This is a genomic window from Pseudomonas sp. SG-MS2 (genome assembly GCF_009933855.1).
GTDB classification, from domain to species: Bacteria; Pseudomonadota; Gammaproteobacteria; order Pseudomonadales; family Pseudomonadaceae; genus Aquipseudomonas; species Aquipseudomonas putida_E.
Genome location: NZ_MOMO01000240.1, coordinates 1 through 48846, shown reverse-complemented (window position 1 = coordinate 48846; position 48846 = coordinate 1). Strand labels below are relative to the sequence as shown.

Genomic DNA, 48846 nt, shown 5'->3' with positions numbered 1-48846 from the left:
GGCTGGTGGGCGCCATCACCACCCGGCGCCAGGCGTCGGGGGCGGGGTCGTGGTAACTGCGCACCAGCCGCCCGACGTCATCAAGGTATTGTTCAAGGGTTTCTGGGCCGGCACTGGCGGCGCCTTCGGCCTGGCGCACCTGGGTTGCGCCGCCCCGGCACAGCACGAAGCGCAGGCCCAGCCGTTCTGCCTCCTCGAACAGAATCTGCGCACTGTCGAAGGCCATGCCTGGCAGGTACAGGTAATGGTGGTCGGCGACCGTGCTGCAGCCGGAGCGGGCAAGCTCTACCAGGCCGATACGCGCGGCTAGGCGGAAACTGTGCTCATCGAACAGGCCACGGTAGCGATAGGGTACCGCGCCCAACCACGCCCCAAGGCTTTGATCGATGCCCGCCGGGATCCCCTTGAGCAGCGACTGGAACAGGTGGTGGTGAGTATTCACCCAGCCTGGGTAGACCACGCAGTCGGTGGCATCGAGCACCTGCTCACCCGCCAGCGGTTGCAGGGCACCGAGGGCAGCGATGCGCCCTTGGCTGATACGGATGTCCGGCCCGGCGTGGCGGGCGGCTGCCCCGCGCAGGCCGGTGAGGATGGCACTGGCGTTGCGGATCAGCCAGCTGTCGGAATGCTTCATAGGGGGCTCCAAGGGCTTAACCCAGTTCACTTTCGTGCCAGTGGCGCAGGCTCAAGCGAGCCAGCAGGGCCATCAGGCTGAACAATGCGACGCCGGTCAGGGCGATCAGCACCAGGGCGGCGAACAGCCGCGGAATGTTGAGCTGAAAGCCCGCTTGGAGGATCTGGTACGCCAGACCGGCGCCGGTGCCCCCGGTGCCGGCCACGAACTCGGCCACCACGGCGCCGATCAAGGCCAGGCCACTGGCGATCCGCAGGCCGGCGAAGAAGCACGGCAAGGCACTGGGAATACGCAGGCGCAGCAGCACCTGCCAGCGGCTTGCGCGATTGAGGCGGAACAGGTTGAGCAGCCCCGGGTTGACGCTGCGCAGGCCCAGCACGGTGTTGGCGATGATCGGAAATACCGCGACCAGGGTGGCGCAGATCACCAGCGCCAGGGTGGTGTCGCTGCACCAGATGATGATCAGCGGTGCGATCGCCACCACGGGCGTCACCTGCAGCAATATCGCGTAGGGGAACAGGCTGGCTTCCACCAGCCGGCTCTGCACGAACACGAATGCGGCCAGTGTGCCGATGACGACTGCGAGGGCGAACGAGAGGAAGGTGATCTTCAGGGTCATCCACAGCGCACCGAGCAACATGGGGCCGTCGCTGATCAGCGTGCGGCCAATGTCGGCGGGTGACGGCACCAGGTAGACCGGTACTTGCCAGGCGATGCAGGCCAGCTGCCAGAGGCCCAGCAGCACCGCGCCGACCAGCAGCGGCGAAGCGATGCGCAGTACCGTGGGGTTGTGTAGCCAGGGGGTAGAAGGTCGACTCATGTCAGGGCTCTCAGGTTGTGCTCTGAAGTTGGGCGCTCAAGCAGGTTCGCCGTTGGCCTGGGCCAGCAGCCGGGACAGGTGGGCGCACTGCGCGATGAAGGCCGGGGAGGTGCGGTAGGCCTCGTCCCGCTCCAGCGGGCCGTCGATGGGCACATCGGCGATCACCCGCCCGGGCCGCGCGCCCATCACCACCACCCGCGACGACAGATACACCGCCTCGAAGATGCTGTGGGTGACGAATACCACGGTCAGGTCGCGTTGGGCCCAGAGCTGGCGCAGGTCGCTGTCGAGTTTGTTGCGGGTGAACTCGTCCAGGGCACCGAACGGCTCATCCATCAGCAGCAGGTTAGGTTCGGTGGCCAGCGCCCGGGCGATCGATGCGCGCATCTGCATGCCGCCAGACAACTCGCGCGGGTAGGCCCGGCCGAACGCGCCCAGGCCTACCAGTTCCAGCGCAGCCTGTACCTTGGGCTGGCTGTGGGCTTTGGGCGTGCCCGCCAGGTCCAGCGGCAGGCGCACGTTGTCCTGCACCCTGGCCCAGGGCATCAAGGTCGCCTCCTGGAACACCATCGCCAGGCTGCGGCCAGCACCGCTGGCCTGTGGATCGCTGCCTGGGGCGTCCTTGCCCCACCAGCGCACATGGCCGGCCGAGGGTTGTTCGAGGCCGGCGAACATTTTCAACAAGGTGCTTTTGCCGCAGCCGGAGGGGCCCAGCAACGACACGAACTCGCCGCGCTGGATCGCCAGCTTGACGCGGTGCAAAGCGACGGTGCCATTGCTGTAGGTCTTCTCGACCTGGTTGGCGAACAGCGGCGTGTCGCTACCCAAGGCGTCGGCGTTGGGTGGTGCCTGCAGCTGGGCACAGGTTTCGGACAGGGTCTGCATCAACATGGCGCTCTCCCCAAAGGTCATGAGCGGTTGTGTATGCCCCGGCACACCGGGGCGCCGAACAGGCGGTCAGTGGCTGGCGAACACTTCGCTTTCGCCATGGGCTTCGAGCAGGCCCAACAGTTGCCGGCGGATTACCAGGCCTGGCTTGTCCGAGGGCATGTGCAGCTCGACACGCCGCCGGGTATCGACGCAGGCGTCCGGGTCAGTGGCCTCAAGGATGTCACGGTCTTCGGCGGTGATCGCCGCGTCCCAGTCGATCAGTGCCTGGGTCGGGCAGTCAGCTTCGCTGTCGTTGCGATAGAGCCACTGCACCAGCATCAGCCGGCCATCATCGATCGGTGTGGCGCAGTTGTAGATGATGTGATGGATGCCGCTGTCCGGGTACATGCAGCCAAAGCGTCGGGAGAACGGCAGGTAGTAGCGATTGACCAGGTGACGCTCGGTGATCGGCGCGCGGGTGCCGGTAATGGCGAAGCTTTCTTCAGGGTTGCGGATGGGGACGCGGGTTTCGGCTTCAAAGCCATAATCGGTTTCGCGAAACTCATAGCTGGCCGGTTGCGGCTGGTCGAACAGGCCGAAGTTGGCCTTGTGCACGAAGGAGAAATGCGAGTTGTCGAAAGAGTTTTCCATCACCCGCAGCGGGCTGGTTTTCCACTCTTCGTAGAACTGGAAGATGCGCCGGTAGCCGGGGGCGCCGTCTTCCGGGAAGTCGGGGATCGGCTGCAGCGGATCGTCCAGCGCGACCCAGGCATAGCCATACTTTTCCTGGCAATGGTAGGCCTTGACGGCCGCGCCCGGCGGTATCGCCCCAGTCGGGTTCTGCGGGATCTTCACGCAGGTGCCGCTGCAGTCGTATTCCCAGCCGTGGTAGCCGCAGGCGATATTGCCGTCTTCGCTGACAAAGCCCTTGGACAATTTGGCGGTGCGGTGGCAGCAACGGTCGCGCATCGCTACCGGGGTGCCATCGGGGCGCTTCCAAAGGACCAGGGCTTCACCGAGCAAGGTGAAGGGTTTTGGCCCGTCGTCCAGGGCTGTCATGGGCAGCAGGGCGTACCAGAAGCGTCGCAATACAGGTTGTTTGGTGACCAGCATGATCCAGTTTCCTCACGGTATTAAGTGTTGTTGTAAGGCTCAGCGGCTGGCGGCCTGGACGGTGTCGGGCTGCACGTTCAGGCCTTGCACGAAGCGGGTGGTATAGGCCTTTTGCCAAGGGGCGGCGGCGCCGAGCAGGCCGGCCTGGACCATGAAGTCGCGGGTGGCCTGCCAGCGGGCGTCGTTCATCGTGCCGATGCCGTGGCTGGCAGCGTCGCCCCCTGTGACCAGCTGGTATTGCTTGAGCGTCGAGACGCCCCAAGCCAGCAGCTCATCGCTCATGTTGGGGTTGTCGCGCTTGATCAGCGCATTGCCCGCTGCGGGGTTGTCCAGGTAGCGTTTCCAGCCCTCGAGCGAGGCGCGGACAAACCCGGCGACGCGCTCGGGATGCTGGTCGATGATGTCCTGGCGGGTGACCACGGTGGAACCGTAGGGCGGGTAACCTGCATCGGCGAACAGGAAGAAGTTGGGTTTCTGGCCTGCCTTGATGGCCTGGAACAGTTCAGAACTGGCGTAGGCCTGCTGGGTGGTGTCGGCGCCGGCGAGGAAGGGCTGCAGGTTGAAGGTGTAAGGCCGTGCCTGGCTGTCCTGAAGCTGGTACTTGCCTTTGAGCCAAGGCCACCAGGTTTGCTGCCCGGACGTGGACACCAGCACCTGCTTGTTTTGCAGGCCGTCCAGGCCGTTGACATCGGCGTGTGTCATCAAGCCCTGCGGGTCACCCTGGAAGGGCGCAGCCACCGCGACCACCGGCAGCCCTTGCTCCACGCTCTTGAGGATCTGCAGGTCGTAGTTGACGATGAAGTCGGCTTGCTTGCTGACCAGCAACTGCATGCCATTGACCTGCGGGCCGCCCATGCGGATGGACACATCCAGGCCTTCTTTCTCATACAAACCATCGGCCACGGCCTGGTAAAAGCCGCCCTGTTCTGCCTGGGCGTACCAGGAGGTGAGCAACACGACTTTGTCGTTGGCCATGGCCAGGGAGGCGCTGCTCAACACTGCTGCGCCAAGCAGCGAGCGAAGCGGGTAAGTCAAAGCAAAGCGGTTTTTCATGATTGTTCTCCACCTCGATTCGAAATGCGCCAGGTGTTGGGGAACACGCCAGCGAAAACCGAGCGGAGAGAGAACGCAGCAAGAGGAGGGTGCACACAGCATGCAGCAGCCACGGCCGACATTTCTCTACTTGCCCAGGGCCGTGAGGCCGCGCGCAAATCATCCGCTCGGATGTACGCCCAATTCAAGGCGCAAGAGCAATGCCCCATGCCATTTCGGCACTGACCGCTTCTACTCGAAGGCAGATGAAGCGAGAAGCGTGCCAATGTGCGCAAACCGCCAAAGCCGGGCTGTTCAGGGCCGGGCGGGTATTGCAAGGGCAGAGCAGTGATCCGGGAAGGTGCAAGGCAGGAGCGCTCGGCGCCATTAAAGTGCGCAATGCTGAGCCGGCTTGGTGCTCACTAATTCATTAAATTGGCCACAATCACTGAGCTAGACTGTATTCGATCAGTTGGCACGCCCCCTGCTAGGGCACAGTCGAGTAGAAGCGGTCAGTGCCGAAATGGCATGGGACATTGCTCTGGCGGCATCACGCCGCACACCCGGCAAGGGTGGCGCCACGGTTTGCAACGTGGCCAGAGGAGAGGTCTGTCCGCTGAATCCCTTGCTGGTGAACCTCACCGACCTCGACCCAAGGGATGCACATGAAACTCAACCCTCTTGCCTGCCTAAGCTACTGCTTCCTGCCCCTCTGCGCCCTGGCCAGTTCCGGCGCGCAGGCCGGCCCGCTGATGTGGTACGACAACAGCCTGAGCTACCTGTACGGCCACAACTACAAAGTCGACGGCACCGGCAACGACATTCAGCAAACCGTCACCTTCGAACACGCCAGCGGCTGGACTTGGGGGGATGTATTCCTGTTCGTCGACAACAAGTGGTCCAACGGCTTGTCGGGCAATGACGGGCACAGCTACTACGGTGAGTTCTCCCCGCGGTTGTCGCTGGGTAAGGTCAGCGGACAGAACCTGCGCTTTGGCATCGTCAAGGATGTACTGATTGCCGCTACCTACGAGCGCGGCGAGGGGCGCACTCGCAGATACCTGTTGGGGCCTGCCGTGGACTTGACTATCCCGGGGTTCGATCGCTTCTCGCTCAATACCTATTACCGCAAGCCTGACGGAATTACCGGCAAGGCATCGGGGCAATGGCAGATCAACCCGACCTGGGCAATGACCCTACCGCTAGGGCGATCGGACATCCTGTTTGACGGATACCTGGAGTGGTATGTGAATGACGTTGGCAGCAAGGGCACGTCGGATTACGTGGCCAAGAGTTTCCACTTCAATCCGCAGTTCAAGTACGACGTGGGCAAGGCCCTCGGGCACACGCCAAAGCGGCTTTATGCGGGGCTGGAGTGGGATTATTGGTCGGACAAGTACGGGATCGAGGATAGCCACGGATTCCCGACGGATCAGAATGCGGTGAGTGTGTTGGTCAAGGCGCATTTCTAAGCAATTACATCAGAACGTTACCGTATCTCCCTGTTTTTATAGGATATGAAGATCGAGCGTCGTCCGTGCGGCGCTCGATGCCTGCCACCGCAAAACCAATAATGTTCGATTATCGGGCGCTAACTCCCTTCAAGCACTCAACCTTGGCCTCTGCATGCCGAACGTAATGGGTAGTACATCCCACTGCCACCCGGATATGTCCTCATGCGCTTGCGCCATCTCAACATCGCTACCCGCTCTTACCTGAGTTTCAGCCTGATCGCCGCCCTGGTCGTGGTGCTCGGGCTGTTTTCCATCAACAAGATCTCCAGCATGCGCGAAGCCGTGGTGTACACCGAGCAGGTGACCAACGTCGGCACCCGCTACCTGGGTGAAGTCCGCAGCCACATGCTGGGCCTGCGCATCATCACCCTGCGCATGGCCATTGCCCGCGAGCCCGCACAGCTGACGCCGACCCTGGCGCGCCTGGAGGTGCTCAAAGGCCTGCTCGACAAGGGCGTCGAGGGCTACGGTGCGGTAGTGCCGGCGGCGGGCAAGCCGGCCTTTGCCGAGATGCAGCGGTTGATCGACCAGTACCGTGTGCTGCTCGACCAGTACAAGGGGTTGTCCGAGCAAAACCAGGTACCGCAGATGCAGGCGATGCTCAGCGGCGCCATGCAGGACATCTCCAACCGAATCGGTGAGCTGTACGACAACCTGGTCAAGTTCAGCAGCGACACCGCCGAACAGCACACCGCCCATGCCCGCGCCGAGTACCAGCGTGCCCTGTACCTGACCTTCAGTGTGATCGGCCTGGTGCTGGTGCTGACCATCGGCCTTGCCTGGTTGCTGACCCGCAGCATCGTCAGCCCGCTGCGTGAAGCCATTGGAGTGGCGCAGAACATTGCCGACGGCGATCTATCCCATACCGTAAATGCCACTGGCCGCGACGAGGCGACCCAGTTGATGCATGCCCTGGCGGCCATGCAGGCCAGCCTGAAGGATGCCCTGCGGCTGATCGGCGATTCTTCTCATCAGCTGGCCGCGGCCAGCGAGCAGATGTCGGCGATTACCCAGCAAACCTCCCGCGACCTCAACCGCCAGAACGACGAGATCCAGCAAGCTGCGACGGCCGTGACGCAAATGAGCGTGGCGGTGGAAGAGGTGGCGCGCAACACCGTCAGCACCTCCGAAATCTCGCGCCAGTCCGAAGACGCGGCGCGTCGCGGCCGTCAGCGGGTGGGTGAGGCGATCAGTTCGATCGGCAAGATGAGCCAGGATGTGCATGAGGCGTCGCGGCAGATCGAAGCGCTGTCGGTGCAGTCGCAGGAAGTGGGTAAGGTGCTGGATGTGATCGGTGCAATTGCCGGGCAGACCAACCTGCTGGCGCTCAACGCAGCGATCGAGGCGGCGAGGGCAGGTGAAGCGGGCCGCGGCTTTGCTGTGGTGGCGGATGAAGTCCGCGCGCTGGCGGCGCGTACCCAGAGCTCGACGCTGGAGATCGAGGAAATGATCAACGCCATTCGCAGCGGCACGGCGCGGGTGGTGGAGTCGATGCACAGCAATAGCCAGCAGGTGGGGCATACCCTGCAGGTAGCTGAGTTGGCCGGGCAGGCACTGGATGAGATCACCGATGGTGCGACAACGATTCACGAGCGCAACCTGGTGGTGGCCAGTGCCACTGAAGAACAGGCACAAGTGGCTCGAGAAGTCGATCGTAACCTGTTGAATATTCGGGATCTTGCGGTGCAGACCTCCGAGGGTGCAGGCCAGATCAGCACGGCGAGCCAGGAGCTGGCCAGCTTGTCGATTGGCTTGAACGGGATGATGAAGCGGTTTCGGCTGTGACTACTGCGCAATGATGTCGGCCTGAGTCGAACCATATGCTGACCCTCTGGTCAGGATACTTACCTATCCAGCATCATTGAGGTCAGCATGCACACGTACAACCTGACGTACCTTTTCAAGGGCGAACCGCGTAACCACTCGTTCGAGCTCAAGCAGAGCGGGCTCCCCGTTCACGAAGCAGCATTGCACTTGATCGTGCTGCATTACGGGGATGGTGAGAATAGCCTCGTGATGCCTGCCGCGCACGCCTCCCCGACGGAGATTCTGCAGCAGGCCAAGGCGCTGGAAATTACCAAGGTCGAAGTACATCCTGGCAAGTAGGCCTTGTAAGCGGGTTACGGGAGAGCAGGGTGGTCAGCCTGCCTTCAACCCGGCCAGCTGCTGCTGTAGCTCGGCCAGCAACCGTCGACCCGCTGCTTCCAACAGGTCACCATACTGGGCGATGGCATTGCACTCCCTGCAGGTGATAATCGACTTTCGGTGGAGCCTGCCCGGCTTTACCAGATCTTGCCCATCGCACTCGAGGCATTTCAGGGTGACACTCATGATCTTCCTCTCCATGGAACACGCGCAGGATCCTTCATCGCGCCTTTGAATCGACCGGCAATGATGGCGCGGTACATGGAGTGGTCAAGTGGGTAAAACGTTCATTCCGGGGGCAACGAAAACAGGGTGGCGCCTTCAAGAGTTGCCGGCGGACGCCCTGCACGTCTCTAAACCCCCAACAGAATCGGAGATCGCGAAGTGATTGACCATCTGGACCACCTGGTGCTGACCACTGTCGATGTCGACGCTTGTAAAGACTTTTATATCCGCGTGCTGGGCATGCGCCTGGAGACCTTCGGCCAAGGACGTTTGGCGTTCTGCTACGGCAATCAGAAGATCAATGTTCATGTACGGGGGCATGAGTTCGAGCCAAAAGCCCATCTGCCTGTTCCGGGTGCATTGGATTTGTGCTTCATCGCCAGTGCTAGCCTGGAAGAGGTGATCGCGCAGCTTGAAGGTCAGCACTGGCCAATCATTGAGGGGCCGATTCAGCGAACCGGTGCCACCGGGCCTATCCGTTCCGTGTACGTGCGCGATCCGGATCTCAACCTCATCGAGATTTCCGAGCAGCTGTGGGTCGTTGGGTGATTGGCCAATGGGTTCGCGATTGGCAAATACGGTGCCGGCTCGACTGCACCTACGGCGCGGTCACTAACGCAAAGTGAGAGGTCGCGCGCAAAAATGCAAAAAGTTGCGCTGTTCCTGAACTTCTTCACGCGCCGGGGCTCTAGGATAGCGCTCCGGGCTGATGGCAATGTGTCAGCAGCCGATCGCTCATCAACAAGACAAGGATGAAGAAAGTGCAAGCAAGACGTGTATGGCTAGGAATGCTGGTAGCGACAGGGTTGCTGTTGGCGGGTTGCGATAACGATCAGGCTCCGCGTACTACCGCAGCCTCGCAAGGCCAGGTGGCTCAGCAACCTACGGCTGAGCAGATCGAGATCGAGAAATACAACGCCTATGTCGACGCAGCCAACCGTGGGGGCAACTTCGCGGCCATTCTGGAAAAGCGGCGGACCGAGTATTCAAAGCAGCTTAAGTCCAATAACAAGCTGTCCGAATACTATCTCTTCAGCGCCTATGATATCAGCGGCCTGCGCGACAATCTGAAAAAGGCACTGGCCTTGTCGTCGCCCATGCCTGAACTGGACGAGCCGGCAAAAGCAATGCTGGTGGCGCTGGAAAAGCTCGAACCTGTTCACAGCGAGCTTGCCAACTATGCCGACTCCAAAGGTTACCTGGCTGACGGCGGCCAGAAGGCCAAGGAGATGGAGCCTGCCCTGGATACGGCGCTAGAGGGCGTTGCTACTGCGCAAGCCAGGTTCTACGACGGCCTCACCAAGCGTGACGAGATCAACACCCGGCAAGCGTTCGAAGAAGCTGAAAAGGACTCAATGGCGTATTACCGCGCGGGCATTGTGCTGTACGCCAAGCAGTCGGTGCGCCTTTCCTCGGAGTTCTTCCAATCGGCTGGCGCCGAGGCGTCGGTCAAACCATTCGAAGAAAGCCTGGTCAAGACCGCGCAGATGATCGAAGGCTGGCACAAGCAGAGCACCGCCAAAAGCCCAGGTTGCACCGTGCTGCTGAGCCAGATGAACCAGTTCGTGGGCAAGGGACGTGAGGCCATCAACACGGCCAGAACCGGTGGCTATCAATACAATGAGCAACGTCAGATGGCGTGGAAGAACAATAATCCGATCGAGCGTGATGCAAAGTTCTTCGGCAAGTCCTTTGACGATGTCATCAATGGCCTGAACTCAACGAGCTGCAGCTGAGCGATCCGGTAACGCCTTTGCGCTGTACCCGACAAACCCACCGTTGGCCATCGTCACGGTGGGTTTGTGCATTTTCATGCGGTGTTGGCGCAGATCATTTGATCAGCGGCACACCACTGAGCTTTTGCAACTCGTCGAAGTCGATGTCAGCGCAGATCTCTACCACTTTCAGGCCGTCGGACGTCACTTCCAGCACGGCCAGGTCGGTATAGATGCGGCTGACGCAACCGATGCCGGTCAGCGGATAAGTGCACTCAGGCACGATCTTGCTTTCGCCGGACTTGGTCAGGTGGTCCATCATCACGAACACCTGGCGCGCGCCGGTGGCCAGGTCCATCGCGCCGCCTACGGCCGGGATCGAACCTTCGGCGCCGGTGTGCCAGTTGGCGAGGTCGCCCTTGACCGACACCTGGAAGGCGCCCAGTACGGCGATGTCCAGATGGCCGCCACGCATCATCGAGAAGGAGTCGGCGTGGTGGAAGAAAGCACCACCGGTGAGCAGGGTCACGTGCTGCTTGCCGGCGTTGATCAGGTCATCGTCTTCCTCGCCCGGCGCGGGGCTCGGGCCCATGCCCAGCAAGCCGTTTTCGCTGTGCAGAAACACTTCCTTGTCACCCAGGAAATTGGCCACCAACGTAGGCGCGCCGATGCCCAGGTTCACGTATGCGCCTTCCTGGATGTCTGCGGCCACGCGCTGGGCCATCTGGGTGCGGGAAAGTTTTGTGGTAATGGTCATGGCAGGCCTCAGACAGCGTTGGCGATCGAAGAAGCAGCAGCGCCGGTAACGGCGACCACGCGCTGCACGAAAATGCCCGGGGTGATGATGTGTTCCGGGTCCAGTTCGCCGAGTTCGACGATCTGGTCGACCTGAGCGATGGCGGTCTTGGCGGCCATGGCCATGATCGGGCCGAAGTTACGCGCGGCCTTGCGGTAGATCAGGTTGCCCCAGCGGTCACCCTTGTATGCCTTGATCAGCGCGAAGTCGGCGTGCAGCGGCATTTCCAGCACGTACTGGCGGCCATCGATCTCGCGGGTTTCCTTGCCTTCGGAGAGCAGAGTGCCGTAGCCGGTCGGCGAGAAGAATGCACCGATACCCGAGCCCGCTGCGCGGATGCGTTCGGCCAGGTTGCCTTGCGGCACCACTTCCAGCTCGATTTTGCCGGCCCGGTACAGTTCGTCGAAGACGTAGGAGTCGGACTGGCGCGGGAAGGAGCAGACCACCTTGCGCACGCTGCCTGCCTTGAGCAGGGCGGCCAGGCCAATCTCGCCATTGCCGGCGTTGTTACTGATGATGGTCAGGTCGCGGGTACCGGTATCGATCAGAGCATCGATCAGCTCGGACGGCATGCCGGCAGTGCCAAAACCACCGACCATGATGGTCGACCCGTCGGTGATGCCTTCCACCGCGCTGGCGATGGACTCATAGGTTTTATTGATCAAAGCGAGCTCCTGGTTGTTCCTGGAGTATGGGTTGTGGGCCTGCCTGGCGCGCCCTTTGACATGGGGGCCAGTCAGCGCTTGGGAAATGTTTGCTGACTGTGCTAAGCGTGCCGCAAGATCGGGCACAAGTAGAGAGGTGGAAGCGGATGGTGTGCGATTATCGAACCATTGTGCGATCTACGAGCGGTTGTTTGCATCGCGTAGTGGCCGGTTTCCTGAGCGCTGGGCTCAGGGCACGCTGGGTGTGGCGGCAGCTGATCTTTCCGCGCTCAGGCGCAGTTCTGCGATATCGCGCTTTGGCGGCGTGCCGAACTGGCGCCCGTACTCGCGGCTGAACTGCGAGGGGCTTTCATAGCCGACCTTGAAGGCCGCGGTGGCGGCATCCAGATGCTCGTTGAGCATCAACCGTTTCGCCTCGTTCAACCTCAGCCATTTCTGGTATTGCAGCGGGCTCATAGCGGTCAGCTGGCGGAAATGCTGGTGAAAGGTCGAGAGTCCCATCTGCACCTGGGAGGCCAACTCGTCCACTCGCAGCGGCGCGGCGTAGTTCAGCTTCATCCAGTCGATGGCCTTGGCGATTCGGTGGCCCTTGCTGCCCACGGAGGCGATGTGGCGCAGGAGGGGGGCCTGGTCACTCAGCAGCAAACGGTAGTGGATTTCCCGCTGAATGAGCGGCCAGAGCACAGGTATCGCATCGGGCTCCTCGAGCAGCTCGATCAGGCGGCTGAAGCTCTCCAGTAACTTCGGGCTCAATTCACCCACCCCAGCGCTGGTGTGAAAGGTCTGACCACTCACCGCAAGACGACCATCTTGTGCGATCAGTTCCGCCAGTGTGCGCAGGTCGAGCTTGAATACCAGGCCGAGGCAAGGGGCTTGCTCACTGGCCATCGTCACCGCCGAGTTAGCAGGGATGTTCAGCGAGGTGACCAGAAAGCGGCTCGTGTCGTAGGGGAAGACCTCGCTACCGATGACCATTTCCTTGGCGCCCTGCACCACCAGCACGACACTCGGCTCGACGATACAAGTAATCGGTGGGGCCGGTGCGTTACGTCGGTAGACGCTGAGATCTGCGATGTGTGTCGTGAAGTCGCCAGCTGTGGGCGCGTGTGCGCCTATTACCTCGCACAGCGTGGCCAGCGGGTTCGCAGGGGGGCGCGGTTGTGTGGTGGCAGGCATAGGAAGCTTCCGATCATCTTGTGGAAAACATTACGGTCGCGTTGCGTCATCTGTCCATGCCCAGCCGGTACGAGCTGGAGATTTAGGCAATAAAAATACCCGTTTGCTCTACTGATGAAGCGGTTTGTGCGACGAAGATGGCTATAGGCGAGGTGGCCAGTGTGCTCAGCAGAGCCTGCCCCTCGCACCATTTCCATTTCGAGCAGACAGGAATGAGTGCATGAAGTCTTTGTTCGTAGCGTTTGCCTTGATGGCCTGTTCACTCACTGCAGGAGCCGCCGATATGTCCCATGGAGCCGACAATTTCTATAAGAGTGACCAGGTATCACTCGAACGGGTTTCCTTCAAAAACCAGTTTCAGATGAATACGGTTGGCAACCTGTTCGTTCCTGAAAACCTGAAACCCAATACCCGTTACCCTGCCATCATCGTCGGCCATCCGATGGGGGCGGTTAAGGAACAAAGCGCGAATCTCTATGCCCAGAAGCTGGCAGAGCAGGGCTTCGTCACCCTGGCCATCGATCTATCGTTCTGGGGTGAAAGTGAGGGGCGTCCGCGCAACCTGGTAGCCCCGGACATCTACGCCGAAGACTTCAGTGCGGCGGTCGACTATCTCGGCGCTCAGGGTTTCGTTGATCGCAACCGGATCGGCGTGCTGGGCATCTGCGGCAGTGGCAGCTTTGCCATCAGTGCGGCGAAGATTGACCCGCGAATGAAAGCCATTGCCACGGTCAGCATGTACGACATGGGCGCCGCCAATCGCAACGGCCTCAAGCACGCGGTCACGGTCGAGCAACGCAAGAAGGCCATAGCTGAAGCAGCAGCTCAGCGTGATGTCGAGTTTGCCGGCGGTGACACCCTGTACACCAGTGGCACGGTCGACAAGCTGACCGAGCACTCCAATGCCATCGAACGCGAGTTTTACGACTTCTACCGCACGCCCCGGGGGGAGTTCACCCCCAAAGGGTTGTCGCCGCTTCTGACGACGCATCCCACGCTGACCAGTAATGTCCGTTTCATGAACTTCTACCCGTTCAATGACATCGAGACGATCTCGCCACGCCCAATGCTGTTCATCGCGGGAGAAGACGCACACTCCCGTGAGTTCAGTGAAGAGGCGTATCGCCTTGCCGGCGAACCCAAGGAACTGGTGATCGTACCGGGCGCTGGCCACGTCGATCTCTATGACCGCGTCGCATTGATTCCCTTCGGCAAGCTGACGTCTTTCTTTCGCGAACACCTCAAGTAACTGACGCCATCGCCAGGCCCAGCCTCTGCCCTGGGCCTGGGCACCTGCGTCTTTGAAATTGTTAAACCGAGATCCGTTATGAGCAGCCCTGCAATACACCTTCAACATACAAGCCGTCAGGTCTGGAGCGCTGTCCTGGCGATGTCGCTCTGTGCCTTCGCCCTGGTGGCTTCGGAGTTCCTGCCAGTGAGCTTGCTCACTCCGATTGCGTCCGATTTGTCACTGACCGAAGGCCAGGCTGGGCAGGCCATTTCCATCTCAGGTTTCTTTGCCGTCATCACTAGCCTGATGCTGGCCCCTATGACCCAGGGGATCGACCGCAAGCCTGTCCTGTTGGCCACGACCGCCCTGATGCTGATTTCCGGGGGGATGGTGGTATTCGCCCCGAACTACTTGACATTGATGGTGGGGCGCGCCGTGCTAGGAGTCGCCATCGGTGGCTACTGGTCGATGTCCACCGCGGTGATGATACGCATCGCCCCCGAACCGCTCGTTCCCAAGGCTATTGCCCTGATGCAGGGCGGTACCGCGTTGGCTACGGCAATCGCGGCGCCGCTCGGAAGCTACCTGGGCGGCATGATTGGCTGGAGAGGGGCGTTTTTTTGCGTTCTGCCGCTAGCCGCCTTGGCGTTGATGTGGCAAGCCTTCACGCTGCCAGCGATGCCAAGCGAGCGCAACGCGGCGTCAGCAACCGGATCCCTGCGTTTGCTGGCAGACTCCAGGGTCGCCCTCGGCATGGCGGCAGTTGCATTCCTGTTCATGGGGCAGTTCACACTGTTCACCTATCTGCGGCCCTTCCTGGAAACGGTCACGCATGTGGACGTGCCCACGCTCTCGCTTCTGCTGCTGATAATCGGCGCCGCAGGGCTGGTCGGTACGATGGTAGTTGGCACGCTCGTTGGTCGACACCTGAACCGCGTTCTTCTGGGAGTACCGTTGATCATGACTGCCATCGCTTTCGCCGTGATCACGGTCGGTAGCTGGGTCGTTCCAGTCGCTGTTTTGCTCGGTATCTGGGGACTGGTATCCACCTGTGCTCCCGTGGGCTGGTTCACCTGGTTGGCCAAGGCATTGCCGCACCAGGCAGAGGCCGGAGGTGGCTTGATGGTCGCCGTGATTCAGTTGGCCATCACGGCGGGCGCAACTGTGGGCGGAGTGCTGTACGACGGATTCGGCCATCAAGCCACATTCCTGGCCAGCGGTGTGTTTTTGCTGGCGGCAACCGCGCTAAGTGTTGTTACTAATCGAGCGTTGCCTGGTACAAGCCGTATACCCAATGGCACAAGCCAGTGAGACGCCCCCCGGCAGACGGCATGTGCATTGGGTAAACCCTGTCTGCTGATCAAGCAGGCCGCGAGTGGGCTCCTTGCGTCCTCTTTGACGCAATTTTGTTCTTCCGCCAGCCCCTAAGGTTCATGAGGCACAGCACGACCTGCAGCACGATCAAAGCCCACGCTTGAGCGTGCAAGCCCCAGACCGACCACAGCAGGTTGCTGGCAATGAAGCAGCAGAACCCCACTTTACGCCGGCCGGGACGGCGCGAGCCTATACACCAAGCTGCCAATACCGTGACAGCCATGGCAGGCCATTCCAACAAATCGATCCAGTCTTCCATCAGGCACAATCCCAATCGTTTCGCTGCTGTTCACACTCTGCGCGGGTACGCGAAACTCAGCCTGCCAACGCTTTGATCAACTGTTCATTGAAGGCGGGGATATCGTCCGGCTGGCGGCTGCTGATCAGGTTGCCATCCACCACTACCTGTTCATCCACCCACGTGCCGCCGGCGTTGCGAATATCATCCTGCAAGGTCTTGTAGCTGGTCATCCGCTTGCCTTTGGCCAACCCGCTCGATACCAGCAGCCAGGCACCGTGGCAGATGACAGCCAGCGGTCTGCCTGCTGCGTCGTGGCTTTTAACCAGCTTTTGCGCGCCGGGAATCAAGCGAATCGTGTCGGAGTTCTGAACGCCGCCGGGCAGCACCAGGGCATCGTAAAGATCGAGATGGGCACCCTCGAAAGTCGCGTCCACGGCGAATTCGTCGGCGGGCTTGTCATGGTTCCAGCCACGGACCGTACCTTCCTTTTCCCCCAGGATGTCGACCACCGCACCGCTGTTTTCCAACGCCTCACGAGGGCCGGTCAGCTCCACCTGCTCGAAGCCGTCGGTGACCAGAAAGGCCACGCGCTTACCGTTCAGTTGTGAACTCATCATTCATCTCCTTTACCGATAGACCTTAAATAGGGGCCCGCAATGGCGAGCAAAGTTCCTGCTCGTTGCTCGGTGGTGCGCTTAACGGCGCCTGCGTTGCGAGCGGGTGACGGCCAGCCCGGCGATGACCCCGAGGGCTGCCGCCACGACCCACCACGGCATGTGGTCTTTGCTGGATTTCCAGCCACCGTCCACGCTGCGTCGGCCACTCGGTGGCTCGAACAGGTTGCCGGAAGAAATCTCAGCGTTGGGGCTGCGGCTCAAGGCCTTGCGTGTGAGCCACCCTGAAACCAGCGCCAGGCGCGGGACGACGTAGCTTGCCAGGTGGGCAAGGCGAGCGGCAGCGCCCACCGTGGTGTTTGCGCGTGGGGAAATAGCGCTGGCTACCATGGCCTTGGCTACCCGCTCCGGATCGTAGATCGGCCCGGGTGGTGTGAGCGCATGGCCGGTGTAATTGCCGCCATCCCTGAAGCCTGGGGTGTCCATGACCGCTGGATAAATGTCGCAGACGTGGATGTCGGGGAACTCCGTCAGTTCTCCGCGCAGCGCCTCGGTCAGGCCGCGCAGGCCGAACTTGCTGGCCGAATAGGCGGCCGCGTAGGGCTGGGCAACCCAGCTTCCCAGTGAGAGTGTGTTGATGAGGATGCCGCTGCGTTGGGCCTTGAAATAGGGCAGGGCCACGTGGGCGCCGCGCAGGTAACCGATCAGGTCGGTCTGAATGACCTGTTCATGTGCCTCCAGGGGCGTTTGCTCGAAGTTGCCCACCGCGCCAACGCCTGCGTTGTTGATCCAGATATCGATCCGCCCATGGCCAAATTCGGCCGCCTGGGTGGCCAGCGCTTGCACCTGGTCGCTACGGGTGACGTCGGTAATGATTGCCACGGCGTCTGTTCCACAGTCGGTGCATTCGTCCAGCACGTCGAACAACGCCTGCTCATCGCGTGCGGCGAGCACCAGCCGCGCGCCTTTGCAAGCGAAGGCATGCGCGGCAGCCCTGCCTATACCACTCGATGCGCCAGTGATGACCACGACCTTGCCGCGCAACGGGCCCTTTACCGGTGCTGGAGCTTCAGGTTCGTCAGGTTGTGAGGCTTGCTCGATGTTGCCAGCCGTAGGTAGGAGGGTATCACTGGCTGCTATCTTCGAGAGCTGCAGTGCAGTGCCGTCGACCAGCACCAGCTTCATGCCCTCAATGGTGCCCGCCACCCGCTCCGGGAAGACCGGTTCACCTTGCGCATCCAGACTGTCATAGATGAACTTCGTCCCTTCGAGCCAGCCGACTGCCGTGAGCAGCTCGGGGCCAAGGTAATACTTGCCGTCCTGAAAAAAACCAGGGAACTGATGAGCGCGTTCGACGTTCTCCACGCAGTAACGTTCGCCTGGTTTCATGCCTGTCGCTTGATCGATCATGGTACAAACCCCTTCGCATGAATGCCTGCAATATGCTGTGTGCCTAAGCAGCTGAATGCTGGAGATGCAGCAAAGTTCAGAGGAGAGGGCAGGCGGTATCAGCTAACGGTTGCGCACCGTATGCAGTGCTGGAGACCAGACAGCATGGCCGCAGCGTTCACACGCGCTCGAATCGTGCGAATCATGGTAGGCAGGAAAGCCACAGCCCACGCAGCAATAGAGGCCAGCCTGGGGCGGTGTTGTGTATTCCGGCCGATGCTCGAATGGAAGGACTGAAAGGCCGGCCTTGGTGTCCTCCGGCCCATAGAAATACACACTGAGTTCTCCGTCGGTTTCCAACAGGCCTAAACGTACCTGGCCCAAATGCTCCACACCTCGCTGGCGTAGCTCCATGAAGAGTTCATTCGACGAAATGTTCATATTGCGCAGCGAGTGGATTTCGTACATGCCGTCCTTCACTACTGTTATCGGCAATCCATCGATCCAGGCTTCGCACGCCTTGCTTCGTTTCATGAGGTAGACGATACCCCGATACAGCAGCAGGAGCGTCAGGAACACCAGTGCCACCGGGAGCAGGGGGACGTCCTCGTAGAAGGTCACATCGCCGGCAGCGGAGCCAAGGGTCAGAATGACGACCAGCTCGAAGCGGGAGAGCTGTTTGATCCCGCGTCGGCCACTGAATTTGAGAAAGAAGAATACGGCCGTAAAAGCCGCCAAGACCCTGAAGGCGACTTCCAGAAGAAAGGCGAGAGGCAGCTCGCCGAGGAGCATCCGTTGAAGGTCGAACGGTACCATTCGAGTTCCTTTCCTGCAGGCTGGTGGGTCAAAGGTTTACGGTAAGGGCATCATCACCCATCCCTACCTGAGACAACTTCAATGAGGATCAAGATCCCCACCGGGGTTCCAGCGAAGAACTGTAAAACTCTCGGAAAACTATACAAAGTATTGAGATTGTATAGTTTTTTTGCCGATAGTCAGATTCAGTTCTCAATTCACGGACTTTCGATTGTCTGCCTGAACAGGTTCGCTATTTTAAGTATCTAGTAAGAAGGACAGGCCGAATACCGAGGGAGGCTTTATGAGAACTCGAGGACATGTGTACTGGGACTGGGCAGACCCTAGTCTTCACAATCGCAGCCATGACGAAATTCTTGACGATGGAACTCACATCGACGTGCAAGTCCGGTTATCCCGCACCGGAAACACGCAGATGTTCATAGGCGTCTACGCACCCTCTGGGGCCGCGCTGCACGAAGAAGCTTTCGACTCTCGGCCTGGAGAGTCGATGACCCGGGCATTGGCCTGGGGTGTGGGACGTGCCCGCGAATTTGCTTGCGAACCATCGCTTCTCAAACGTGAGTCAGCTTCGGCGAGTGGAAGATGAACTACCTGCTGCCAATCCACGCGCGGGATTGTCGATTCAATTGTTGACGGGCGATTTCATTTTGCAGTCTGACTGTAGTGCTCGCCCTGATACGGACAGAGTTTTGAACGTACCGAATATTCCGGTAGTCCACCGTTACTCAAGAATGGGTAAAGGAGGTGACCATGCCTAAACAAGGCGAGCTTCGAGCAAGAGCTACAGTGCTTTGCTTTCGCAGCGGCAGGCTATTGCTGGTGCGCCGCAAATCGCGCAAATGGAATTTCCCGGGGGGCGGCGTCAAACCGCACGAGCCTCCCCACAATGCGGCCATTCGCGAACTCCAGGAGGAAACAGGTATTCGCCGCCGGCGTCTGGTAGCACTGTGCACTGTCCGTGCGGGTCGTATTGTCCATCACATCTTCACATTGCAGATCGATGAACAAGACCACCCTGTGCCGGGAAACGAAATCGTGGCGTGCAAGTGGGTGCCCCGCGACAAGTTGGCACCGTCCCGCCTCAAGCCTTCAGCTGCCGAACTGCTTGCACGCCAGCTTCCGGCCTTGATCGCCTGACCCGATTCATGGGCTTGAACGACTGTTCGAATCGTTGGTTGTCGGGAGGGCAGCCGGGGCATGATCGTGCTGGCCGGTCGGGTCGGTGATCTGGATGATATTGCCATGCTGCCAGCCATCCGCTGCGGGGTCGGCTGGAGGGATGGGGATGTCGGCGCGTAGGGCCTTGCTTTTGCGCATATCCAGCTGCAATCGTTGATTGCGTTGGCGAACCATGGACGGATCGGCCTGCCCATCTGCAGTGAACCCCATCATCAACTGCGGCACACCAAGGGGCAGCCGCTTGCCCTGATCGGTGTGCCAGGTATGCCACGTCTTGCCATAGGTATGGGCCAAGCGCTTCATCAAGGCATGCTCGGCGCTCGCGGGTATCGCCGGTGCGCTCAACTGGCCGGAGGATACCTCATAGCCATGGCTGTGCCACATGGGCTTTTCAGCGGCAGGCAGTTTGGCGAACAGGCTGGCGTCAATGATGTACTCGACGCCCATGATCTTGGCAGCCTGGGTATTGCCGTCGTAAATCACGCATTGAATGACGTCTTCGTTGAGAATCGCGCAGTAGTGATGAGCCTCCATTTGGGCGTCCGGCTGACCGTTATAAAAATGAAACCCGTTGAGGTAGGCGTTGAGCGCATCAATCGGGGGCTTGGCCTGAAGCACCGCAGCGCCTGCTTCGAGCAATTGAGTGCCAGTCGTTGCAGGCCTACCAGGTGCCTCTACGGGGGATTTGGTAGTGGCAGCGCTGCAGCCCCATAAACCAAGGCCGCAAGCAACCGGTAACACAGCGTAAAAGGCTCTGAGTGCGCGCATGGAACATTTCCCAGGGGACAGGTGATCAGCCATCAGACTGCTCTTCAGGTGGTACCTGATCATCAGGCCAATCAGGCGCCTCATCGTCCGGGCCAGGCTTGGGAGCTGGCTCACCCGGGTTCTGAGGGACTTCATCGACATACGGGTCGGGTTGGTTGGAAGCTGCCATGTCGTGGCTCCTGTGCGGTGGGGTTGCCTCTGGTTAGGCAGCGATACCCCAGGCCTGTTCCATTTGATTGCCGGTAGATCCAGGGCCACCGACGCGCAGGCCACCGGTTGTCACTTTTAGCGATCATTCCGGTGTCCGTTCAGTCAATCGTAAAAATCCCAGGCATTCGGTGACTGAATGGACGCAATCAGTAGCAATAGTAATGATCTGTCGACGCGCAGCCATGTGGTTCGACAGTTGATATTGGTGTTTTCCGGGCTGCTGATGCTGGTGCTGATCGTAGGGTTGGTGTCCCTCTATCGAATCGCGGGGTCACTGGATCATCGCGAAAGGGCGCAAAGCCGTTTTCATGCTGAATCTGCAATGAACCAGCTACAAAAAAATGAGCGCAGCTATGTACTTACCCATGCGATCTGGCAATCGGCATTTGATCACCTGGGTCGCGAAGCCGATGTGCAGTGGGCTTTTGATGAGGACAACGTGGGCCCCACGCTGTATACCGCAGATGGTTATACGGGCGTGTTCGTATTAGATGGCAATGGCACCTCTTATGCCATGGTCAATGGCCAATTGAGCGGTGAAGGCTTCGCTCGCTACAGCCTTCAGGCAGACAGGATCATCAACCAGGCGCGGCAGGTTGCTGCCAAGCAACAAGCCGCCTCAGGTTACTTCCGGTTCGGTGAGCAACCAGCGATTTTCGCCGCTGCGGTCATTCAGCCGCCTTCTATGCCGCATCATCTACCCGCTCCCAGCGCAGTTATGGTGTTTGTCAGGGTGCTCGATGCCAGCGTGCTCGAACCTTTGGGCCGTGCTGCTGGTCTGTCTGGCCTCGCCGTCACCGATCTGAACACCGGTGACGAGGCGAGGGGAGCCCTGCCGCTGGAAGGCAGCGCTCATATCCTGACGTGGAACATCGTACGGCCGGGCAGTGAGCTGATTTCTACGGTGGTGCCAGCGCTAGCGTTAGCAGTCGTGCTCATTGGCGTATTGGTGACGCTGTTCGCCCGTTATGCCATGCGCGCCAGCACGGGTATCGACCGCAGCCACCAGCAGCTTGCCGCCTCCAAAGCGGCGCTGGAAACCAGCGAGGAGCGGTTCAGGGCTGTGGCCGAAGCTTCATCCGACTGGATATGGGAGACCGATGCCGATTTGCATCTGATCTACCTGTCGGCTCGATTTGCCGAGCTAACCGGGCACCCGGCAGGCGCTTGGCTGCATCGACCGATTACCGAACTGCTCGATTGCGATACCGCGCACCTGGAACATTGGCTGCACGGCTTGGCCGCCAGCCACGCTACGGGCAGCTTGCGCTGCCAATACCATGACCACCTCGGGCAGCAGCGTATTTGTCGCATTGCGGCACGGGCAAGTATCGATCATGGCCACTGTAAAGGGTTTCGTGGAACCTGCAGCGATATCACCGACGAAGTCGCCGCTCATGCCCAGATCCAGCACCTGTCGCTGCACGACGCCCTTACAGGGCTGCCCAACCGCAACAAACTTTTCCGATTTCTGGAACAGGCTGCACAGGGCGCTTCGCCACAGGCCGTAGCGCTGATTTTGCTGGACCTTGATAACTTCAAGCCCATCAATGACAGCCTTGGCCACCCGACCGGCGACGCGGTGCTCATTGAGGTGGCGAGGCGCCTTGATGAAATAACGCGAGAAAGTGACCTGGTGGCCCGTCTTGGAGGGGACGAATTCATCATCGTGCTCTCACGTCCCGGACAGCGAACAGAAGTGGATGGCTTCTGTGCCCGTGTGGTGGAGTCACTGCAACGACCTATTCTGGCGGAGGGCCATTGCGTTCAGGTCGGTGTCAGCCTCGGCGTAGCTCTCTCAGCTGACTATCCTGGCACTGCAAGTGACTTGATCCGATATGCAGACATCGCGCTATACGGCGCAAAGTCTGCTGGCAAGCATACCTGGCGCTACTTTTCTGCGCAGATGAACGAAGCGCTGCTGGAGAAACGCATGCTCGAACGGGAGCTGCGCGAAGGCATCGGCCGTGACGAGCTCGTGCTGCATTTCCAGCCGCGCTACAAGGTCGACGGTACGACGGTTGCCTCGGCGGAAGCGCTGGTGCGTTGGCAGCATCCGCGCAAGGGCTTGCTGCGCCCGGATCGATTCATCGCCTTGGCCGAGGAATCCGATCTGATCGTGCAGTTGGGTAACTGGGTCCTCCACGAAGCATGTGCCAAGGCCAAGACGTGGCCAATGGAGATCATGGTCTCGGTCAACATGTCGCCGGCCCAGTTCAGCCGCAGTGACGTAGTGCGTGATGTTGCCGAGGCGTTGCGACATACAGGGTTACCTGCCCATCGCCTGGAATTGGAGATCACCGAAAATGTGATGCTCAATGACGTCGAAGGTGCCCTGCAGACCATGAACGCGTTAAAGGAACTGGGGGTTCGCTTGAACATGGATGACTTTGGTACCGGTTATTCTTCCTTGGGCTACCTGCGAACTTATCCGTTCGACAGCATCAAGATAGACAAACGTTTCGTTCAATCTTTGGGCAAGAGCGCAAGTGACCGCAGTGAGGTTCAGGCGATCATCAACCTGGGCAATGCGATGGGCATGACGGTCACCGCCGAGGGCGTTGAGACCGCTGAGCAACTGGCGCTGCTCAGCGATGACCGGTGCCATGAAGTGCAAGGTTTCTTGCTCAGCAGACCGGTCGACCACGAAGTGCTGGTGCGGCTCATGGTTGCAAGTCAATCAAATGCTTAGATACCCACTCCTTCTTCACCCGTAACCTCGGAGAATTGAAGCGATGGCCAAGTACCTTTATTTGATCAGCTATATCCTCGACAACCAGCCTGGCACTTGCGAGTGTCGCAGCGACGAAGAAGACCTGAGCAGGGAGGCCGCCCGTGAGTACCTGCAGGGGCTTCATCGCAACGAAGCGTCTTCGTTCTCTGATGTGCAGGTACAGCGCCTGGAGCATGACCATGAGCCCGGCACGTCGCCGGGCCATTACCAACAGCCTTGAACCGAACCAGCTTCCCGCAGCAGGCCCAGGCATCAGCGCGTGCACCAGCACGCCTGCTGGAGTATCTGCTGCGGCCCGATCAGTCCTGAGGGATTATCGAAATCTTGCCGTTGCGTTCGACGATGGCGAATTTGATCTTGGCTACAGTTTCTATACCCTGGCTGTCGCGAGCAGACTCCAGTATGTCGTCTTCTGTCAGCCGCGCTTTGCGCATGCGGTGATGAAGAAAGCGTCCTTGTTCGACCACCAGCGTAGCGTGCCCGTCTAGCAGGCGCGCCAGCCGTTTGGAATTGAGCTTGGCCAGCGACAAGCCGACATCCAGCGCGATCAAGGTGGCGATGACCAGCATGGCGTTGGTGAAGGAGAAGTCATCGCCCAGTAAAGCCTGCTGAGTCGCTTCGCCAATTATCAGCAGCAACACGAAGTCAAATGTGGTCAAGTCCGCCAGTGAACGCCGGCCAGCCACGCGAAACAGCAACATCAGAGCGAGGTACATGCCTGCCGCGCGAAGAATGGAGTCCATGGTCGCTCCTACGGATAAAGGAAGGTAGAGAAATGCACCGCGCTTTGCGGGCCGGCGCTGACGATCCCTTCAAGGGGGCCGACGTGTTCGCTGCGCAAGGTGAGGTAGAGCGTGGCCACTCCATCCTTGCTGGTGCCCAACTGCAGCAGCAGCGACTCGCCGTGCGAGAGCGACTTCTGCGGTTGTGGTTGCAGCATTTCGATACTCGCTTCGCGCAGCAAGTCGCCCCCGAGCAGTATCATCACCGGCTGCCCGGCAATCCCGTGAACAGTGATGCGCACGTTTTCAGATGTACCGCTGCGGCTGAGCCGCTGATACGCCACTGCCACTCGCCCATCTGTACTCACGAGTTGGGCATCACTGAGCGGGCCATTGCCGAACAGCCCCGCAAGCGCCATCAGCACGATCAACACCAGCGCATACCAGCCGACCCGTTCGAAGCGCCACACGCGTTGCTGCATAGGCATGTCTTCCTCGACGGGATGACGCCTGGAAACGCGCTCATCGTCGTTCATGGTGGTGCCCTCACGCGCGCTCACCGCGAAGCCAGCGCTGGTGATAATGCGCCAGACGCGTCAACCCGTAGAGCGCCCCCTCACGCATGACATCGGCGCGCTCACCAAAAAACCGTTGGCTGCGGGTGAACACCGCCAATGGCTCACCCGCAAATGCCCAGGCGAAACAAAGGGTGCCAGGCGCGATACCGTCATGAGGTTCCGGCCCGCTGATGCCGGTGGTGGCGATAGCAACGGTCGCGTCGCTGTGCCCGAGCGCGGCCAAGGCCATTTCCCGAGCGACCGCTTCGCTGGTCAATCCGTAGCGCTCGATGGTTTTCGGGCTCACGCCGAGCAGGCGCTGCTTGGCACTGGGTGAGTAGACTACATAGCCGCTTTCCAGCACCTCTCCGGTCCCCGGTAACGTGGCCAGCAGGGCGATCATCGTGCCAGCCGTACAGGATTCGGCGGTAGTCAGCAGCAATTTGTGCGACTTGAGGTATTCAAGCGTTTCGGACAGGGGAGCGGTAGCCATTGCGCAGCTCTCGTTGCTGTTTTTCGGTGGACGTGCTGGATGCGATGTTGGTTCATTGCCGATGGCCTCCGCTTATCCCGACCGCTCAACATCGTCTGAACTTTGCCACGCGCGATGACTTCTTTTGAGTAAGGGCCGTGATGTACGCGAAGACGGTGCGGCCTGTTCCCCAAGCAGAGGAGAGGCGATCATGACCGAGCCTGTGACATATTTCTGGATTGCGGTGGCGGCGATCATCCTGCTGGTTGATCTATGGGCGATCGTCAGCGTGTTTCGTAGCGACAAGCCCGATGTGACGAAGGCAATGTGGGCGTTGCTGCTGCTGGCGCTGCCAATTATCGGCCTGGCTATCTGGGGTGTCCTTGGGCCCCGGGGCATCAAGCGCGGTACGGGGCCATCGTCACCTGAACACAGCAAGGGATAGCACCAAGCATTCCAAACTCATCCAGGTACTTGGATTTTTCACGTAACGAACTGCACTCGCATTTCACTACCCGCTGGGTAAAAACTGCCGAGCGCTTAGAGCTACTCAAGACGGCCTTCGTAAGATGCAGGCAGTTCAGTGGAAGAATGGCTTGAGCGAGTGGTAATTTGCGCACAAAAGAAAGCCCGCGGCTAGGCGGGCAAGGTCTATCACACGTAGGGGTAGCTTCAGGCTCGCTCAAGCCCCGTGAAAATTAAGTGAAAGAAAAGTCCCCGCAATGTGATGCCCGATAAACAACGGTTCGGTTCGCAGGGCAGCTGATGGGTGAGGCGATCAAATCACTGAAAACCTCATCCGGCACGCCAAACACCACTGTCACGCCGGTCTTCTTACAGTCACCTGCAGGCAAAGGCCTTTGCCCCGAAGGGTTTTGATCTCGACCGGCGCGTCCAATGTCTTCAGCAGCTTTCTCAGATAACAAATCTGCACGTCGATGATCTTGGTACCAGGATCGAACTGGTACCCCCAGATTTCTCTGTAAATCGTCGGTCTGCTCACGACATGCCCTTGGTTGCGCAAAAGCAATGTCAAAATCCGGCTGGGCGTAGCTTTGACGGGGAAGTGAAGCTGATTGAAGCTCACCACACGGCGGCTGACGTCCACCGTCAGCATCTTAGCTGGCGCCGTAAAGATTGGCAGACCATCGGCAAATCACGCTTCTTGTCCGAACAGCAGGGGAACATTACATGACGCACTCAGCCGCTGCATGTAACCGAGCACCTGTGCCGGAAATGCTATCTGTTGGACGATGGACAGCGATCGCAACACAGGCCAGAGGGTAATGTCGTTGATTCCGAGTTTCGCTCTATCTGCTACCAATGGCGCCAGGGCATCAAGCAGGGGTTGCATTTCAGCGGCCAGTTTCGGCGTTTGCTCCCGTAGCACCTCCAAGTCACCGAAGGCTTGCTCTTCCCGCCGGCGGTATGCCTCTCTCGCGGCTGGCGTGGCGATCTCCGCAAACTGCCCGTTTACGAACCGCGGAATAAAAAGTTTGAGCGCTGTCGGCCAAGCTTCCTTGACCCATGCGTCGAGTGCGCGATCTTGTGGTGCGACCAGGGCGGTTGGGCCGATGCCGTCCAGATACCGAACAATGTCCAGGCTCTCGCCGATGTGACTGCCATCCTCCTTCTGCAGGATCGGCACGGCTTTCTTGCCGATCAGGCGGGTAGGTGTCTCAGCATCACCCTCCATGATGACTTCAAGCCTTACCGGAAGACGCTTGAACCCAACGATCATGCGGGCGCGCGTACAGAAGGGGCAGTGTTCGTAGATATAAAGTTTCATCACGTCGATCCTCGCTCCTAGAGCCAATACCGAGGCGGGCACTCAGAACTGCACTGAGCGCGTCAGGCCGCCATCGACCAGAAGGTTGGTACCGGTTGTGAAACTTGCCGCGGGACTGGCCAGGAACACCACCGCTTTAGCGACCTCTTCCGGAGTAGCCATACGCCCCATCGGGTTTTCGGCCAGGCATTTGGCGAAGGTATCGGGTTGTTCTCGTTCGATATCTCCCCACACGCCTTGCGGGAAATACACATTGCCTGGAGAAACGGAGTTAACGCGGATGCCCTCATGGGCATGGCGCACCGAGAGGGTCTTGCCGTAGTGAAGCAAGGCTGCCTTCAGAACGCCATAGGGTTCTGCGAACATATCGACCTCGCGGCCCGAGACGCTCGAGATGAGCACGACCGCTGCCGCTTGTGATTGACGAAGAGCGGGCAGGGCGGCTTTGACCATCGTTGCACTGCCCAACAGGTCGGTGTCGAAGGCTCGCCGCCAGGTCTCCAGGTCATCACCCCCAGCCAAAGCACTGACGTTGGGCACGACGATATCCAGCCCGCCCATATGCTGCGCTGCTTCATTGACCCAGGCCCGAACATGCTCGGGCTGGGTAACATCCACCGCAGTGCCCCAAGCGCGCTCGCCAAACTCGAGCTGCGCGCTCTGAACGCCTGTTTGCCCCCGAGCACAGAATGCCACTTGGGCGCCTTCCTCGAGAAACAACTGCACGATAGCTCGGCCAATGCCTCGGGAGGCGCCGCTGACCAGCACCCGCTTACCCTGCAAGCCTATATCCATGTTCAATCTCCTTTAACGATTTTGGCGAAGCGGGGCCTGAACAGGCCCCGCCTTGGCGATTACTTGCGCAGCTTGTATGCGATGATTTCGTCGCTGGTTCCGGTTTCCATGAAGGCATGCCCGGAAGCAGAGACAAGGGCATACTGCTCACCGTCGACTTCATAGGAAATCGGGTTTGCCTGGGCACCCACCGTCAGCACGTCCTCCCACAGCACCTCACCGGTCGTAGTATCAATGGCACGGAACAGGTTATCGGTTGCCGCCCCGACGAACGTCAATCCACCCGCAGTCACCACAGTTCCCCCGTTGTTCGGCAAGCCGATGTTCAGCGGCAAATGCGATGGGATGCCGAATGGCCCGTTGCGGCGCGCGGTACCCAGCGGCTCGTCCCAAACGGTCTTGCCTGTGTCGAGGCTGATTGCGCGGATTCCACCATAGGGCGGTGCCGAGCATGGGACGCCGGTACCCCAGTTGCGCCAACCCGCATTCACGCTGATCGCGTATGGGGCGTTGACTTGCGGGTAGGTCGAGGCACCGCCTTCGCCTTTGCCTGACTTGCTGCCTGCTTTGTTCAAGGTGGTTTCATCGGGCTTCGGCGCGTAGATGGGTTTGAGCCCCATCTTGTCGGCCTGCTCGCGCGGTATCAGCTGGTTCAGGTTAGGAATGTCGTTGTAGTTGGCAATCAGCAATCGGCGTACCGGGTCAATGGCTACCGACCCCCAATCCGACCCCCCGTTGTAGCCGGGGTACTGAATCCAGGGACGATCCACTGACGGTGGGGTCAGGTAGCCCTCGTAGTTGGCCTGACGGAACTGGATACGGCACATCAGTTGGTCAAGCGGCGAGAAGCCCCACATGTCCGCTTCTGTTTTCGGTGCCTTGCGCAGGGTGTGCCATTCGGAGGTAGGCTGGGTATCAGCCAAAAACGCCGGCTCCACCGATCCCCCTTTAGGCGCCTTGACCTCACCGATCGGAATCAGCGGCTCGCCGGTGGCACGATCCAGGATGTAGATGTCACCTTGCTTGGTCGGCAGCAACACTGCGGGTACCGGCTTACCGTCTTTGCCCGGGTAATCAAGCATCGTCGGCTGGCTGCCCAGATCGTAATCCCACACATCGTGCCGGATGGTCTGGAAGTGCCAGACGTCCTTGCCGGTCTTCACGTCCACGGCCACCAGCGAGGTCGAATATTTGTTTTCGGCCTCACTGCGGTTGGAGCCGTAATAATCGATCGAGGAGTTGCTGATCGGCAGATAGACATAACCGAGCTGCTCATCGCCCACCGCCGCCGTCCACATGTTCGGCGTGCCGCGGGTGTAAGTGCTGCCTTCGGCAGGGCCATGGACATTGTCCGGGTTACCCAGGTCCCACGCCCAAGCCATTTTGCCGGTGACCGCATCGTAGCCACGAATCACGCCCGATGGAGCATCCTCATCCTGACCATCACGGATCTGCGCGCCGGTGACTACGACACCGTTCACGATGGTCGGCGGCGCGGTCACCGCGTACCAGCCAGGAACCTTTTTGCCCAAACCTTCCCAGAGATCGACAGTGCCGTTCTGGCCAAAGTCCTTGCAGGGCTCACCGGTGCCGAGGTCGACTGCTACCAGCCGGGCATCCAGGGTGGCCTCAACCACTCGGCTGCGGCACTGAGCCGTTTCGGGTAGCTGCGGTGCGGTATACACCGCCACCCCCCGGCAGGCTGCCGCGTGAGGAATGGCCTGATCCGGTACGCCCGGATCGTGACGCCAATTCTCTTTGCCAGTTGCCGCATTGATCGAAATCAGGATGTTTTTGGCAGAGCACATCAGCAGATCGTTGCCGACCTTAACTGGCGTGGTCTCCGGAGAATAACGACTCCCAGGGTTCGGTAGATCCCGGGTGTGGTACACGAACGCACGCTCCAGGCGACCGACGTTCTCTGGAGTGATCTGCTTGAGGGGGCTGAAGCGCTGGGCGTTATGATCGCCCCCGTAGAATGGCCAGTCGCTACCTACCTGGGGAATTTCCTGAGCCTTCGCGAACTGCATCTGGAGCGCGCAAGAAATCGCGAGGGCGAGGGCGCCCCCGTATTTGACGGATGTGAACATTACTAACCTCGTTACGCAGCAGTGCGGGTAGTGCGGCGTAGCGCCGGAGATACGATCAGGATCAAAAACAGGATGACGGTCATGGCCACCAGGCGTGGCACCAGGCCCCACCAGTTGAGGCCGACTTCCCAAAGCGCCCAGATCACCGTCAATACCCAGATGAGAGCAAAGAGGTAAAGGGCGCTGCGGCGTTGACGCCATATAAGGATGGCGCTCAGTACACAACCTGCACCTGTCAGGCCGTAATACCAGCTGCCACCTAGCGCGATCAGCCAGACCCCACCCCCGAACAGAGCCAGGCCAAATACTCCAAGGGTCAACGCCAGCAGAGCAATTGCCAGGCGCCATTTACTGCCGGTACGTAAGTCAGGCTGCGCCTGGAGCTTGCTGGGGGACACGCTACTACGTTGATTCATAACGCTACTGCTTCCTTCATTTACAAGTAATTCAAGCCATGGCCTGTCGACCAGGCGTGGCTATCCCGATCGGGCGACGGGTACAGAACATCGACAGGACGGCGCCAACAACCAACAGCGCGCCTACCACTACGAAAGCCAGGGCAAAGCTCCCCGAACCCGCCACCACGTAGCCGGTCACGATCGGAGCCAGCAGGCCAAAAAGATTGCCGACGGCAGTGATGAAGCCCGCGGCGGTGCCAACATCGTCTTCCGAGCGCACCAGATCGTTCACCAGTGAGAGGTTCAACGAGATCGCCGATGCGCACGTCGCCAATGACAGCGTGATCACAAAAAGAATTGCCCAGGTGCTGTCGATCGCCGGTACCAGGAAGATCACCGAGGATGCAAGCAACACGCTGGCCACTACCAGGCGGCGTTGGCCCGTCTCGGCAGCGCCGGGGCGCATGGCCTTGTCACTCAGGCGGCCAATGACGATGGCAAGGATGGCCGCGCCCAGGTATGGGATGGCGGTATAAAGGCCACTCGACATAACCGTCAGGCCTTTCTCGGCCTGCAGGTAGCTCGGCAGCCAGGTGAGAAAAAAGTAGGTCGCGTAGACGGCACAGCCGTGCGAGAGCGCGATTGCCCACATGCTGCTCGAACGGGCTAAGCCCTTGAGGCCCAGCGATACCGATTTTTCCGGACCATCAACCGATGACGTGCCACCCTCGGCGATTTCAGCGCGCTCGACATCGTCCAACCAAGGCGCTTTTGACGGGTGGCTGTACCATTTCAACCAAGCCGCCAACCAGATAAAGCCCAATGCACCGGCAACGACGAAGGCGATGCGCCATCCGAAGGCGCTGATCAACCAGCCAAAACCGATGGCGCCGATGGCAGGGCCGACCAGGCTACCGCTATGGAATACAGCGGTGGCCAAACCACGTTCATTGAGCGGCATCCATTCACGAATGACCCGGGCGCCAGCGGGGTAGGTAGTCGCTTCGCCCATACCCATGATGAGCCGGCAACTGAGTAACGAGATGAAACCCGTCGACAATGCCGTGCAGGCTGTGGCCACCGACCAGACGCCGATGCCGTAGCCATTGACCTTTTTCGGGCCGAACCTGCCTACGAGATACCCCATGGGAATGAGTGCAAGAAAGTACAGCCAGACGAAGGACGAGAACAGATAGCCCATCGCGACCGGCGAGATATCGAATTCTTCCTTGAGAACTTTGGACGCCACCGAGAGCGAAACGCGGTCGACATAGTTGATCAATGTCAAAGTGAAGAGAAACGCGTAGATCCATACGCGTTTTTTCTTAAGAAAATGGTTGTCTTTTTGCATCGCCATCACCTTGTAGTTATTGGGACGATCCAGGGAAGAAAAGAGTGGTTTCCAGCTCGAAGGGCCACTCACTTCACTCGGGCAGCGTCTATCGCGAAGTGAGCGGGGGTCGCACTACACGAGCGTGCCGTCAGGCCAGCCAACGCTGAATGTTTGCAACCATGACGTCTTTGGAGATGCCGTAGCGGTCATGCAGCGTCGGCAACGCCCCGGCATCTAGGAACTGATCTGGCAGCGCCACATGGCGAACTTCCGGTTGCACACGGGCTTGCAGCAAGGTCATGGCGATGGCTTCACCCAGGCCGCCAATCTGCGTGTGGTTTTCCGCAATCACCACCAACCTGCCTTCACGACGGCATTGTTCAATGATGGCCTGGACATCGAGTGGCTTGATTGTCGGCACGTGCAGGACAGCTGTGCCGATCTTGCTCTTGATCAGTTCATCAGCGACTTCCAGGGCACGCATGGTCATAAGGCCCGAGGAAATGATCAGCACATCATTGCCGTCTCGTAGCAAGCGGGCTTTGCCGAGCTCAAATTTGTAGTCGTATTCGTCGAGGATCAGCGGTACGCGCCCGCGGGGGAGGCGCATGTAGACAGGGCCATCGTGCTCGGCTATTGCGGCAACGCACTGTTCAGTTTCCAGCGCATCACATGGGTCAATAACCATCATCTGAGGAATGGCTCGCATCATCGCCAGGTCTTCCGTGGCCTGGTGACTTGGGCCATAACCAGTCGTGAGCCCCGGCAGGGCCGCGCAGATCTTCACGTTCAGATTTTCTTCTGCGATCACCTGGTGGATGAAGTCATAGGCGCGACGGGTGGCAAACACCGCATAAGTGGTGGCGAAGGGTACAAAGCCCTCCTTGGCCATACCGCCCGCAGCAGCCATGAGCAGCTGTTCAGCCATACCCATCTGCAGGAAGCGCTCCGGGTAGCGCTGCGCAAAGATATGCATGTCAGTGTATTTGGCAAGATCTGCTGTCATGCCCACGACGCGTGGATTCTTCTGGCCTACCTTCACCAAAGCATGGCCGAACGGGGCAGGGGTAGTACGCTGCCCTTCAGTGGCGATGGAGGCGATCATGGACGAGGTGGTGAGTTTCGGTTTTGCAGCGCAAGCGTTGGTCATTGTGGGCTCCGGGTCGCGTAGATCTCGTCGAGGTTGGCAAGTGCTTGCTGCCACTCTTCGGGCTCGACCCGGATGAAGTGGTTCTTGTCACGCTGCTCCAGGAAGGGCACGCCCTTACCCATCAGGGTGTCGAAGAGAATCACCCGAGGTTTATCACCGGGTACCGCCCGTGCGATATCGAAGGCAGAGATCACGGCCCGCAAGTCATTACCGTCGACACGTTGCACGTGCCAACCGAACGCCGCCCATTTGTCGATAAGCGGCTCGAACTGGAGGATGTCGTGGGACGGGCCGTCCGCTTGCTGGCGGTTGATGTCCACCAGGTTGATGAGGTTGCCCAGCTTGTGATGCGAGGCCGACATGGCTGCCTCCCATACCGCACCCTCATCCAGTTCGCCATCGGACATCGAGTTGTAGACGAACGCAGGGTTACCCTTCATGCGCAGGCCCAGCGCCTGGCCGACGGCAATGGCCAACCCCTGACCGAGGGAGCCGCCGGAAATTTCCATGCCGGGTGTGTAGGTGGCCATGCCGGACATCGGTAAGCGGCTGTCGTCGGAGCCATAGGTTTCCAGCTCATCTTCCGGCAGAACCCCGGCTTCCAGGAGGGCGGCATACAGCGCGATCGCGTAGTGCCCATGGGAAAGCAGGAAACGGTCACGACCTTCCCATTCAGGTTGATCTGCGCGGATGTTCATGGCGTGGCAGTAGGCAACAGCCAGTACGTCGGCCCAGCCCAGCGCCTGGCCAACATAGCCTTGGCCCTGTACTTCACCCATGCGCAGGGCGAAGCGTCGGATTCGCCAGGCATGGGTCGACATCCGGGCAAAGTGCTCATTGCGACTCTCGGTCATATTATTCTCCATTGGTGACCAGCGATCCGGGGTTACTGACGCAGCGAATTCATCAGTAACCAGCCGAATTGAGTTACCCCGAGATGATCATGTAAAAATACAAGCTCGACAAAAGGTTTAAATTCGCCAGTCAATGAATTGGATTCATCAATGAAGATCTTTAAAAAGGTACCTCTCTCAGCCCTGAGGGTTTTCGAAGCGGCGGGGCGTACCTGCTCTTTCGTGGAGGCAGCGAAAGAACTGGATCTCTCCTCAAGCGCAGTCAGCCATGCAATACGCAAACTGGAAGTTGCAGCAGGGGTATCGCTGTTCACCCGCAGTACGCGTCACACGGCGCTGACGTCTGAGGGCTCCATGCTGCTGGATCATGTTCAACGGGGTTTCGAGGAGATGAGCCGTGGGTTGGCGATTGCGACCAATGAGCCCGCAGTGCCGCTGCGCCTTCACGTTGCGCCGACGTTCGCCAGTCAGTGGTTGGTGCCTCGCCTGGCGGGCTTCCTGCACGGTCATCCCGGCATCGACCTGCGCATATCCGCCAGTACTGACTACGCGCGGTTCGACAACGATGATTTCGACCTGGACATCGTTTACGGCGAGCCCAGGCCTTCGTCACACGAAAAGACCCCGCTGCGGATCGAAGAGCTGACGCCGCTGTGCAGCCCTGAGGTGGCCAGGCATCTTCGTTCACCGCAGGACTTGTATTCGTTGTTCCTGATCCAGAGCGACGGGCAGTCAGTGCAGTGGAAAGGCTGGTTCGCGGCCAACGGCATGCAGCCACCGAACAGCTACGGCTTGGCGTTCGATCGAAGCTCCATGAGTATTTCAGCGGCGGCTGGCGGCCTGGGGGTGGTGCTCGAATCTGACTTGTTAGCTGAGCAGGAGCTGGCCAGCGGTCGGCTGGTCAGCCCGCTTCGGCATGTCAGCAACAGCGTTCGCTACGTTGGCCATTATCTCGTGCATCCTCGGCGGCATCGACAACCGTATGCAGTGACTCAGTTCAAGCAATGGCTGTTCAAGGAGTTGGCTGTGCAGTGAAGAGGAGGCGCAGGCGAAGTCCATGACCCGGGAAAGCGTGCTGAGAGACTATTTGCAGGGCTCGGATAAGGGGCGCGTTGAAGGATGGTCATGTCCCATGAGGCGCATTCAGGCGAGCGGTTCCACGGCAGCAGCGCCTCATAGTCTGCTACCGAATAAGCATGCGGCAGCCGCTCAAGGACGTGGCGCAGCTCTAAGGATAAGTAACCCCTGAGCCTGCCGCTGGCAGGCGCGCTTCGATCTAAGCGCGCCTGCTGTTTTTGCCTCGACTGAATGCATCCTCACGGCGTCGCCCTGCATAGCTGAAATGCCGGGATTCAATAGCAGCCCTTTGCTCATCCCAGTAGACTTGAGAAGGCGCGCGATGTGCTTTGCGCACAACAGCGCCACCCCGAAGCACGTTGGCGACGGTAATCACTGGCGTCGATCTCCTCCGCACATGAAGGCTGTTTGTGAACGCTGCTCTACGTCTCCCCGGACCCATCGGCATCCTTTGCCTGGGTGTACTCCAGATCATGGTCTGGGGTGGGTCATTCTTTCTTTTGGCGGTCATGGGTGAGCCCATCCTGCGAGAGACCGGCTGGGATGGCCATTGGGTCTATGGCGCGCTGTCGCTAGGCTTGATGGTGTCCGCACTGCTGGCGCCGCTGGCGAGCCGCCTGGTGGTTCGCTACGGTGGTCGCCTGCAGATGGCAGCGAGCGGAATCGTGGTGGGGGCGGGGCTGCTGATCGTCGCCAACGCTTACAGCCTGCAAGTGTTCCTGCTGGCCTGGGTCGTGATTGGCGTCGGCATGGCCATTGGTCTCTACGAAGCCCTGTTTGCCACCCTCGGTGCCTTGTATGCCGAGCGGGCGGGCAGGGCTATCACTGGCATCACCTTGATCTCGGGTTTTGCAACCACCATCACCTGGCCCCTGGTGGCGTTCGCAATCGAGCAGCTCGGCTGGCGAGTCACCTGTACCGCTTATGCGCTGATGCTGATCGTCGTAGTCGCGCCGCTGTACCTCTGGGTGCTGCCAGCGGGCCCGCACGGCTCCACGAGCAAGCCTGCGGTGACGGCGACCGACGTTAGCGTCGACCGACGTCTGTATCTGCTGCTCATGTCGATCTTCGCGATTGGGGCGATCATCATGACCGCAGTTTCGGTGCAACTGGTGGCAGTGCTGCAGGGGTTGGGCCACAGCCTGGCTTCTGCGATCGCGCTGAGTGCGCTATTGGGGCCCAGCCAAGTGGCTTCGCGCGTGCTGCAGATTGTCGCCCGCAAGCGACACCCGATCTGGACCGCTCTGGTGTCTTCAGTTCTGGTGGCCGTGGGTATGGCACTGGTGGCCCTGGCGCCTGGCGCAACGGCATTGGGGCTGTTGCTCTACGGCTGCGGCAATGGGTTGCGGGCTATCGTCCGGGGGTTGTTGCCCCTGGCGCTGATGCCGCCCGCGCAGTACGTGGCGTTGATGGGCAAGATGTCGCGGCCTTCGCTCATCGGCCAGGCGCTGACGCCGCTGGTCGGTGGCTACCTGCTTCAGCACTTTGGCTCCATGGGAGTGCTTACAACACTCGCTGCCTTGGCCGCCGTTAATGTCGTGCTAGTGCTGCTGGTCATGCGGTCACTGCCGGGCCGGCCCGCGTGAGCGCCAACCATCGAGGAGACAGTTGCAATGTCACAATTGGACCGTGAAGAGCTGCTAATGGATGGCCCGGTGGGCAAGCTCCACCTGCTGCTCGATCATCCATCAACCTCACCGAAGGGGGTGGCTATCGTCAGCCATCCGCAACCACTGTTGGGCGGCAGCCCCCGGCACATCGTGCCAGTGACCCTTGCCAGACAGTTGTGTACCAGCGGCTGGCTGGTGGTGCGGCCAAGTTTTCGTGGGGTGGGTTTGAGCGAGGGCAGGCATGATGGCGGCATCGGCGAGACTGAGGACAGTCAGGCGGTTCTCAAGCACATGGCTGGAATCATGCCAGGGCTGCCCATCGCCTTGATCGGTTTCTCCTTCGGCGCCCATGTGTTCGCCAGGCTGGCCTGCGCATCGGAGGGAGAGTTCGACGCCTTGGCCCTGCTGGGCCTGCCGGTCGGCGATGTACCGGGGGGCCGCCATTACCCGGCGCCAGACCTGCCTGACGATTGCCTGCTGGTGCACGGGGAGTGTGACCAGATGGCGCCCTTGGTCAGCCTGATGGATTGGGCCGCTGGCGAACACCGCCGCGTATCGGTGTACGCCGGCGCCGACCACTTTTTCAAAGGCTGCCTGAGCCGGGTCGCAGAAGAAGTCTGCCGCTAACTGCAGGACAAACGGCCCGAAAGCCCGGTGTAGCCGGCCATGCCTGCCAGGCATAGCTGTTAGACCTGAGGCACATCTTCCCCCAAAACGACGCTATGCAAAGCTGTACCCGAGTTGGCAAAAAAATAACAACAAGGGTAAGCGATCATGAATGCAGACATGAGCACGGCACGTCCGTTGACGCGCAAAGAGCGTACAACCGCAATTGTGGGTGTATGTTCCGGCAACCTGGTGGAGTGGTACGACTTCTTCATCTACGCCTACACCTCGATCTACTTCGCATCACTGTTCTTCCCCGCTGGCGATCAGACCAGCCAACTGCTGGCCACGGCAGGTATCTTTGCTGTCGGCTTCTTCATGCGCCCGCTTGGTGGCTGGATTTTCGGCTACATCGCCGATACCCGTGGGCGCAAGATCTCGATGATCATCTCGGTATTCATGATGTGCGGCGGCTCGTTGATGATCGCGGTCATGCCCACTTATGCCACGGTGGGTGTCGCAGCGCCGGTTCTGCTGGTGATCGCACGGCTGATGCAAGGGTTGTCGGTTGGCGCCGAGTACGGCACTGGCGCCACTTACATCAGCGAGGTATCCCGCGCCGGGCGGCGATCGTTCTACGGCTCGTTCCAGTACATGACGATAATTGCCGGGCAACTGCTGGCGCTGCTGACGGTCGCGGTGCTGCAGTTGGTGCTGTCGGAGCAGGACCTAAAGGCCTGGGGCTGGCGGGTACCGTTCCTGATCGGCGCGCTGGCTTCGATCGTGGTGGTCATCCTGCGCCGCACCATGCGCGAGACAGCCACTGAAGAAGGCATGAAGAGCAAAGAATCCGGCTCGCTCCGGGGGCTGATGCAACACCGGCGCGCGGTGCTGCTCACCTTCACCATCACCATCGGCTGCTCGCTGTACTTCTATACTTTTACCGCGTACATGCAGAAGTTCCTGGTAGTGAGTGTCGGTATCCCTGCCCCCACGGTGAGCATCATCATGGCTTGTGCATTGGTGATCTTCATGCTGGCGCAGCCGGTGTTCGGCATGCTCGCTGACAAAATCGGCGTGCGCCGCAACATGATCTTGTTCGGCGTATTGTCCACCTTCCTGGTTATCCCGTTGCTGTCCGCGATCAAGACAGTCCAGGACCCGCTCGCAGCCTTTGGGCTGGTGCTCGCCGGGTTGTTGATTGCAGCCTTCTATACACCGGTCACCGGTGTGCTCAAGGCCGACTTCTATCCTCCGACCGTGCGCGCACTGGGTGTGGGCCTGCCTTACGCAGTGGGGGCCGCGATGTTCGGCGGTTCGGCCGAGTATGTGGCGCTGTCCTTCCGCTCTGTGGGAATGGAGCAGTACTTCTACCTGTACGTGGCCGCCATCGGCGCCATCACCCTAGTGTCGGCCCTGCTGATGCCAGACCTTGGCAAACACGGTTATCTCGATGGCGACGGCAAGGTCGAAGAGAACATCGGCGTACGCAAGTTCATGGGGCGTAAATCCCTGCCTACCCACCCCACCCATTGAGGCAACGCGAGCATGAGTACTGAAAGGAAGAAGATCGTGCGCTTCGACGTCTGGTATCACCCGGTGATGGCTCAGATCCTCGAAGCTTCACCCGATGTCGTGCTGCAAACCGTCGCCCGTGACCAGCCGCCTGCCGTCATCCTGCAGGCGCTGCGCAACTGCCAGGTGTACCAGGTGCCTTCGGCGCGGGACGAGCTCCCGCAGCAGTGGTGTGTCACCGAGGCGCTGCTCCGCCAGTTGCCTGACCTGCTGTGTGTCTCGACCAATGGCGCAGGCTTCGACACAGTGGATGTCGAGGCCTGCACCCAGGCGGGTGTTCTGGTCGTCAACCAATCGGGCGCCAACGCCCAATCGGTGGCAGAGGCCACGGTGGGGTTGATGCTCGATTGCGCGCGGCGTATCAGCGAATCGGACCGGCGCCTACGCCGGGATCGTGGTTTTTCTCGCGAAGACCTGATGGGTAGCGAGTTGTGCGGCAAAAGCTTGGGTCTGATCGGTATCGGTGAGATTGGTACACGTGTCGCACGCATAGCCCAGGCCCTGGGCATGCAGGTGCTCGCCCATGATCCCCTACTGAGCGCGGAACAGATCGGCCAACGGGGCGCTTCCAGTTGCGGGTTGCAGAGCCTGTTGCAGCACAGTGATGTAGTCTCGCTGCATTGCCCGCGTCTGGCTTCGACCTTAAACCTCATGAACGCGTCGGCTTTCGCGGCAATGCGCAAAGGGGCTGTATTCATCAATACCGCACGTGGCGGCTTGCATGACGAGGTCGCACTGTATGACGCGTTGGCCTGCGGCCATCTTGGCGCTGCGGGAATCGACGTTTGGGACCAGGAGCCGCCTGCGTTGGATCATCCTCTGCTTGGCCTTGAAAACGTGGTCGGCCTTTACCACACCGCAGGCGTCACGCGCGAGGCCCGGGAGCGCATGGGAGCGTGGGCGGCCGAGCAGATTCTGCAGTTGCTGCGCGGAGAGCCGGGGCCACGCATGGTCAATCCGCAGGCGTTTGAAGTGTTCCGGCAACGGCTCCAGGCCAATAACCATCGCGATACCTGATGCCGCTTGCAGTTTGCTCTGGCGGGCGCTGATCCGCCAGAGAAGTCTTAGGACATTGCGATTTAGGTAGGCAGCGCCGCCGGCAAGTTCCTGGCGGGCGCGTATTCTAGGCAGTTTGTCAGGCGGGGCATTGCTCGGGCTGCAGCAAGGCGTTGCACATCCGCAAGATGTGCTGCTCGATCCATCTTTCATCGAAGGCCGCATTGCCAACCCGCAGACTGTTGGCGCTCTCGATGATAGCCAAGATCGCAGCGGCAGCTCGAGCTGAGTCCCTCACGCGGTACCGACCGATAGCGCCCCCTTGCTCGATAATCTGGCGGAGTGGCTCGGCCAGTTGCCCCATTGCCCGCTCCAGCCAAAGCCGGTGGCGGTCGTCCAGGTGCCTGAGTTCGTGACGAAGGACCATCTCCTCCTGGGGAAGGGCGACTTGCCGTGCCAGCGCAAAACGCACATAAGCATGCAGATCTTGAGGTTGGGCGCTGTTGTCCCAGGCCTGCTTGCGGCGTTCGATGATGTCGAGCACCACATTGAGCAGCAGATCCTGTTTGCAATCGACATGATGGTAAAGGCTGCCGGGAAGAATCCCGACGCGCAGGGCCAGTTTTCTCATGGTCATGGCGGTATAGCCCATCTCGACCATCAGTTCGGTTGCAGCCTGGGTCAGGGAGGAGGGGCAGGGACGGGCGGCTTCAAGCATAGGCCGGCAGCCTCGAAAGTGCGCGCAGCATCCGGCACAGCAGGCGTTTGCAGTGGCGCCGGGGCCGGGGTGTGCTAGTGAGCAGACACATGGGGCACCTCTCTGGATAGGTGCCCCCGGTACCGCTCAACGCTGCGCGTCAGAACAGAGGTGGTGTGCGGTGCCGGGAGCGATAACAGGAGCTTCAGCCGGCTTGGAGCAGCATGGCCTGGGCGCGAAGGATCACGGGAGCGTCGACCATCTGGCCATCAAGGGTGAACACGCCGGCGCCAGTTCCAGCTTGTTCAACCACCCGCTGCGCCCAGTCCAGCTCGGCAGCCGAGGGCTTGAGCGCGGCGTGAATCACGTTGACCTGGCCAGGATGGATGCACAGCGCGCCGGCAAAGCCCATGTCACGAGCGAAACGCACTTGGCGCTGCAGGCCGTCGGTGTCCTGAATGGCTGGGAACACGCCGTCCAGCGGTGCAGCAAGCCCGGCGACGCGGCTGTGCAGCAGCACCGCATAGCGGGCATGGTCCAGTACCTGTTCGGCGGCGGCGCTGCCGGTGTTCAGCCCAAGGTCCAGGCCCAGGTCTAGGCTGCCGAACGACAGCCGGTCGACGCCAGTCGCAGCCGCCAGGAGGGGTAACGCGGCGAGGCCCTTGGCACTTTCAATAATCGGCCACACCGACTTGCCGGTGGCATGGGCGCGTTCGATCTGGCCGACGGTTTCCGCTTTCGGCAGCAGGATGCCAACGACCCCGGTGTGGCGCTGGCACAGCGCCAGGTCGGCCTCATGGGCCCAGTGGCCGGGCGCGTTGACGCGCACAAGCACTCGGGCCTGGGATTGATCGCAGAGAAACTGCTCGAGGTTGTCGCGCGCCTGTTCCTTCAGCGCCTCTTCAACGGCATCCTCAAGGTCTACGATGACTCGATCGGCACCACTGACCAAGGCCTTGGGTATGCGCTCTGGGCGGGTGGCCGGCACGAACAGCGCGCTGCGTACGATCTGTGCGCTCATGGGCGTACCCCCTGGACGAATTCGATTTCGCCAACCTGCGCCTGACCGGCCTGATTACCCGCCCAGACCTGCGCCTTACCGTCACCGGTCAACCGCCCGCCGACTTGGAACGCATCCGGGCAGATCAGCGGGCGCACACCGCGATAGCTGAAGCGGCGGACGTTCAGTTGTGGGTTCGCGCGCACGAAGGCACGCAGGTTCAGGGTGGCAATCAGTGGGCCGTGGACCACTAGCCCCGGGTACCCCTCGGTTTCGGTGACGTATGGCCAGTCGTAATGGATGCGATGTCCGTTGAACGTCACCGCCGAGTAGCGGAACAGCAGCGTCGGATCTGGTTGCAAGCTTTCGCTCCAATCGCCGTGGGGCATCGGCTCGGTGCCGCCAAGCTTGGGGGGTGAGGGCTCGCGGTAGACGATGTCCTGCTCTTCGACCAGTGCCCGCTGCCCGTCCTGCACATATTCATGCTGCACGGTGACGAACATCAGAGAGCCGGTGCGCCCGTGCTTCTCCTCGACATTGAGGATGGTCGAGCGGCGGGACACCTGAGCATCGATCCGCAGCGGGCGGATGAACTCCAGGCGCCCCCCGGCCCACATGCGGTTGCGGTTGTCTGCCGGGGGCAGAAAACCGCCCCGCGCCGGATGGCCGTCGCCACCCAGGCCGGCCGCTTCGACAGGCTGCTGGAAAAACGCCCAGTGCCAGAGTGCAGGCAGGGCATCACCAGGGGCGGGAGCAGGCTCGCTCAACGTGGCAGCGATACGCTTGACTAGGTTGTGGCTGATGCAGTCATGGACAGTCTCGCTACGGCCAATCCATGTTTGGGCTGCAGGTGTGCTCATTTTTTATTGTCCTTTACAGCGTCGAAGTCAGTTCCGGTACGATCTCGAAAAGGTCGCCGACCAAACCGTAATCGGCTACCTGGAAGATAGGTGCTTCTTCATCCTTGTTGATCGCGACAATGACCTTGGAGTCCTTCATGCCGGCCAGGTGCTGAATAGCGCCGGAGATACCCACGGCGATGTACAACTGCGGCGCGACGATCTTGCCAGTCTGACCGACCTGCATGTCGTTGGGCACGAAGCCTGCGTCTACCGCCGCGCGGGAAGCCCCAACCGCAGCGCCGAGCTTATCGGCCAAGCTATACAGGTGGCTGAAGTTGTCACCGTTGCCCATGGCACGCCCGCCCGACACCACGATCTTGGCGGCGGTCAGTTCGGGTCGGTCGGACTTGGCCAGTTCTTCGCCGACAAATGCCGACAGATCTGCATCTGCAGCGCCAGCCAGGGCCTCGATTGGCGCACGGCCGCCTTGTGCCGGTACCGCCTCAAAACCGGTGGAGCGCACTGTGATGACCTTGACCGCAGCGCTGGATTGGACGGTGGCAATAGCGTTGCCGGCGTAGATCGGACGCTTGAAGGTGTCAGCGGATTCGACCGAAATGATCTCTGAGATCTGGTCGACATCCAGTAGCGCAGCAACCCGCGGCAAGAGGTTCTTGCCGTTGCTGGTGGCCGGGGCCAGCACGTGACTGAAATCGCGGCCCAGGTTGGCCACCAAGGGCGCCACGTTTTCCGGAAGCTGATGGGCGTAGACGCCATCGTCAGCCAGCAGCACTTTGGTCACCCCAGCGCACTGCGCGGCAGCGAACGCCACATCGGCCGCGTCCAGTCCGGCTACGAGCACCACGATGTCAGCGCCGATCTGGCGAGCGGCGGTCAGGGTGTGCAGGGTAGGACCGGCGAGGGTGCGGTTGTCGTGTTCAGCAACTACCAGAATGCTCATCAGATCACCTTCGCTTCGTTCTTCAGCTTTTCGACCAGTTCGGCCACCGATTTGACCTTGATGCCCGCGCTGCGTGCAGCCGGGGCTTCAACCTTCAGGATCTTGTTGGTGGAGGCGAGGGAAACGCCCAGCGCGTCAGCCGTGATGGTCTCCAGCGGTTTCTTCTTGGCCTTCATGATATTCGGCAGCGACGCGTAGCGTGGCTCGTTCAGGCGTAGGTCAGTGGTGATGATGGCCGGCAGGTTCAGCGCAACGGTCTGCAGGCCACCGTCGATTTCACGGGTGACGTTCAGCTTGTCGCCAGCCACGATGACCTTGGAGGCGAAGGTGCCCTGGGCGAAGCCGGTCAGCGCGGCCAGCATCTGGCCGGTCTGGTTGTTGTCACTGTCGATGGCCTGCTTGCCGAGGATCACCAGCTGCGGCTGCTCCTTGTCGACAAGGGCTTTCAGTGCCTTGGCTACGGCCAGGGAATTGAGCTCGTCAGCGGCTTCGACCAGGATGGCGCGGTCGGCACCCAGGGCCAGGGCGGTACGCAACTGCTCCTGGGCAGTGGTCGGGCCGACGGAGACGACAACGATCTCGGTCGCGACGCCCTTTTCCTTCAGGCGTACGGCTTCTTCCACGGCGATTTCGCAGAAGGGGTTCATGGACATCTTGACGTTTGCAAGGTCGACGCCGGAGTTGTCCGCCTTGACGCGAACCTTGACGTTGTAGTCGACCACTCGTTTGATTGCGACGAGCACTTTCATAGGCAGGAATACTCTGTGTTTAAGCGATGGCAACGGGCGGGAAAAAAGAGGGGTCAGATGACCCCATAAGCGCGCAGTTGCTGAATACGTTCAGGGGGCAGTCCGAGCCCGGTAAGGATGCTTTCGCTGTGCTGGCCCAGCGCGGGGACCGGGTCCATGCGCGGTGCATAGGCGTTGCTGGTGGCGGGCGGCAACAGGCTGGGTACTGAACCGGCGGCGGTGTCGATCCGCCGCCAGCGGTCGCGGGCTTGGAGTTGCGGGTGGGCCCAGACACCCTGCATGTCATTGACCTTGGCATTGGCAATGCTTGCCCCATCGAGGCGCCCGATTACCGTGTCGAAGTCCAGCGCAGCAAAGGCCTCGATGATCAGTCCGCGCAGAGCATCGCGATTGGTCACGCGCTTGAAGTTGGCGCTGAAGCGGTCATCACTGGCCAGTTCTGGTTGCTGCAGCACCTGTTCACAGAAAAGCTGCCACTCCCGCTCGTTCTGCAGGCCAAGCATGACGGTGCTCCCGTCACCCACCGGGAACGGGCCGTACGGATAGATGGTGGCGTGCGCCGCGCCGGCACGTGGCGGTGGTGCGGCACCTTCGTAGGCGTAGTAGAGCGGGTAGTTCATCCACTCCACCAAGGCCTCAAGCATGGACACTTCCACCTGGCTGCCGATGCCGGTCTTTTCCCGCAGCAGGACCGCCGAAAGGATACCGGTATAGGCATACATGCCAGCGGCGATATCAGCAATCGAGTTGCCGGCTTTGGCCATCCCGTCTTCCCCCGGCCCACCGGTGACCGACAGGAAACCGCCTTCGCTCTGGATCAGCAGGTCGTAGGCTTTTTTCTGTTCATAAGGGCCGCCCGCGCCGTAGCCGGAAATATCGCATACGATCAGCCGCGGGAATCGTGCGTGCAGCGCCTCGAAGCTCAATCCCAGGCGTGCGGCCGCGCCCGGTGCCAGGTTCTGTACCAACACATCGGCCTGCTCTAACAGTTGGTCGAGAATATCGCCGGCGATTTCCTGCTTGAGGTCCAGGGCAAGGCTTTCTTTGGAGCGGTTGGTCCACACGAAATGCGAGGCCAGACCGTTGACCCGCTGGTCGTAGCCCCTGGCGAAGTCGCCACTGCCAGGGCGCTCCACCTTTATGACCCGGGCGCCGAGATCTGCCAGCTGGCGGGTGCAGAAGGGCGCCGCTATCGCATGTTCGAGGCTGATGACGGTAATGCCATCAAGGGGGCGGATGGGCTGGCTCATGGTGGTTATCTCTCTTGTTATTGCAGGCCCCCGTGGGTAACGCGGGCGGTCCGGATCAGAACGAACGTGGCAGCTCCAGGAGGTGTTCGGCCACGTAGGACAGGATCAGGTTGGTCGAGATCGGCGCGACCTGGTACAGGCGGGTTTCGCGGAACTTGCGCTCGACGTCGTATTCGTTGGCAAAGCCGAAGCCGCCGTGGGTCTGCAGGCAGGCGTTGGCCGCCTCCCAGCTGGCCTTGGCGGCCAGGTACTTGGCCATGTTGGCGGCCGCACCGGCGTTGCGCCCGCTGTCGTATTCGGCACAGGCGCGCCAGCGCATCAGGTCGGCGGCTTCAATCTCGATGTGGGCTTCAGCGATGGGGAACTGCACGCCCTGGTTCTTGCCGATCGGCCGGCCGAACACCTCACGGTCACGGGCGTACTGGCTAGCTTTCTCGACGAACCAACGACCATCGCCGATGCATTCGGCGGCAATCAGGGTCCGCTCTGCGTTGAGGCCGTCGAGGATGTAGCGGAAGCCCTTGCCTTCTTCACCAATCAGGCTACTGGCCGGGATTTCCAGGTTGTCGAAAAACAGCTCGTTGGTTTCGTGGTTCACCAAGTTGGCGATCGGCTGTACGGTCAGGCCGTTGCCGATGGCCTCGCGCAGGTCGACCAGGAAAATCGACATGCCATCGACCTTCTTCGTGACCTCGGCGAGCGGGGTGGTGCGTGCCAGCAGGATCATCAGGTCGGAGTGCTGCACACGCGAGATCCACACCTTCTGGCCATTGACCACGTACTTGTCGCCTTGGCGAACCGCGGTGGTCTTGATTTTGGTGGTGTCGGTGCCGGTGGACGGCTCGGTCACGGCCATCGATTGCAGGCGTAGCTCGCCGCTGGCCAGTTTGGGCAGGTAATAGCGCTTCTGCTCGTCGCTGCCGTTACGCAGCAAAGTGAACATGTTGTACATCTGGCCGTGGATGGTGCCGGAGTTGCCGCCGCAGGCATTGACCTCTTCAAGAATTACCGAAGCCTCGGCCAGGCCCAGGCCGGAACCGCCGAACTCCTCGGGAATCATCGCCGATAGCCAACCCTCGTCGGTCATGGCCTTGACGAAGGCTTCAGGGAAGCCCTTTTCCTCATCGATCTTGCGCCAGTACTCAGCGGGGAAGTCGCCACACAGGGCACGGACACCCTCACGAATAGCGTTCAGTTCTTCGTTGTTGTTGTCGTTCATCATCATTCTCCAAGGTGGGCCGGGCCGGCAGCGTCATCGTGGTTCGGCCGCCGGCCGGCCCTTTACACGGTCAGATGGGCTGGAAGCCCAGGGCAGCGCGGAAGCGGTTCTTGATGTAATGGCCATCGCGCGGCGGCAATACGCGGGGCGGGTTTTCGGCCTTGATTTTCACCGTTGCCAGCTTGACGCCATCACGGGTGGCGAAACGCTCGCGCAAGGCATGCACGCCGTCCATTTCACGGATTTCCTGAGTCCAGGAAAAACCGCAGGTGTCGGCGATCCGGTCCAACTGAATGCCGAGCCCGGCGTGGCTGACCTGCATGCCGGTTTCACCGAAGTGGCCGTTATCCAGCACCACGATGGTCAGGTTCTTCGGCTGCTGCAGAGCAACCGTGGCCAAGGCGCCAAAGCCCATCAGCAGTTCGCCGTCACCGGTGACCACCACCACACTTTTGTCCGGTTGCGCATTGGCCAGGCCCAGGCCCACGGTGATGGCGCTGCCCATGGCGGCCCAGAGGTAGTAGTTGTTGTCGTGATCGCCTGCGGCCATCACATCATAGGAGGCAGAACCAAGGCCGGTGACCACGAGCACATCGTTGCGATCGGCAAGCAGGGTACGGACGACTTCACGGCGGCAGAGCACGTGATTGGCGCTTACTTGACCCATTTCTTTTCTCCAATCAGACGCTGGCCAAGCAGCAGGGCAGTGGCGGCATCGCCATTGAAGGCCATGGTGGCGGCACCATGGAGAAGGGGCGCCACATCCTCAGGCTTGTCAGCGCGCCAAGTCATCACCTTCATCAGGTTTAAAGAGGCTTCGGTGGCTTGGCCCATGGGGTTCTGCCAGGCATTGAACTCCGCCCAGTCGCCGCGCATGGTCACCACCATCAAGAGTGGAAAACCGGCGCAGTTCTGCAGGGCAAGGGTGTTGATGCAGTTACCGACGCCGCTTGACTGCATCAGCAGAGCGCCGCGCTCTCCACCCAGCCAGGCGCCGGCCAGGTAACCGATGCCTTCTTCTTCGGTTGTGAGCACAACGGCCTTGATATCAGGGTCGGCGTAGGACATGCGGATGGCTGCCGAGTGACCGGCATCCGGGACGAACACGACGTGTTTGACGTCGTGGGCCTTAAGGACACGGAACACGTCCTCTTGCCAGTTCTGTTCAGCTTCTTGCGATGACATGGGTATCTCCCGGCAGTGCTGCTTTTGTTTTTCCACATGATGGGGGGAGTTGCGGTGCACGACGACTACCGTTTTTTTCTTTGAGATATGCCGGGTCGGCATAGGTTGGCCCGTGGGATGGCGGGTCAGCGTTCGGCGCGACCAGCTGCCGCATAAAGTCAGGCATGGCTCGCGCAGGAGAGGTTGCCTCTATAGAAAGCGGGCATAGCTGATAGACACGTGCAGCGCTTATGGGCGGCAGGCGAAGACGTTAGGTTGTTTACTCGGTTGCGGCAGTGCCGCTGTCGAATCAAAACAACAATAAGATTGAGGGTTGTCCATGATGCTTCGTTACCTGCGCACACTCGCCGGGTGGCTCACTGCTGAGCCGCCATTGGCCGATACGCCATCCTCGCCCTGCCGGTTCCGGCACCTTGCACTGTCCTATTTCGTTCCGTAATGCACTGCTCAGGGGGTGACGGATCCTATTGCTTGAATACAGGTGCTCAATGAAACTCAAACTACCGTTAGCGGGCTGGATACTGCTGGCCATGTTTCTCGGTGTGGTAATCGGCTACGTCATTTTTCTCACCAGCCCGGACAAAGCCGCAGCCGCCCATACCGCCGGGTACATCTCGGTGATCTCGGACGTGTTCCTGAGGCTAATCAAGATGCTGATCGGGCCTCTGGTGTTTTCCACCCTGGTAGTGGGCATCGCCCACATGGGCGATGCCGGTGCGGTAGGCCGGGTGTTCGGCAAGGCCATGATGTGGTTCTTGACGGCCTCATTGCTGTCGCTGGCGGTCGGTCTGATGATGGCCAATATCCTGCAGCCGGGGCTGCATCTGGCGCTGCCCTTGCCGGACGTCAGTGAAACCACTTCGCTGCAGACATCGGCCTTTACCCTCAAGGCCTTTGTCACCCATCTGGTACCCAGGTCGTTCGCCGAAGCCTTGGCCAACAACGAGATCCTGCAGATCGTGGTGTTCTCACTGTTCTTTGGGGTCGCCCTGGCGGCGCTGGGAGAAAAAGCCAAGGGTCTGATACGCTTGGCCGATGAGCAGGCCCAGGCCATGCTGCTCATCACCGGCTACGTCATGAAGCTCGCGCCCTTGGCTGTCATGGCGGCGATGACTGCCACTGTGGCAGTCAATGGCTTGTCGATCCTGGCCACGTTCGCCGTGTTCATGCGCGACTTCTATCTGGGCTTGGTCTTACTGTGGGTGTTGCTGGTGCTGGCCGGGGCGATGTTCCTGGGCCGGAGGGTGTTCGCCTTGCTGGCCCTCATCAAGGAGGCGTTTCTGTTGGCGTTCGCCACGGCCAGCTCCGAATCGGCCTACCCGAAACTCCTCGCGGCGCTGGACCGCTTTGGGGTCAGCCGCAAGATTTCTAGTTTTGTGATGCCCATGGGTTACTCCTTCAACCTCGACGGCTCGATGATGTACTGCACCTTTGCCGTGCTGTTCATTGCCCAGGCGTACGGTATTGAGATGACCCTCGGCACGCAAATCCTCATGCTGCTGACCTTGATGCTGACCTCCAAGGGTCTCGCAGGGGTGCCTCGGGCATCGTTGGTGGTGATTGCCGCGACGCTTGTTCAATTCGATATTCCCGAAGCGGGGCTGCTGCTGATTCTGGGCATCGACACCTTCCTCGACATGGGACGCTCGGCGACC

The 48846-nt window shown here is 60.4% G+C and carries 53 protein-coding genes and 1 pseudogene; 18 read left to right on the top strand and 36 right to left on the bottom strand.

Annotation, left to right across the window (positions count from 1 at the left end; translation table 11 throughout):
- The 5 genes from BLX42_RS22210 to BLX42_RS22190 form a co-directional block, all read right to left on the bottom strand.
- Positions 1-634 (bottom strand): amidohydrolase family protein (locus BLX42_RS22210; protein ID WP_161872642.1); only part of this gene is annotated, 634 nt, incomplete at its 3' end.
- A 16-nt stretch (positions 635-650) separates the two neighbouring features.
- Entirely contained in the window at positions 651-1379 is a 729-nt protein-coding gene (locus BLX42_RS22205; RefSeq protein ID WP_172655317.1) for an ABC transporter permease, read from the bottom strand.
- 111 nt (positions 1380-1490) lie between these two features.
- Complete coding sequence (locus BLX42_RS22200) at positions 1491-2345, bottom strand: ABC transporter ATP-binding protein (RefSeq protein WP_161872641.1); 855 nt, start codon at positions 2343-2345, stop codon at positions 1491-1493.
- A 66-nt stretch (positions 2346-2411) separates the two neighbouring features.
- Positions 2412-3437: an aromatic ring-hydroxylating dioxygenase subunit alpha gene (locus BLX42_RS22195; protein ID WP_115274915.1), complete on the bottom strand. Its 1026-nt coding sequence runs from the start codon at positions 3435-3437 to the stop codon at positions 2412-2414.
- Positions 3438-3476: 39 nt separating this feature from the next.
- The gene (locus BLX42_RS22190; protein ID WP_161872640.1) at positions 3477-4490 is read right to left on the bottom strand and encodes an ABC transporter substrate-binding protein; all 1014 of its coding nucleotides are present in this window, start codon (positions 4488-4490) and stop codon (positions 3477-3479) included.
- 644 nt (positions 4491-5134) lie between these two features.
- Here BLX42_RS22190 and BLX42_RS22185 point away from each other — a divergent pair.
- The 3 genes from BLX42_RS22185 (at position 5135) to BLX42_RS22175 (ending at position 8089) form a co-directional block, all read left to right on the top strand.
- Entirely contained in the window at positions 5135-5941 is an 807-nt protein-coding gene (locus BLX42_RS22185) for an outer membrane protein OmpK (RefSeq protein WP_080952116.1), read from the top strand.
- A 204-nt stretch (positions 5942-6145) separates the two neighbouring features.
- Positions 6146-7768, top strand: a complete 1623-nt coding sequence (locus BLX42_RS22180) for a methyl-accepting chemotaxis protein (RefSeq protein WP_046786323.1) — start codon at positions 6146-6148, stop codon at positions 7766-7768.
- 87 nt (positions 7769-7855) lie between these two features.
- Entirely contained in the window at positions 7856-8089 is a 234-nt protein-coding gene (locus BLX42_RS22175; protein WP_161872639.1) for a hypothetical protein, read from the top strand.
- A gap of 33 nt (positions 8090-8122) precedes the next feature.
- Here the strand turns inward: BLX42_RS22175 and BLX42_RS22170 are convergent, their stop codons facing one another.
- Complete coding sequence (locus BLX42_RS22170) at positions 8123-8314, bottom strand: hypothetical protein (protein WP_196996291.1); 192 nt, start codon at positions 8312-8314, stop codon at positions 8123-8125.
- 198 nt (positions 8315-8512) lie between these two features.
- Here BLX42_RS22170 and BLX42_RS22165 point away from each other — a divergent pair, with 198 nt between their 5' ends.
- Together BLX42_RS22165 and BLX42_RS22160 are read left to right on the top strand one after the other, a co-directional pair.
- The gene (locus BLX42_RS22165) at positions 8513-8902 is read left to right on the top strand and encodes a VOC family protein (protein ID WP_161872638.1); all 390 of its coding nucleotides are present in this window, start codon (positions 8513-8515) and stop codon (positions 8900-8902) included.
- Positions 8903-9105: 203 nt separating this feature from the next.
- Positions 9106-10089 carry a YiiG family protein gene (locus BLX42_RS22160; RefSeq protein WP_256672057.1) on the top strand — a complete coding sequence of 328 codons (984 nt, stop codon included), beginning with the start codon at positions 9106-9108 and terminating at the stop codon, positions 10087-10089.
- Positions 10090-10183: 94 nt separating this feature from the next.
- Here BLX42_RS22160 and BLX42_RS22155 read toward each other — a convergent pair whose 3' ends face one another.
- From BLX42_RS22155 to BLX42_RS22145, 3 genes are all read right to left on the bottom strand, one after another.
- Entirely contained in the window at positions 10184-10825 is a 642-nt protein-coding gene (locus BLX42_RS22155) for a 3-oxoacid CoA-transferase subunit B (protein ID WP_012314450.1), read from the bottom strand.
- Positions 10826-10833: 8 nt separating this feature from the next.
- The gene (locus tag BLX42_RS22150) at positions 10834-11529 is read right to left on the bottom strand and encodes a 3-oxoacid CoA-transferase subunit A (protein ID WP_039601534.1); all 696 of its coding nucleotides are present in this window, start codon (positions 11527-11529) and stop codon (positions 10834-10836) included.
- 228 nt (positions 11530-11757) lie between these two features.
- The gene (locus BLX42_RS22145; RefSeq protein ID WP_161872637.1) at positions 11758-12705 is read right to left on the bottom strand and encodes an AraC family transcriptional regulator; all 948 of its coding nucleotides are present in this window, start codon (positions 12703-12705) and stop codon (positions 11758-11760) included.
- Positions 12706-12925: 220 nt separating this feature from the next.
- Between BLX42_RS22145 and BLX42_RS22140 the strand changes: the two genes are divergently transcribed.
- Together BLX42_RS22140 and BLX42_RS22135 are read left to right on the top strand one after the other, a co-directional pair.
- Complete coding sequence (locus BLX42_RS22140) at positions 12926-13954, top strand: alpha/beta hydrolase (protein ID WP_161872636.1); 1029 nt, start codon at positions 12926-12928, stop codon at positions 13952-13954.
- A 78-nt stretch (positions 13955-14032) separates the two neighbouring features.
- Positions 14033-15247 (top strand): MFS transporter, encoded by a 1215-nt coding sequence (locus tag BLX42_RS22135; RefSeq protein WP_161872635.1) that lies wholly within the window; start codon positions 14033-14035, stop codon positions 15245-15247.
- Between the two features lie 49 nt (positions 15248-15296).
- Here the strand turns inward: BLX42_RS22135 and BLX42_RS22130 are convergent, their stop codons facing one another.
- From BLX42_RS22130 to BLX42_RS22115, 4 genes are all read right to left on the bottom strand, one after another.
- Positions 15297-15569 (bottom strand): hypothetical protein, encoded by a 273-nt coding sequence (locus tag BLX42_RS22130; protein WP_046786318.1) that lies wholly within the window; start codon positions 15567-15569, stop codon positions 15297-15299.
- A gap of 56 nt (positions 15570-15625) precedes the next feature.
- Positions 15626-16165 (bottom strand): type 1 glutamine amidotransferase domain-containing protein, encoded by a 540-nt coding sequence (locus BLX42_RS22125; protein ID WP_161872634.1) that lies wholly within the window; start codon positions 16163-16165, stop codon positions 15626-15628.
- An 81-nt stretch (positions 16166-16246) separates the two neighbouring features.
- Positions 16247-17575 carry an SDR family oxidoreductase gene (locus BLX42_RS22120; protein ID WP_161872633.1) on the bottom strand — a complete coding sequence of 443 codons (1329 nt, stop codon included), beginning with the start codon at positions 17573-17575 and terminating at the stop codon, positions 16247-16249.
- 102 nt (positions 17576-17677) lie between these two features.
- On the bottom strand, positions 17678-18370 hold the full coding sequence (locus BLX42_RS22115; protein WP_161872632.1) for a DUF421 domain-containing protein: 693 nt from the start codon (positions 18368-18370) through the stop codon (positions 17678-17680).
- A 283-nt stretch (positions 18371-18653) separates the two neighbouring features.
- Between BLX42_RS22115 and BLX42_RS26990 the strand changes: the two genes are divergently transcribed.
- Together BLX42_RS26990 and BLX42_RS22110 are read left to right on the top strand one after the other, a co-directional pair.
- Positions 18654-18959, top strand: a complete 306-nt coding sequence (locus BLX42_RS26990) for a hypothetical protein (RefSeq protein ID WP_168216571.1) — start codon at positions 18654-18656, stop codon at positions 18957-18959.
- A 164-nt stretch (positions 18960-19123) separates the two neighbouring features.
- Positions 19124-19510 (top strand): NUDIX domain-containing protein, encoded by a 387-nt coding sequence (locus BLX42_RS22110; protein ID WP_119689022.1) that lies wholly within the window; start codon positions 19124-19126, stop codon positions 19508-19510.
- A gap of 6 nt (positions 19511-19516) precedes the next feature.
- Here BLX42_RS22110 and BLX42_RS22105 read toward each other — a convergent pair whose 3' ends face one another.
- Positions 19517-20320, bottom strand: a complete 804-nt coding sequence (locus tag BLX42_RS22105; protein ID WP_161872644.1) for an OBAP family protein — start codon at positions 20318-20320, stop codon at positions 19517-19519.
- Positions 20321-20345: 25 nt separating this feature from the next.
- Positions 20346-20489 (bottom strand): hypothetical protein, encoded by a 144-nt coding sequence (locus BLX42_RS22100; RefSeq protein ID WP_158621126.1) that lies wholly within the window; start codon positions 20487-20489, stop codon positions 20346-20348.
- Positions 20490-20666: 177 nt separating this feature from the next.
- Here BLX42_RS22100 and BLX42_RS22095 point away from each other — a divergent pair, with 177 nt between their 5' ends.
- Positions 20667-23222 carry an EAL domain-containing protein gene (locus BLX42_RS22095; protein ID WP_161872631.1) on the top strand — a complete coding sequence of 852 codons (2556 nt, stop codon included), beginning with the start codon at positions 20667-20669 and terminating at the stop codon, positions 23220-23222.
- A 43-nt stretch (positions 23223-23265) separates the two neighbouring features.
- Positions 23266-23484 carry a hypothetical protein gene (locus BLX42_RS22090; RefSeq protein WP_046786312.1) on the top strand — a complete coding sequence of 73 codons (219 nt, stop codon included), beginning with the start codon at positions 23266-23268 and terminating at the stop codon, positions 23482-23484.
- 79 nt (positions 23485-23563) lie between these two features.
- Here the strand turns inward: BLX42_RS22090 and BLX42_RS22085 are convergent, their stop codons facing one another.
- From BLX42_RS22085 to BLX42_RS22075, 3 genes are read right to left on the bottom strand one after another with little or no spacing between them, the layout of a single operon-like run.
- Positions 23564-24007, bottom strand: a complete 444-nt coding sequence (locus BLX42_RS22085) for a DUF421 domain-containing protein (protein ID WP_115274900.1) — start codon at positions 24005-24007, stop codon at positions 23564-23566.
- Between the two features lie 8 nt (positions 24008-24015).
- Complete coding sequence (locus BLX42_RS22080; protein ID WP_115275556.1) at positions 24016-24522, bottom strand: hypothetical protein; 507 nt, start codon at positions 24520-24522, stop codon at positions 24016-24018.
- Between the two features lie 10 nt (positions 24523-24532).
- Positions 24533-25036 (bottom strand): CinA family protein, encoded by a 504-nt coding sequence (locus tag BLX42_RS22075; protein WP_161872630.1) that lies wholly within the window; start codon positions 25034-25036, stop codon positions 24533-24535.
- A gap of 190 nt (positions 25037-25226) precedes the next feature.
- On the opposite strand from BLX42_RS22075, the gene BLX42_RS22070 reads away from it, so the two are divergent.
- Positions 25227-25460 (top strand): PLDc N-terminal domain-containing protein, encoded by a 234-nt coding sequence (locus tag BLX42_RS22070; protein WP_046786310.1) that lies wholly within the window; start codon positions 25227-25229, stop codon positions 25458-25460.
- A 375-nt stretch (positions 25461-25835) separates the two neighbouring features.
- On the opposite strand, the gene BLX42_RS22065 is transcribed toward BLX42_RS22070, so the two are convergent.
- From BLX42_RS22065 to BLX42_RS22030, 8 genes are all read right to left on the bottom strand, one after another.
- Positions 25836-26132 (bottom strand): winged helix-turn-helix domain-containing protein, encoded by a 297-nt coding sequence (locus BLX42_RS22065; protein ID WP_161872629.1) that lies wholly within the window; start codon positions 26130-26132, stop codon positions 25836-25838.
- Positions 26133-26171: 39 nt separating this feature from the next.
- The gene (gene grxB / locus BLX42_RS22060; RefSeq protein WP_161872628.1) at positions 26172-26804 is read right to left on the bottom strand and encodes a glutaredoxin 2; all 633 of its coding nucleotides are present in this window, start codon (positions 26802-26804) and stop codon (positions 26172-26174) included.
- Positions 26805-26846: 42 nt separating this feature from the next.
- Positions 26847-27599, bottom strand: coding sequence for an SDR family NAD(P)-dependent oxidoreductase (locus BLX42_RS22055; RefSeq protein ID WP_161872627.1), 753 nt, complete (start codon positions 27597-27599; stop codon positions 26847-26849).
- Between the two features lie 59 nt (positions 27600-27658).
- A complete protein-coding gene (locus BLX42_RS22050) occupies positions 27659-29689 on the bottom strand; it encodes a pyrroloquinoline quinone-dependent dehydrogenase (protein ID WP_161872626.1) in 2031 nt (676 codons plus the stop codon).
- A gap of 11 nt (positions 29690-29700) precedes the next feature.
- Positions 29701-30105, bottom strand: coding sequence for a glucose dehydrogenase (locus BLX42_RS22045; RefSeq protein WP_052750433.1), 405 nt, complete (start codon positions 30103-30105; stop codon positions 29701-29703).
- A gap of 31 nt (positions 30106-30136) precedes the next feature.
- On the bottom strand, positions 30137-31438 hold the full coding sequence (locus BLX42_RS22040; RefSeq protein ID WP_161872625.1) for an MFS transporter: 1302 nt from the start codon (positions 31436-31438) through the stop codon (positions 30137-30139).
- A 130-nt stretch (positions 31439-31568) separates the two neighbouring features.
- Positions 31569-32570: a transketolase family protein gene (locus BLX42_RS22035; protein ID WP_161872624.1), complete on the bottom strand. Its 1002-nt coding sequence runs from the start codon at positions 32568-32570 to the stop codon at positions 31569-31571.
- On the bottom strand, positions 32567-33424 hold the full coding sequence (locus tag BLX42_RS22030; RefSeq protein WP_161872623.1) for a transketolase: 858 nt from the start codon (positions 33422-33424) through the stop codon (positions 32567-32569). The genes BLX42_RS22035 and BLX42_RS22030 overlap by 4 nt, the downstream gene beginning before the upstream one ends.
- A 138-nt stretch (positions 33425-33562) precedes the next feature.
- On the opposite strand from BLX42_RS22030, the gene BLX42_RS22025 reads away from it, so the two are divergent.
- Positions 33563-34459, top strand: coding sequence for a LysR substrate-binding domain-containing protein (locus BLX42_RS22025; protein ID WP_256672056.1), 897 nt, complete (start codon positions 33563-33565; stop codon positions 34457-34459).
- Between the two features lie 107 nt (positions 34460-34566).
- On the opposite strand, the pseudogene BLX42_RS22020 reads toward BLX42_RS22025, so the two are convergent.
- Positions 34567-34650, bottom strand: a pseudogene (locus BLX42_RS22020) (transposase domain-containing protein); the annotation flags it as partial.
- 261 nt (positions 34651-34911) lie between these two features.
- Here BLX42_RS22020 and BLX42_RS22015 point away from each other — a divergent pair.
- The 4 genes from BLX42_RS22015 to BLX42_RS22000 all read left to right on the top strand — a co-directional run bounded on the left by BLX42_RS22015 (position 34912) and on the right by BLX42_RS22000 (position 39309).
- Positions 34912-36087 carry an MFS transporter gene (locus BLX42_RS22015; protein WP_161872622.1) on the top strand — a complete coding sequence of 392 codons (1176 nt, stop codon included), beginning with the start codon at positions 34912-34914 and terminating at the stop codon, positions 36085-36087.
- 27 nt (positions 36088-36114) lie between these two features.
- Complete coding sequence (locus tag BLX42_RS22010; RefSeq protein WP_161872621.1) at positions 36115-36738, top strand: alpha/beta hydrolase; 624 nt, start codon at positions 36115-36117, stop codon at positions 36736-36738.
- 159 nt (positions 36739-36897) lie between these two features.
- On the top strand, positions 36898-38253 hold the full coding sequence (locus tag BLX42_RS22005; RefSeq protein WP_161872620.1) for an MFS family transporter: 1356 nt from the start codon (positions 36898-36900) through the stop codon (positions 38251-38253).
- A gap of 12 nt (positions 38254-38265) precedes the next feature.
- Positions 38266-39309: a hydroxyacid dehydrogenase gene (locus BLX42_RS22000; RefSeq protein WP_161872619.1), complete on the top strand. Its 1044-nt coding sequence runs from the start codon at positions 38266-38268 to the stop codon at positions 39307-39309.
- A 118-nt stretch (positions 39310-39427) separates the two neighbouring features.
- On the opposite strand, the gene BLX42_RS21995 is transcribed toward BLX42_RS22000, so the two are convergent.
- From BLX42_RS21995 to BLX42_RS21955, 9 genes are all read right to left on the bottom strand, one after another.
- Entirely contained in the window at positions 39428-40006 is a 579-nt protein-coding gene (locus BLX42_RS21995; RefSeq protein ID WP_161872618.1) for a TetR/AcrR family transcriptional regulator, read from the bottom strand.
- A gap of 184 nt (positions 40007-40190) precedes the next feature.
- Positions 40191-41006, bottom strand: coding sequence for a CoA ester lyase (locus tag BLX42_RS21990; protein WP_161872617.1), 816 nt, complete (start codon positions 41004-41006; stop codon positions 40191-40193).
- Positions 41003-41845, bottom strand: a complete 843-nt coding sequence (locus BLX42_RS21985) for a MaoC family dehydratase N-terminal domain-containing protein (protein WP_161872616.1) — start codon at positions 41843-41845, stop codon at positions 41003-41005. The genes BLX42_RS21990 and BLX42_RS21985 overlap by 4 nt, the downstream gene beginning before the upstream one ends.
- Positions 41846-41858: 13 nt before the next feature.
- Positions 41859-42788, bottom strand: a complete 930-nt coding sequence (locus BLX42_RS21980; protein ID WP_161872615.1) for an electron transfer flavoprotein subunit alpha/FixB family protein — start codon at positions 42786-42788, stop codon at positions 41859-41861.
- A complete protein-coding gene (locus tag BLX42_RS21975; protein WP_161872614.1) occupies positions 42788-43537 on the bottom strand; it encodes an electron transfer flavoprotein subunit beta/FixA family protein in 750 nt (249 codons plus the stop codon). The genes BLX42_RS21980 and BLX42_RS21975 overlap by 1 nt, the downstream gene beginning before the upstream one ends.
- 53 nt (positions 43538-43590) lie before the next feature.
- Positions 43591-44787: a CaiB/BaiF CoA-transferase family protein gene (locus tag BLX42_RS21970; RefSeq protein WP_161872613.1), complete on the bottom strand. Its 1197-nt coding sequence runs from the start codon at positions 44785-44787 to the stop codon at positions 43591-43593.
- Between the two features lie 55 nt (positions 44788-44842).
- Positions 44843-46006, bottom strand: coding sequence for an acyl-CoA dehydrogenase family protein (locus tag BLX42_RS21965; protein WP_064614587.1), 1164 nt, complete (start codon positions 46004-46006; stop codon positions 44843-44845).
- A gap of 70 nt (positions 46007-46076) precedes the next feature.
- Complete coding sequence (locus BLX42_RS21960; protein ID WP_161872612.1) at positions 46077-46673, bottom strand: thiamine pyrophosphate-dependent enzyme; 597 nt, start codon at positions 46671-46673, stop codon at positions 46077-46079.
- On the bottom strand, positions 46661-47191 hold the full coding sequence (locus tag BLX42_RS21955; RefSeq protein WP_047602690.1) for a thiamine pyrophosphate-binding protein: 531 nt from the start codon (positions 47189-47191) through the stop codon (positions 46661-46663). Before BLX42_RS21955 ends, BLX42_RS21960 begins: the two co-directional genes overlap by 13 nt.
- 488 nt (positions 47192-47679) lie before the next feature.
- Between BLX42_RS21955 and BLX42_RS21950 the strand changes: the two genes are divergently transcribed.
- Positions 47680-48846, top strand: a 1167-nt coding sequence (locus BLX42_RS21950) for a dicarboxylate/amino acid:cation symporter (protein WP_161872611.1), incomplete at its 3' end; no start/stop codon positions are given.

Bases quoted from the DNA above. Each gene is read 5' to 3' on its own strand.
- BLX42_RS22200 (WP_161872641.1), bottom strand. From the start codon at position 2,345: ATGTTGATGCAGACCCTGTCCGAAACCTGTGCCCAGCTGCAGGCACCA.
- BLX42_RS22195 (WP_115274915.1), bottom strand. From the start codon at position 3,437: ATGCTGGTCACCAAACAACCTGTATTGCGACGCTTCTGGTACGCCCTG.
- BLX42_RS22190 (WP_161872640.1), bottom strand. From the start codon at position 4,490: ATGAAAAACCGCTTTGCTTTGACTTACCCGCTTCGCTCGCTGCTTGGC.
- BLX42_RS22185 (WP_080952116.1), top strand. From the start codon at position 5,135: ATGAAACTCAACCCTCTTGCCTGCCTAAGCTACTGCTTCCTGCCCCTC.
- BLX42_RS22180 (WP_046786323.1), top strand. From the start codon at position 6,146: ATGCGCTTGCGCCATCTCAACATCGCTACCCGCTCTTACCTGAGTTTC.
- BLX42_RS22175 (WP_161872639.1), top strand. From the start codon at position 7,856: ATGCACACGTACAACCTGACGTACCTTTTCAAGGGCGAACCGCGTAAC.
- BLX42_RS22170 (WP_196996291.1), bottom strand. From the start codon at position 8,314: ATGAGTGTCACCCTGAAATGCCTCGAGTGCGATGGGCAAGATCTGGTA.
- BLX42_RS22160 (WP_256672057.1), top strand. From the start codon at position 9,106: ATGAAGAAAGTGCAAGCAAGACGTGTATGGCTAGGAATGCTGGTAGCG.
- BLX42_RS22155 (WP_012314450.1), bottom strand. From the start codon at position 10,825: ATGACCATTACCACAAAACTTTCCCGCACCCAGATGGCCCAGCGCGTG.
- BLX42_RS22145 (WP_161872637.1), bottom strand. From the start codon at position 12,705: ATGCCTGCCACCACACAACCGCGCCCCCCTGCGAACCCGCTGGCCACG.
- BLX42_RS22140 (WP_161872636.1), top strand. From the start codon at position 12,926: ATGAAGTCTTTGTTCGTAGCGTTTGCCTTGATGGCCTGTTCACTCACT.
- BLX42_RS22135 (WP_161872635.1), top strand. From the start codon at position 14,033: ATGAGCAGCCCTGCAATACACCTTCAACATACAAGCCGTCAGGTCTGG.
- BLX42_RS22130 (WP_046786318.1), bottom strand. From the start codon at position 15,569: ATGGAAGACTGGATCGATTTGTTGGAATGGCCTGCCATGGCTGTCACG.
- BLX42_RS22125 (WP_161872634.1), bottom strand. From the start codon at position 16,165: ATGAGTTCACAACTGAACGGTAAGCGCGTGGCCTTTCTGGTCACCGAC.
- BLX42_RS22120 (WP_161872633.1), bottom strand. From the start codon at position 17,575: ATGATCGATCAAGCGACAGGCATGAAACCAGGCGAACGTTACTGCGTG.
- BLX42_RS22115 (WP_161872632.1), bottom strand. From the start codon at position 18,370: ATGGTACCGTTCGACCTTCAACGGATGCTCCTCGGCGAGCTGCCTCTC.
- BLX42_RS26990 (WP_168216571.1), top strand. From the start codon at position 18,654: ATGAGAACTCGAGGACATGTGTACTGGGACTGGGCAGACCCTAGTCTT.
- BLX42_RS22110 (WP_119689022.1), top strand. From the start codon at position 19,124: ATGCCTAAACAAGGCGAGCTTCGAGCAAGAGCTACAGTGCTTTGCTTT.
- BLX42_RS22105 (WP_161872644.1), bottom strand. From the start codon at position 20,320: ATGCGCGCACTCAGAGCCTTTTACGCTGTGTTACCGGTTGCTTGCGGC.
- BLX42_RS22100 (WP_158621126.1), bottom strand. From the start codon at position 20,489: ATGGCAGCTTCCAACCAACCCGACCCGTATGTCGATGAAGTCCCTCAG.
- BLX42_RS22095 (WP_161872631.1), top strand. From the start codon at position 20,667: ATGGACGCAATCAGTAGCAATAGTAATGATCTGTCGACGCGCAGCCAT.
- BLX42_RS22090 (WP_046786312.1), top strand. From the start codon at position 23,266: ATGGCCAAGTACCTTTATTTGATCAGCTATATCCTCGACAACCAGCCT.
- BLX42_RS22085 (WP_115274900.1), bottom strand. From the start codon at position 24,007: ATGGACTCCATTCTTCGCGCGGCAGGCATGTACCTCGCTCTGATGTTG.
- BLX42_RS22080 (WP_115275556.1), bottom strand. From the start codon at position 24,522: ATGAACGACGATGAGCGCGTTTCCAGGCGTCATCCCGTCGAGGAAGAC.
- BLX42_RS22075 (WP_161872630.1), bottom strand. From the start codon at position 25,036: ATGGCTACCGCTCCCCTGTCCGAAACGCTTGAATACCTCAAGTCGCAC.
- BLX42_RS22070 (WP_046786310.1), top strand. From the start codon at position 25,227: ATGACCGAGCCTGTGACATATTTCTGGATTGCGGTGGCGGCGATCATC.
- BLX42_RS22065 (WP_161872629.1), bottom strand. From the start codon at position 26,132: ATGCTGACGGTGGACGTCAGCCGCCGTGTGGTGAGCTTCAATCAGCTT.
- grxB (WP_161872628.1), bottom strand. From the start codon at position 26,804: ATGAAACTTTATATCTACGAACACTGCCCCTTCTGTACGCGCGCCCGC.
- BLX42_RS22055 (WP_161872627.1), bottom strand. From the start codon at position 27,599: ATGGATATAGGCTTGCAGGGTAAGCGGGTGCTGGTCAGCGGCGCCTCC.
- BLX42_RS22050 (WP_161872626.1), bottom strand. From the start codon at position 29,689: ATGTTCACATCCGTCAAATACGGGGGCGCCCTCGCCCTCGCGATTTCT.
- BLX42_RS22045 (WP_052750433.1), bottom strand. From the start codon at position 30,105: ATGAATCAACGTAGTAGCGTGTCCCCCAGCAAGCTCCAGGCGCAGCCT.
- BLX42_RS22040 (WP_161872625.1), bottom strand. From the start codon at position 31,438: ATGCAAAAAGACAACCATTTTCTTAAGAAAAAACGCGTATGGATCTAC.
- BLX42_RS22035 (WP_161872624.1), bottom strand. From the start codon at position 32,570: ATGACCAACGCTTGCGCTGCAAAACCGAAACTCACCACCTCGTCCATG.
- BLX42_RS22030 (WP_161872623.1), bottom strand. From the start codon at position 33,424: ATGACCGAGAGTCGCAATGAGCACTTTGCCCGGATGTCGACCCATGCC.
- BLX42_RS22010 (WP_161872621.1), top strand. From the start codon at position 36,115: ATGTCACAATTGGACCGTGAAGAGCTGCTAATGGATGGCCCGGTGGGC.
- BLX42_RS22005 (WP_161872620.1), top strand. From the start codon at position 36,898: ATGAGCACGGCACGTCCGTTGACGCGCAAAGAGCGTACAACCGCAATT.
- BLX42_RS22000 (WP_161872619.1), top strand. From the start codon at position 38,266: ATGAGTACTGAAAGGAAGAAGATCGTGCGCTTCGACGTCTGGTATCAC.
- BLX42_RS21995 (WP_161872618.1), bottom strand. From the start codon at position 40,006: ATGCTTGAAGCCGCCCGTCCCTGCCCCTCCTCCCTGACCCAGGCTGCA.
- BLX42_RS21990 (WP_161872617.1), bottom strand. From the start codon at position 41,006: ATGAGCGCACAGATCGTACGCAGCGCGCTGTTCGTGCCGGCCACCCGC.
- BLX42_RS21985 (WP_161872616.1), bottom strand. From the start codon at position 41,845: ATGAGCACACCTGCAGCCCAAACATGGATTGGCCGTAGCGAGACTGTC.
- BLX42_RS21980 (WP_161872615.1), bottom strand. From the start codon at position 42,788: ATGAGCATTCTGGTAGTTGCTGAACACGACAACCGCACCCTCGCCGGT.
- BLX42_RS21975 (WP_161872614.1), bottom strand. From the start codon at position 43,537: ATGAAAGTGCTCGTCGCAATCAAACGAGTGGTCGACTACAACGTCAAG.
- BLX42_RS21970 (WP_161872613.1), bottom strand. From the start codon at position 44,787: ATGAGCCAGCCCATCCGCCCCCTTGATGGCATTACCGTCATCAGCCTC.
- BLX42_RS21965 (WP_064614587.1), bottom strand. From the start codon at position 46,006: ATGAACGACAACAACAACGAAGAACTGAACGCTATTCGTGAGGGTGTC.
- BLX42_RS21960 (WP_161872612.1), bottom strand. From the start codon at position 46,673: ATGGGTCAAGTAAGCGCCAATCACGTGCTCTGCCGCCGTGAAGTCGTC.
- BLX42_RS21955 (WP_047602690.1), bottom strand. From the start codon at position 47,191: ATGTCATCGCAAGAAGCTGAACAGAACTGGCAAGAGGACGTGTTCCGT.